This window comes from Litorivivens sp. (genome assembly GCF_057445395.1).
Genome location: NZ_JBVBUV010000014.1, coordinates 1 through 57,671, shown reverse-complemented (window position 1 = coordinate 57,671; position 57,671 = coordinate 1). Strand labels below are relative to the sequence as shown.

The 57,671-nt window shown below is 55.0% G+C and carries 41 protein-coding genes and 1 riboswitch (1 of these 42 running past the window's edge); of the genes, 20 read left to right on the top strand and 21 right to left on the bottom strand.

The genetic code is table 11. The features are described from left to right. Positions 1-3,564: the 5' portion of a cobaltochelatase subunit CobN gene (locus tag AC222A_RS06530; RefSeq protein ID WP_486774767.1), read on the bottom strand. Its footprint begins 759 nt before the window's first position; the window shows 3,564 of its 4,323 coding nt (coding positions 1-3,564); it begins with the start codon at positions 3,562-3,564; its stop codon lies beyond the left edge, outside the window. Positions 3,565-3,687: 123 nt separating this feature from the next. Next, positions 3,688-3,950, bottom strand: a riboswitch (cobalamin riboswitch). An 85-nt stretch (positions 3,951-4,035) separates the two neighbouring features. Between AC222A_RS06530 and traF the strand changes: the two genes are divergently transcribed. Continuing rightward, on the top strand, positions 4,036-5,226 hold the full coding sequence (traF, locus tag AC222A_RS06525; RefSeq protein ID WP_486774766.1) for a conjugal transfer protein TraF: 1,191 nt from the start codon (positions 4,036-4,038) through the stop codon (positions 5,224-5,226). Positions 5,227-5,266: 40 nt separating this feature from the next. Here traF and AC222A_RS06520 read toward each other — a convergent pair whose 3' ends face one another. The 4 genes from AC222A_RS06520 to AC222A_RS06505 form a co-directional block, all read right to left on the bottom strand. Beyond that, positions 5,267-7,507 (bottom strand): TonB-dependent receptor, encoded by a 2,241-nt coding sequence (locus tag AC222A_RS06520; protein WP_372747899.1) that lies wholly within the window; start codon positions 7,505-7,507, stop codon positions 5,267-5,269. Between the two features lie 19 nt (positions 7,508-7,526). Next, positions 7,527-10,136 (bottom strand): TonB-dependent receptor, encoded by a 2,610-nt coding sequence (locus AC222A_RS06515; protein WP_486774765.1) that lies wholly within the window; start codon positions 10,134-10,136, stop codon positions 7,527-7,529. A 35-nt stretch (positions 10,137-10,171) separates the two neighbouring features. Next, complete coding sequence (locus tag AC222A_RS06510) at positions 10,172-11,617, bottom strand: FAD-dependent oxidoreductase (protein ID WP_372748770.1); 1,446 nt, start codon at positions 11,615-11,617, stop codon at positions 10,172-10,174. Positions 11,618-11,949: 332 nt separating this feature from the next. Then, positions 11,950-13,209: a cytochrome P450 gene (locus tag AC222A_RS06505; RefSeq protein WP_372748771.1), complete on the bottom strand. Its 1,260-nt coding sequence runs from the start codon at positions 13,207-13,209 to the stop codon at positions 11,950-11,952. 246 nt (positions 13,210-13,455) lie between these two features. On the opposite strand from AC222A_RS06505, the gene AC222A_RS06500 reads away from it, so the two are divergent. Genes AC222A_RS06500 through AC222A_RS06490 form a run of 3 tightly spaced genes read left to right on the top strand, consistent with a single transcriptional unit; the run spans position 13,456 to position 17,608 of the window. Beyond that, positions 13,456-14,487, top strand: coding sequence for a medium chain dehydrogenase/reductase family protein (locus AC222A_RS06500; protein ID WP_372748772.1), 1,032 nt, complete (start codon positions 13,456-13,458; stop codon positions 14,485-14,487). Positions 14,488-14,517: 30 nt separating this feature from the next. Next, positions 14,518-15,381, top strand: a complete 864-nt coding sequence (locus tag AC222A_RS06495; protein ID WP_372763729.1) for a TIGR03619 family F420-dependent LLM class oxidoreductase — start codon at positions 14,518-14,520, stop codon at positions 15,379-15,381. Between the two features lie 40 nt (positions 15,382-15,421). Further along, entirely contained in the window at positions 15,422-17,608 is a 2,187-nt protein-coding gene (locus tag AC222A_RS06490; RefSeq protein ID WP_486774764.1) for a molybdopterin-containing oxidoreductase family protein, read from the top strand. On the opposite strand, the gene AC222A_RS06485 is transcribed toward AC222A_RS06490, so the two are convergent. Then, on the bottom strand, positions 17,603-18,235 hold the full coding sequence (locus AC222A_RS06485) for a TetR/AcrR family transcriptional regulator (RefSeq protein WP_372758840.1): 633 nt from the start codon (positions 18,233-18,235) through the stop codon (positions 17,603-17,605). The genes AC222A_RS06490 and AC222A_RS06485 overlap by 6 nt on opposite strands. Before the next feature lie 90 nt (positions 18,236-18,325). Here AC222A_RS06485 and AC222A_RS06480 point away from each other — a divergent pair, with 90 nt between their 5' ends. From AC222A_RS06480 to AC222A_RS06470, 3 genes are read left to right on the top strand one after another with little or no spacing between them, the layout of a single operon-like run. Beyond that, a complete protein-coding gene (locus AC222A_RS06480; protein WP_486774763.1) occupies positions 18,326-19,408 on the top strand; it encodes a TIGR03857 family LLM class F420-dependent oxidoreductase in 1,083 nt (360 codons plus the stop codon). A 31-nt stretch (positions 19,409-19,439) separates the two neighbouring features. Beyond that, positions 19,440-20,510 (top strand): phosphotransferase family protein, encoded by a 1,071-nt coding sequence (locus tag AC222A_RS06475; protein ID WP_372748179.1) that lies wholly within the window; start codon positions 19,440-19,442, stop codon positions 20,508-20,510. 22 nt (positions 20,511-20,532) lie between these two features. Beyond that, positions 20,533-21,318 carry an SDR family NAD(P)-dependent oxidoreductase gene (locus AC222A_RS06470; RefSeq protein WP_372748180.1) on the top strand — a complete coding sequence of 262 codons (786 nt, stop codon included), beginning with the start codon at positions 20,533-20,535 and terminating at the stop codon, positions 21,316-21,318. A gap of 71 nt (positions 21,319-21,389) precedes the next feature. On the opposite strand, the gene AC222A_RS06465 is transcribed toward AC222A_RS06470, so the two are convergent. Then, positions 21,390-23,861 (bottom strand): TonB-dependent receptor, encoded by a 2,472-nt coding sequence (locus AC222A_RS06465; protein ID WP_372748181.1) that lies wholly within the window; start codon positions 23,859-23,861, stop codon positions 21,390-21,392. Positions 23,862-24,125: 264 nt separating this feature from the next. Between AC222A_RS06465 and AC222A_RS06460 the strand changes: the two genes are divergently transcribed. Then, the gene (locus AC222A_RS06460) at positions 24,126-25,409 is read left to right on the top strand and encodes a hypothetical protein (RefSeq protein ID WP_486774762.1); all 1,284 of its coding nucleotides are present in this window, start codon (positions 24,126-24,128) and stop codon (positions 25,407-25,409) included. Positions 25,410-25,422: 13 nt separating this feature from the next. Here AC222A_RS06460 and recQ read toward each other — a convergent pair whose 3' ends face one another. Both recQ and AC222A_RS06450 read right to left on the bottom strand, forming a co-directional pair. Then, complete coding sequence (gene recQ / locus AC222A_RS06455; RefSeq protein ID WP_486774761.1) at positions 25,423-27,558, bottom strand: DNA helicase RecQ; 2,136 nt, start codon at positions 27,556-27,558, stop codon at positions 25,423-25,425. A 150-nt stretch (positions 27,559-27,708) separates the two neighbouring features. Further along, a complete protein-coding gene (locus tag AC222A_RS06450; RefSeq protein ID WP_372748184.1) occupies positions 27,709-27,915 on the bottom strand; it encodes a cold-shock protein in 207 nt (68 codons plus the stop codon). Positions 27,916-28,245: 330 nt separating this feature from the next. Between AC222A_RS06450 and AC222A_RS06445 the strand changes: the two genes are divergently transcribed. Next, on the top strand, positions 28,246-29,268 hold the full coding sequence (locus AC222A_RS06445) for an SDR family NAD(P)-dependent oxidoreductase (RefSeq protein ID WP_372764287.1): 1,023 nt from the start codon (positions 28,246-28,248) through the stop codon (positions 29,266-29,268). A gap of 13 nt (positions 29,269-29,281) precedes the next feature. On the opposite strand, the gene AC222A_RS06440 is transcribed toward AC222A_RS06445, so the two are convergent. From AC222A_RS06440 to AC222A_RS06390, 11 genes are all read right to left on the bottom strand, one after another. After that, entirely contained in the window at positions 29,282-29,935 is a 654-nt protein-coding gene (locus AC222A_RS06440; RefSeq protein WP_372764286.1) for an SOUL family heme-binding protein, read from the bottom strand. Between the two features lie 5 nt (positions 29,936-29,940). Beyond that, positions 29,941-30,279, bottom strand: a complete 339-nt coding sequence (locus tag AC222A_RS06435) for a hypothetical protein (protein WP_372758344.1) — start codon at positions 30,277-30,279, stop codon at positions 29,941-29,943. A gap of 15 nt (positions 30,280-30,294) precedes the next feature. Continuing rightward, the gene (locus AC222A_RS06430; protein ID WP_372749417.1) at positions 30,295-30,591 is read right to left on the bottom strand and encodes a putative quinol monooxygenase; all 297 of its coding nucleotides are present in this window, start codon (positions 30,589-30,591) and stop codon (positions 30,295-30,297) included. Positions 30,592-30,624: 33 nt separating this feature from the next. Further along, positions 30,625-32,136 (bottom strand): WS/DGAT/MGAT family O-acyltransferase, encoded by a 1,512-nt coding sequence (locus AC222A_RS06425; RefSeq protein ID WP_372749416.1) that lies wholly within the window; start codon positions 32,134-32,136, stop codon positions 30,625-30,627. A gap of 188 nt (positions 32,137-32,324) precedes the next feature. Continuing rightward, entirely contained in the window at positions 32,325-32,738 is a 414-nt protein-coding gene (locus AC222A_RS06420) for a group II truncated hemoglobin (RefSeq protein ID WP_372749415.1), read from the bottom strand. A gap of 81 nt (positions 32,739-32,819) precedes the next feature. Continuing rightward, a complete protein-coding gene (locus tag AC222A_RS06415) occupies positions 32,820-33,701 on the bottom strand; it encodes an alpha/beta hydrolase (RefSeq protein WP_486774760.1) in 882 nt (293 codons plus the stop codon). A 204-nt stretch (positions 33,702-33,905) separates the two neighbouring features. Further along, positions 33,906-34,841, bottom strand: coding sequence for a winged helix-turn-helix transcriptional regulator (locus AC222A_RS06410; protein WP_372758346.1), 936 nt, complete (start codon positions 34,839-34,841; stop codon positions 33,906-33,908). A gap of 73 nt (positions 34,842-34,914) precedes the next feature. After that, positions 34,915-36,612: a phenylacetic acid degradation protein PaaN gene (gene paaN, locus AC222A_RS06405; RefSeq protein WP_486774759.1), complete on the bottom strand. Its 1,698-nt coding sequence runs from the start codon at positions 36,610-36,612 to the stop codon at positions 34,915-34,917. Beyond that, complete coding sequence (locus AC222A_RS06400) at positions 36,609-37,052, bottom strand: lipocalin-like domain-containing protein (protein ID WP_372747339.1); 444 nt, start codon at positions 37,050-37,052, stop codon at positions 36,609-36,611. The genes paaN and AC222A_RS06400 overlap by 4 nt, the downstream gene beginning before the upstream one ends. Positions 37,053-37,060: 8 nt before the next feature. Continuing rightward, entirely contained in the window at positions 37,061-38,215 is a 1,155-nt protein-coding gene (locus AC222A_RS06395) for a thiolase family protein (protein WP_372758348.1), read from the bottom strand. A 15-nt stretch (positions 38,216-38,230) separates the two neighbouring features. Beyond that, positions 38,231-39,658: a carotenoid oxygenase family protein gene (locus AC222A_RS06390; protein WP_486774758.1), complete on the bottom strand. Its 1,428-nt coding sequence runs from the start codon at positions 39,656-39,658 to the stop codon at positions 38,231-38,233. A 109-nt stretch (positions 39,659-39,767) separates the two neighbouring features. Here AC222A_RS06390 and AC222A_RS06385 point away from each other — a divergent pair, with 109 nt between their 5' ends. The 6 genes from AC222A_RS06385 to AC222A_RS06360 all read left to right on the top strand — a co-directional run bounded on the left by AC222A_RS06385 (position 39,768) and on the right by AC222A_RS06360 (position 51,088). Then, complete coding sequence (locus AC222A_RS06385) at positions 39,768-41,378, top strand: class I adenylate-forming enzyme family protein (RefSeq protein WP_486774757.1); 1,611 nt, start codon at positions 39,768-39,770, stop codon at positions 41,376-41,378. After that, entirely contained in the window at positions 41,378-42,283 is a 906-nt protein-coding gene (locus tag AC222A_RS06380) for an NAD(P)H-dependent flavin oxidoreductase (protein ID WP_372747335.1), read from the top strand. The genes AC222A_RS06385 and AC222A_RS06380 overlap by 1 nt, the downstream gene beginning before the upstream one ends. A gap of 26 nt (positions 42,284-42,309) precedes the next feature. Then, complete coding sequence (locus tag AC222A_RS06375) at positions 42,310-44,784, top strand: TonB-dependent receptor (RefSeq protein WP_486774756.1); 2,475 nt, start codon at positions 42,310-42,312, stop codon at positions 44,782-44,784. A gap of 26 nt (positions 44,785-44,810) precedes the next feature. Then, positions 44,811-46,028, top strand: a complete 1,218-nt coding sequence (locus tag AC222A_RS06370; protein WP_372747333.1) for an acetyl-CoA acetyltransferase — start codon at positions 44,811-44,813, stop codon at positions 46,026-46,028. Positions 46,029-46,675: 647 nt separating this feature from the next. Then, the gene (gene secD, locus AC222A_RS06365) at positions 46,676-49,225 is read left to right on the top strand and encodes a protein translocase subunit SecD (protein ID WP_372758252.1); all 2,550 of its coding nucleotides are present in this window, start codon (positions 46,676-46,678) and stop codon (positions 49,223-49,225) included. Positions 49,226-49,348: 123 nt separating this feature from the next. Continuing rightward, positions 49,349-51,088: a potassium/proton antiporter gene (locus tag AC222A_RS06360; protein WP_486774755.1), complete on the top strand. Its 1,740-nt coding sequence runs from the start codon at positions 49,349-49,351 to the stop codon at positions 51,086-51,088. Between the two features lie 15 nt (positions 51,089-51,103). Here the strand turns inward: AC222A_RS06360 and AC222A_RS06355 are convergent, their stop codons facing one another. Further along, entirely contained in the window at positions 51,104-51,646 is a 543-nt protein-coding gene (locus AC222A_RS06355; RefSeq protein ID WP_372747330.1) for a DUF2058 domain-containing protein, read from the bottom strand. 109 nt (positions 51,647-51,755) lie between these two features. Between AC222A_RS06355 and AC222A_RS06350 the strand changes: the two genes are divergently transcribed. From AC222A_RS06350 to AC222A_RS06330, 5 genes are all read left to right on the top strand, one after another. Beyond that, entirely contained in the window at positions 51,756-52,514 is a 759-nt protein-coding gene (locus AC222A_RS06350; RefSeq protein ID WP_372747329.1) for a hypothetical protein, read from the top strand. 159 nt (positions 52,515-52,673) lie between these two features. Continuing rightward, positions 52,674-54,767, top strand: coding sequence for an LruC domain-containing protein (locus AC222A_RS06345; protein ID WP_372747328.1), 2,094 nt, complete (start codon positions 52,674-52,676; stop codon positions 54,765-54,767). A gap of 12 nt (positions 54,768-54,779) precedes the next feature. Continuing rightward, on the top strand, positions 54,780-55,286 hold the full coding sequence (locus tag AC222A_RS06340; RefSeq protein ID WP_372747327.1) for a hypothetical protein: 507 nt from the start codon (positions 54,780-54,782) through the stop codon (positions 55,284-55,286). Positions 55,287-55,370: 84 nt separating this feature from the next. Next, positions 55,371-55,871 (top strand): hypothetical protein, encoded by a 501-nt coding sequence (locus tag AC222A_RS06335; protein ID WP_372747326.1) that lies wholly within the window; start codon positions 55,371-55,373, stop codon positions 55,869-55,871. Positions 55,872-56,050: 179 nt separating this feature from the next. Next, positions 56,051-57,304 carry an oligosaccharide flippase family protein gene (locus AC222A_RS06330; protein ID WP_372747325.1) on the top strand — a complete coding sequence of 418 codons (1,254 nt, stop codon included), beginning with the start codon at positions 56,051-56,053 and terminating at the stop codon, positions 57,302-57,304. The last annotated feature ends 367 nt before the right edge of the window (positions 57,305-57,671 follow it).

Here is a 57,671-nt window from a genome sequence, read left to right as displayed (position 1 = left end):
GCCCAGATAATCGAAGGCGTCATTATTATCCATCAGACCGTAGAGGTTGCTGGCACGTCCTAGCCAGGTTTGGGAAATCCCCGCCAGTTGCTGCCGATACAGGGCCTGAGCCGATTCGCCCGCCAGATCCGCCCCGTAGACATGCCCCATCCGCTTTATAAACACGTCGCTCAATTGCGAGGCATCTTGCCAGGCCGACGAGCGCTCCGCCAAACGGTTAATCCCCGCGCCGTAGGCACCGGGCGCAATACCGAACACCCTTAAGCTGGCCTGACGTCCCAGCGCATTCGGGTCACCGTCGGGCGTATTGCGTAATAGCTGTCGCGCCTCTTCTACCCAGTTAGCCGCTACCTGGTTGAGCGCCAGATCGTCCCGTCCGCCGCGTCGCTCACTGTCCAGCGGCGCCAGAGCAGCCTCAAGCAACGGGCTCAGCAGCGGATAACGGTCCACAATCAGATCGGCGCTGGCATCCAGCGCCATCAGCGTGGCCTTGTCGAGCAATACCAGATGCTCGCCGTAAAGGTCGCGAAACAGGCCTGAGGTATTGAACACCACATCCAGGCGTCGAGGTTGGTATTCTCCCAGTGGAATACGCTCCAGTGACTTGAGAATGCCACGGCTGTTCCATACCGGCTTGACACCCAGCAGTCGCAGGCCAAATGCAATCATCGCCCCTTCATCCCGCACCGTGTCCGACGCCCACAAAATAACGCCCTGCTTGTTGCTCCCACCGGTGGCGGACTGGTCGAGCTGTTGCTGATGATCGCCAAGCGCCTGCACCGCCAGCTCACTGCCGACGGCATAGCCCACCCGCGTCGGCAGCAGGCTGCCATCCAGGGCGTAGAAATTGCGTCCGGTGGGCAGGGCTTCCGGCGTGCGAATGGGATCGTTGCCCTTGCCGGGCAAGACATAGCGACCGTTCAGGGCGTTGAGCAATGCTTGCATCTCCGCAGCCGGCGAGCGCGCCAGATCAATGCGCCATTGCTGTCGCGTTTTCTGATCAAGCACCTGCTCACCGACCATGGAGGTAAGCATGGTGTCCAGCGCTGACTCCGACCAGGCGCGACCAAAAACATGCAGCCCCAGCGGCATAAAGTCTTCCTGAATATTGGTGAGATAGTGGCCCACCTCATGCAGCAGAAATTCCTCGTCAATGTCATCAAAGCCGACACCGCGTACTGTGAGCTCTTCATCCATACTGGCAATCAGTTCGTCGCGCAGTCCCAGCTCGTCGATGCGCTGTCGCAAGGTAGCCACCGCACGGCTTCGGGTGCTGGCGTCAGTGGCGGCCTCGGCACTCTCAATCAGCTGGCGAAGTTCCAGCAGCTCGTCATACAGCTCGGTGGCGGCAAGCGGTGGTGTCAGATGATCCACCATGACGGCCAGTCCGCGCCGCTTGGCCTGTATCCCCTCGCCTACCCCGTCGACAATATAGGGATAGATACCGGGGACGTCGCCAGCGATCAGGGTCGGGTAGTCATCCTCGCCCAACCCCATACTGCGACGCGGCAGAAACTCATAGGTGGAATGTCGACCCAGATGGATCAGCGCGTCGGCTTTAAAATGATGATGGAGGTAATGATAGAACCCCAGGTACTGATGTGGTGGCGGAAACGACAGATTGGCATGGAGCAGTTCCTCATTTATCTCCCAACCACGCGGTGGCTGGGGGCCAACAAATACTTTGCCAAACTGCACACCCGGCACCAGCAGTTTGTCATCCCACACCATAACCTTGCCCGGTACAGCGCCCCAGCCACGAATGCCTTCAATACCCATTGCGACAAGCGCCTGTAACAGGCTGTCACTCTCGCGCCAGTCGTCCGTGGTTAGGCGCTCACCGGAGAGGGCAGACTGCAGCAGATGGTCATAGCCGGCCGTGAGCTGCTCCAGCAGACGCAACGCCCGCTCGCGCCCCGGGTGTCGCAAGCCATCAAGCGCGTGGTGGATATCAGTCGTGGCATTGTGTAACGTGATCTGCAATGTCTGCAGATATCGCTGGCGCTGATTACCGGCGGGCAAGGTCATTGCCTGCTGCAAGCCGCTGCGCAGGCGAACATCCAGATAGGCCAGCGGTCCATCGCGCATCTCTGCCTGCAACGTCGACGGCAGCTGAGCAAACCATTGTTGATAGCTATCTGCGGACAACGTGGCGACCTGCTGGCTCATGGCGGACAACGCCGCCCGGTCTTCGGGCAGGTTTACGCCGCGCGCCTGCAATACATCCAGCAAAGCATTTTCGTTCGCGGGCAACTCCCCCGTGTCATAGCCTGCCGCCTTGAGGGAACGCAATATCTCCAGGAGGCTCTCGGGTACATTGAGATTGTCAGCACCAATATTGTGACGCCCCGGCGGGTGGTTGTAGTACACAATGGCAACGCGTTTATCGTTGTTGTCCCGAGACTGCAAATTCAGCCAGCCTTCGGCTCGTCTTGCCAGCCGCTCGACCGAGGACGTTATGACTTTACTGCGACTTACCCGAGCGCCAGTGCGCTCATCCAGTTGCGATGGCGAGGCCAGCGCCACGACCTGAGGCTGACTCACACCCTGCAACTCCGGCATGGCGACCCGATAGTGAACACTCTGGGCGGGAATGCCCTGCGAAGACACCCAGTATTCCTGCGCCGTGGTCTCAGCCACCCGAATACCCCTGAGAATCGGCACATTGAGTCCTGCAAGCAAGCTGTCGACCCTTGCCCTGCCCTCACCACCGCCAATAACAAAATCCTGCAGGCTCACAATCAACTGCCGGGAATGGCGCATATTCAAGGCGGCGAGCAAACGCACCGCATCCACGGAAGGCTCGCCCCACGCTGCCAGCACCGAAACACACTGCGCATTTACCGCCGAACAGAATTGCTTGTGCAGCTCCCACTCGCCCGCCAGTTCACCAGTATCGTGATCCAGCACCCAGATCAACGGTTGTTGCTCATCCAGCGTACCGGCCAGGTCGGCAGCGCGCAGCCACTGCGGTTCACTTTGCGTGTGCAGGGCAAAGCGCACCAGTGCCACCGGCTCAAAGCGAGGGCTCTGCTCACCTGCAGAGGCGAGAAAATGCAGCAGATGCCGCGCATTGCTGACCGAGCGATTCACCCAGTACGCACGAGCTTGCAACCAGTCGCGAAAAAGCGGATTAGCTTGCTGCAGCGCCTTCAGGCGCTGATGATTGCTAAAGTCGTCTCTTTCACCAACCCGGACATCAAGGGATTGCGCGGTAAAGGGACTCCCCTGCCGGTCTCGGTGCAGAGGCAGCAGGCGCCGGTCACTGTGAATCACCAGCCGGAATTGCTCCCTCGGATAGCTCAGCGCAAGCAATCGTTCGACCTGATCACCAAATACCGCCACCAAAGCCAGACTTTGGTGGTTGAGAATCAATGACTGCAGTTGCGCTTGCGTCAGTGCTGCCAGTTGCTCGACCGTTCGAATTTGAATACTGGCACCTGTGGTTAGCTGATGGGCACCAGCCACCAGTGTCGGCGCCGAACGCTCAGAGACAAGCACGAGAACGCTGTGCTGGTCCGCATGGGAAGGCAAGGCGGCCAGCCACAAAACAAGGGCTGACAAAATCAGCCTCGGCCGAATCGAGAAAACACGCATAACCACACCCTAGGGAGGAAATAAAAAGGCATGGCGAAATGCGGTAATTGGACAGATGCGACAACCATCCGAACCTTCTGGCACCCCGCCACTGTTCGTTGGTTTCCGGCCGGTCTCCGGGCTTGCAGTTGCATGACATGCCAGCGCTCCGCCTTCCCATGTCCCGTTCACCAAATGGTGATGACACAGTGGCTGCGGCTCTCTAGGTGAGAACCGCCAGAACGCCTGAAACTGTTTACCGTTGCGGGGGCAGCACAGGACTTGCAGAGCTGATAGTCAGCATCTGCGCACCTGTTTCCCGATTATCCCGTGCCGCCGACGGCGACGTGGGCACCTGAAACTGGCGGAGATACTACAGGTAGATCTCATTGAGTCAACCCTTTCAATTCATCGCCGACTGAACGAGAATCCCCCCTTGCCAACTACGTTGAAACCCTAATGGCCACATTTCACTTGTTCTCGCGCTGGCGCAAAAAGTCTCTGGCAATCGTACTCGCTTCGTTTGCCCAGTCTCTCTACGCCCAGCAAACCATTGTTGATACCGAATTGTTGGGACTCGCCTCGCAAACCGATGCCTCGTCGTTTATCGCCAACCCGGCAACCATGCATCTGAAAAATGAGCGCTATCGTTATTCACTGAATTCAGCTACAGGCGGTTACTTTAACGATAAGAACGGCCTGTTAGACGATTTTGAGGATGCCGAGGAAGAAGGCGAGCGAATCAAGGAGTTATCAAACGAACGGTTGCTGTTTCCGTCGGATTTTGAACGTCAGATCGCAATCTTCGAACGTATGGACGGGAAATTGTTTACCCTGTCCGGCGGCAACGTAGCCGCTGTGGCGTTGCCTATAGACGGTGTGGAGACAACTCTGGTTTCAACCGTGGTCAGCCGCCTGGCCACTGCCTTTGACTACAATCCGAATGACGCTCAACGCTTACGTACCGCACCGATACTGGGTGTCGTGAGCCCACCCGACCTTGAGTCGCGCATTATTATTCAGGGTATTGCCATCAGTGATGTTGGCGTTAACTTTTCCAAAACCCTGACCAACTTCTACGATACACGCGTTGGCGTGACGCTGAAGTATCAAGGTGTACGCTTACTCGAAAAGGCGATCGAAATTGACGACTATGAAGAAATCACGCTGGATGAATTCCGCGACGCTTTGAAAACACGACATCATCTCAATGCGGATATCGGCGTGTACAAAGCCTGGAAGCAGTGGCATGGCAGCTTCGTGGTGAAATCACTTAACAGCAAAAGCTACAAGGGGAGTAATGGCAATGTCTATCGCCAGCACCCCGGCGTGCTCTTGGGGCTAGCCTGGCAAGGAGAGCGCACGCTGGCCTCATTGGACTGGGATGTGGTACCCAGTCAGCGACGCTTCGGTAGGCTCGACGATGAACAGCGCGTGCGCTTAAGCGGCCAGTACAAAATCAACCGTCGCTGGAATATCAGCGCGGGGATTGCGGCCATTGTGGAAGGCCGCGACAACGATGCGTTGTCACTGGGCGCCGGCTATCACTGGGAAAGTGGTGCTGCGGTAAATATGGCGCTTATCTATGCCGGCCCGGAAGAGCTAGGCGGATCCATTCAAGTACGCTTCCCCTTCTGGAAACGCGACTGACAAGCAAGATGGGGCTACGCGGAGCAGCCCCCTCTCGCAACTAGAATTGCAGGCTAACATCCAGCCCGTAACTTGCGGGCTCACCGAATGCACCAACCCGAGTAGACCACGGAAAGGCGCCGATGATGTCGAGCTGGTATTCCTCGTCGGTAAGATTTTTACCCCACAGGGCGACCGACATCAGCCCACCAAAAGCAGCCATATCTCGCACGCCCAACCTTGCGTTCAACAACCCGTAATCCGCAATCTCGGCATCATTGATAACACTGGCATTAGCCGCAGGCCACTGACTGTCGCGCCAGGAGTAATTGATATTTGCCAATAGCGATACCGTGCCCCAGAGATACGGCGTATAGGTCAAATCAACCATATAACTTGACTCAGGTGCACTGGGCAACGCATAACCCTCAGCCTCATTGGCACCGGTGTTCGGATTAATGACCTCTTCAACATTAGCATCCAATCTTGCATAGTTCATCGTTAGCATCAGATCGTGCGTCACTAGCAAGGTGAGATCCGTTTCAAATCCTGTGATGGAGGCCTTACCCGCATTGAATACCACGACATCTGCCGGGTTACCCTGGGTAGCGAAGCTCAGTTGAATGTCGTCATAAGCACTATCAAAGAGAGCTGCGTTCACGCGCAGGCGTCGGTCGAACCATTCAGATTTGATACCCAACTCGGTATTGGCTACCTGCTCTTCGCCAATCGGTGTGGTCAGGCTCTGTGAACTCACACCACGGCCGGTGTAGCCACCGGTTCGATAGCCTTCGACGTACTTTGCGTAAACATTGAGATCATCGGTGACATCCCACGCCACAGTAAACGCAGGGCTAGTATTGGAATAATCGGATTCAGCGTCGACGTTATCAAAGTCTTCCCCCCCAAAGACCACGCCCCAGAAGCCATTGCGACGGCTTCCGCGCACATAACGCGTGTCCTCAGTCTGACGGATACCCACCGTGAAGTGCCAGCGACTGTCGAGCTGCACTGGACTATAAGTCACCTGGCCAAAAATAGCCGACGCTTCATTCTCTGCCCAGGTCGTTCGTGTCTGCAGGGATTCTTCCACCGGCTCGACGAAACTGGATATCGGCAACGGCAGTGGACCGGTCAGCGTTTCGGCTGCCAGCGCGATATAGTCCGTGGTATGTTCCGAGCCCGATTCTTCGAAATAGTAAATACCGGCCAGATAGGAAAGTTGGTCATCCAAAGCACTGCCGGTAATCTGAAATTCCTGACTGAATTGGCGATGCGCTGTCACAAAGGGATCATTGGCAAATAAGCGATCCGTATTTGCGTTGGCGCCATAATCCTGATAAATCCATTCGTTCATGTCGCGGTAGCCTGACAGCGATTTCACATTCATAGCGTCATTCACATCCCAGCCAACAATCAAGCTGTGCCCTCGCACACGCAGACCGCTTTCCTTAATCGGATGCCGAGGTTCTACCGAATCAATAAAATCTTCTGACCAGGTTACCTGCTCAAAACCTGCGGCGGGCTCGCCAATAGTCTGGTAATAAAAAGTTCCAATATCGTTGTCGGTATAGTCGTAGGCATAATCAACAGTGACGGAGTCCGAAGCATCATAGCGCAGCGCCAGTCTCGCCCCCTGCTTACGCTCGTCACCAAAATCCGGCCCCTCACCCAGGTTTTCCACCCAGCCGTCCCGCTCGCTGAACACATAGCCCAGTTTGGCACTCAGACCACTGACAATCTCCGGAAAATCGATATCGGTCTGCACTTCCAGCCTATCGTAGTTTCCCAGCGTTAGGCTCTGCTTCCAGCCAAATTCGCCACTTGGCGCGCGCGGTACAATATTAATCGCGCCGCCCGTCGCGTTTCGCCCATAGAGGGTACCCTGCGGTCCGCGCAGTACTTCGATGCGCTCAGGGTCCACAATCTTGTTGGCGAGCCCTGAAGAGCGCGAAACATATATGCCATCGATATACACCCCCACCGCCGGATCCTGAGTTATCTGTACATCGTTATTACCAATACCGCGAATAAAGACCCGCAGCGAAGATTGAGAGTTGGGGAACTGCCGCATCGCCATATTGGGAACGGTAAATTGGATATCTGCGAGATTACTAATACCGAACTTTTCAATATCTTCACTATTAAAAGCCGACAGAGAGATGGGCGTGTCCTGCAGTGACGCCGCTTTCTTTTCAGCCGTCACAACAATCTCCTCCAAAGCCGGTGCGCTGCGTTGAGCCTGTGCAACACCGGAAAGCAACAACGCGACCAAAGTTGTGCCATACCATTTTTTGTTCATTTACTGCTCCCCTCGCTAATCAAAACAACCACCGCGCGTCGACGCCGTAACGTCGCGGTGGCATCAAGCTACCAGTGTTAGTCCCAATTGAATCACCTACGCCACCGGAATTGCTCATGTAGCGTTCATCAAATACGTTGTTTACATAAAAGCTTAATGCGCGGTCGCCCTCGGTGTTTTCCCAAGTGAATCGAAAATCTATCAGAGAGAATGCCTCGTCACCACTGGCCAGCGGGTCCTCGCGGAATGCATCGTAGGCTGAGTCATCTATGCCAAAATAGCGCTCGCTGCGATACTGAAAATCGACACGCGGCGTCAGTAGGCCCGCTGACGTTTGGACCGTGTATTGCACCCCCAGCGACAGGTTGTCCTGTGGCGATACTTGGAAAGGTTCATCAGATCGATCATTGAGTTTCTCGCCCTGACCTATCGCCTGTGTAAACAGATCAGCGTCTTTATAATCTTCGTAGGAATAATTATTGTTACTGTAGGCGAGATTAACACTCATGGCGGGTACCGGAATCCACTGCACCTCAATCTCAGAACCCAGGATGCTTGAGCGCCCCGCGTTCTGGAAAATTACAGCGTTATTGCCTGCAGAGTCGCGTTTTACCTGGATCAACTGCATGTTGTCGAAGTCCATACTGTATGCCGCGATGTTGATCCTCAGCGACCGAGCCAACGCCTCAATCTTGATGCCCACTTCACGGTTTTCAACCTCTTCAGGTTCTATACGCTCCAGGCCATCAATTCCTCGAGGCTCAAAAAACCCTGCCTTGAACCCAAAGCTCCAGGTAGCGTACAGCATGCCGGAATCAAAGCCGCTAGCAGCCAGCCACGCGTCATCAAACTGATACGCTATCGAGGCCATCGGTGTGGTTTTCGAAAAAGTCTCCGATTTTTTATCCACCAGTGGATTGTTCATGTCCAGCGGGAAATCAGGGATGGAATCGCCATTAGTATCCGGGAACAGCGAATTGGCCAGTGTTACCGGATCATCCAGCCAGCGCAGCGGCCCAAGGTAGGGATGAAAGCCACCGGCGCCAGGCCCAAACACACCGGCATACTGCGGCGCAGCAAACAGACCACTGCCTTGCAATCGCGCTGAGATTGCTTCCACATCACTGGTGAAAACCTTGAGATCAGAGGAGCGCTCTTCAGCGGTGTAGCGCACACCTGCCGTAACTTCAATCTGCTCGGTCAACTGATAACTCGCCTGACCGAACAAGGCTGCGGTTATATTTTCAAGACCAAACTGCGAATACGACAACGGTGTCAACACACCCACCAGCGGCACCGTGCCACCCACGACCGGCTGGGTTGGTGCCTGACTGCTCGCCAGCTGTGCCAGCGTCTGACTGTCAAAACCAGCTAGGGCAGTAAATAGCGAAAACGGCTCTTCGTTAGTCTCGCGCATCGCAAACGCCCCGAGCGTGTAGGAGAAGGTGTCGTCAAATACCGCACCATTGAGTTGAAACTCCAAACTGATGGAGTCGCGTCGACTCTTCTGCTCTGGATCAGCAAACGAAATACCGTAGGATTCACTGAGTTTCTTGGTACCGCCGTCGTTGTCCCCCAACCATTGCGGTCCCTTTTCTGCGCCGCGCACACCAAAGACCAGTTTCGCGGTATGTGTATCATTCACTTCCCACTGCAGGGTTGATGACAGCATCACCGTTTCAAGGTCCCGCGTCATGTAGGGATTTGGCCCTACGCGGGTGGTGTAATCGCCGAGTCGTTCACGTGAATTGGATTCGCAGTTATCTCGAAACGCACTGGGCTGGCTCGGATCGGTATCGCCGGACCACATCACATACAGCCCTTTCATAAACAGCGACTGCTCATTGATCACGTTGCAGTGGTCTGTGGCGATCTGCTCATGCACGCGACCATAGTAAGCAAATGCATCCAGACCGAGGGTGTCGCTGATATCCCAGCGTAACTGACCGATAACTGATTGCCTGTCATTGTCGCCACCACGCTTGGTCCCGATAATCTCATCTTCGATATAGCCATCATCTTTGATAGTGTTGGCGGCCAGTTTTACAAAAACATGGTCACTGACGGGCCAGTTAAAACTGGCTTTGGCGCGTCGTAAACCATCGTTACCAATGCCGGTCTCTATATAGGATTCAACACTGTCGCTGGGCTTGACCAGCGACAAAACCATAGCGCCACCCGTTGTATTCTTACCGAATAAGGTCCCCTGTGGACCACGCAGTACTTGAATACTGGCCACGTCGACGGTATCTAATAACTGTCCATCCGCACGCGGCAGAAAAAGATCATCCAAGTACACGCCCACCGCCGGGTCAACGCGAGCAAAACCGGTTCTCTCACCCACGCCGCGAATAAAAATGGCGCTCGAGCGATTTTTCGTCACTTCCAAGCTGGGAACCACTTTTGCGAGGTCTTGCACATTACCTAATCCGCGTTCACGTAAATCATCTCCGGTAAGCGCACTTACCGCTATCGGCGTTTCCTGAATATTTTCGGCTCGGCGCCGGGCGGTAACAATAACTTCTTCCAAGGCAGCATTATGACTTTTCTGAACATTGCCTAACACAGGTGTAGAACCATGTATGCAAATCGCAAGCAAAAGCATTTGGCGAAATTTAGGTTTCATCATGTACACGCTCGCTAGTTATTATTATGGGGAAAACGCTATGACTGTGCTGCGGCCTGACGCCCTGCCAGGCGACCAAAAAAAGTGACATCGGCTACCGACATACCGCTGGCATAGCCCGCCGATGTTCTGGGAATACCCGCAACCGTTCTGCCAGCAGCAAACAAGCCCTCTACTGTGCTGCCGTCAGGGCGCAATACTTCGCCCGTTGGTTGAACCTCCAGTCCGCCGAGGGTAAATACCGGCGGTCTTATTTGATCTAGCGCGTAACTGACCAGCGCATAGGGCGGTTCATCCAGTGGCATCAACCAATCCGACGCTTTGTGAAAAAGCGGATCCTGCCCCAGCGCTGCATTCTGATTGTAATAATCCACCGTATGTTGCAGGTTGCCTGCGGGGAGTCCGCTCTCAGATTCCACCTCTTCAACCGTTTCACCAACCGCAACAATATCCACGTTTAGATACGCCGGCCGTTCAAAATGGCGATTGTCGATGAACATGAAAATACGTCCCTGACTCTGCTGGGTTGCATAGTGCCCCAGCCGCGCCAGGTAGACATCTTCGTTAATAAAGCGTTGCCCCTGCTCATTCACAAAAATGCCGTAGGTAAGCTGGGCCGGCGGGTAATGGGCAATGCCGACAAAGGCTTCGCCCATATTGATCAAATTTCCACCGGCTGCCTGCCCCAGACGTATTCCATCGCCCCGATCGCCGGGGTTACCGTGGCGGGTCGCAATCCCATCCAAGGTCGGGAGATGCTTACGCGTCATTGCTTCGTTCATGATAAAGCCGCCAGTACACAGCACGACACCGCGGTGCGCACGAATCAGCACCTGCCGGTTATCGATTCTGGCGGCAGCTCCTACGACGCGCTTTTGCTCATCCTGAACCAGGGCCGTGATACGGGCATCGCAAAGAATATTGACTCCGGATTCACGCACCCTTTCCAACAGATGCCCCATAAATACCAGACCACCGCTGTGATCGGCATCTGCAGGTAGGTGTCCACGTGGTGCCGCCTGCGCCATCTCGACAAAAGGCCAGGCCCGCTCATTGCCGGTGTACTGCAGAGAATCGCCGGTCATGGCAACTACATCTCTACCGTCATAAAAACCGCGTTTGTAGGGCACACCAAGGGACTCGGCCCAGTCAAAATGCTCCACCGCGCCGTCGCAGAACAGACGCAGCCTGTTCTCGTCGCAATTGTCCCCAAAGCAGGCTTTCAGATAGTTATAAAAATTGTCTGGCGAATCGGCTATGCCGAGATCGCGCTGCAGCCTGGTGCCACCACCGAGGTACATCTCGCAGGCTGACATCTGAGTAGAACCACCACCGCCGCTTGAAGATTCCAGCACCGTAACCGCAGCACCCGCTCGCCTTGCTTCAAGAGCGGCACTGGCACCGGCACCGCCTAGCCCGGCAACGAGCACATCGGTTTCCAAGTCAAAAGCCTCTACGCCACTCAGGGGAATAATATCGCTCACTGTGTTTTCGCCGTTGTTATCTCGTTTCAATTGCTATTTGCAGGCGATATCTATATCACAGAAACATTTCTATTGGTATGTTTTATAAATTCACTCGGATACAACCGGCAGGCACGACAGATTCGACCAGCGCAACTTGCGTGAGCGGGCAATGTAAATCCTAGGACAGGAGACTGAATGATAGGAGGGAGAAGGTTAACGCTTGAGTGCCATCTGGGGATTCGCAACTAAAGCTGTGTTACCCGATAAAATGACGCCCCGAATCGACAGAGCGCCATTTGTTTTAGGGACAAGCTCCTACACCCTGTGCAAGAGCCTAGCAGTAGTGCCAATCAGGCCGCGGCGCGTGTTTCCGGGTCAAAGGTGATAGGCATCGCTTTAATGGTATTGATAAAGAAAGAGCGCATGTAAGTCACATCACCGGCAAACTTGGGGTTGCGCAAACGCGGAATCATTTCTTCAAAAATAATACGCAGCTCAAGTCGCGCCAAGTTCATACCCAGACAGAAATGCTCTCCAATACCAAAAGCGCGGTGCTCGCGATTAATAGCCTGATGGCGCTTGTGGCGGTGAATATCGAACTGCATTGCATCGTCGCCAAACACATCTTCATCGTGATTGACCGCGTGATAGTGCAACACCACTTTCTCGCCCTTCTTGATGTTATAGCCGTTCCACTCGATATCCTGCGTAGCGGTACGACGCATCGCGATAAACGCGGTGTTATAGCGCAGCATTTCTTCTACGGCCATTGGAATATCTTCCGGGTGGTCAACCAGATGCTGCAGCTGATCCGGGTTCTCCATCAACAGTCGCATGCCGTGGGCTGTGGCCGTACGGGTACTCTCGTTGCCACCTACCATAATCAGGATAAACATCCAGGCGAACATTTCTTCGGTCACTTTGACGCCATCAACTTCGCCTTCAAGCAAGGCCTGAACCACCTGGCTTGTGGGGTTCTCGCGCTGTTTTTTAGCCAGCTCAATGGCATACATGATAACTTCCATTGAAACAGCGTTGCCTTCATCAATGCCGGTTGCGACATCAGGATCATCGGCGAAGGCCATTACGTTGGTCCACTCAAAAAACTGCTTGCGATCTTCCTGGGGTACGCCCAGCACCTCCAGGATGGCAATCAATGGCAGCTCAGCCGCCACATCTTCAACAAACTCACACTCACCTTTGGCTGCCACTCGATCAACAATCGCTTTAGCCTGCGCCCGCAGCCAAGGCTCCATCGCGGCTACTGCCCGAGGTGTAAAGGCGTCACGCACTACCTTGCGGTACTTCATGTGCCGTGGGGGATCCATCGAGATGATGAAATTTTCGTTCATCACCTCCTGAATAGCCGCCTGCTCAGGCGGCATTTCCATCGGGAATGGCCCTTTTTCAGCGGAAGAGAAGAGATCCGGGTTCTGGGAAACAAAATCCAGCGCATCGCGTTTAACCGCCGCCCAGTAGGGCACGCCATTGTCAGGGTCATCAAATTTCACAAAAGAGCCCTGCTGGCGCAGCTTGCCAAGGTCGGCATAAGGCATGCCGTTAACATAGGCATCCAAATCCAGCAGGTGGGTAAACGGACATTGACTCATAGGTACTTCCCTTCCAAGTTGTGGTTTCTCATCGCTTTTTTTGAGGCTCACGAGCGCCCGTAACGGGGTTTTCTGCCGCTATTTAACGATTTGGTAATCTACGCTACCACAACCACAATAACATTTTGGTTAAAATGTTTTTATGTGCAGCCGGCTTATTACTGTATCGTAATCATAAAGCCTTTGACCAATGGCGCCAGCTTTCCTAGATTGCGCGCTACTTAAACGGCCTTGAAAGTTTAGACCATGCAGTGGAAACACGTTGACATCAGCGCCTTTGGCGGCCCCGAAAACATCAAGGTTATTACGGAAGATACCCTGCCACAGCCCGCACCTGGTCAGGTACGGGTAAAAGTACTGACCGCAGGCACCGGCTTCACAGACACCGTTATTCGCCAGGGCCAGTACGTCGACGTCAAAGACAAGCCTCCCTTCACCCTCGGCTACGACTGGTTCGGCCTGATAGATGCCGTGGGCAGTGGCGTTACCCAATTCAAGGTGGGCGACCCTGTTGCAGACATGTCGGTGATTGGCGGCTACACCCAATATCTGTGCGTAGACGCGGAGCGGGTGATTCCCTGCCCAGAAGGCCTGAACCCTGCGTCAGCGGTGTGCATGATTCTGTCGTATACCACGGCCTACCAGATGCTGACCCGGGAATGTTCACTGAAATCTGGCGACAGCATTCTGGTACATGCCGCCGGCGGTGCAGTGGGCACCGCTCTGCTGGAACTCGGCCGCGAAATGGGTCTCAAGGTTTATGGCACAGCGTCGAAGGGCAAACATTGCCTCGTGAAACACTACGGCGCCATACCCATCGATTACCACAATGAAGATTTTGTCGAGCGCATAGCACAAGAAACCGGTGGCAAAGGCGTACAGGCCGTGTTTGACACCATCGGCGGCAAGTACTGGTCTCGCTCCTATCGTTGCGTAGCCAAAGGCGGCAAGCTGGTCGGGTTTGGCGCTCTACAGGTCACAACCGGCGAAGAAAAGATTCCAAGCTTGCTGTTCGGCTTTTTGAAGCTGCTCGCTCTGTGGCCGATGCTGCCCGATGGCAAAAGTAGTGGCTTTTACAATATCCAGACCCGTCGCGGCAAGAAACCGGAAGAGTTCAAGGAAGACGTTGCAACGCTCATGCAATGGCTGAAACAGGAGCGCCTTAAACCTGCAGTCGCTGCCATCCGCCCGTTGACCGACGCTGCCGACGTACACCGCCAGATAGACAAAGGCGAAATTGCCGGCAAGGTGATATTGGACTGCCAGCAAACAGATTGACTATCTAGCACCTACTAGAGGGGAAGCAAGATGAAGTTCTGGCAATGTCTGTCAATGATCGACATGGATGAACTGCCAACTCTCGCAACACACGCCGAGGACCTTGGATTTGAAGGTGTCACCCTGGGCGAACACCTAATTACCTTTGCCGAACAATACGAACACTACGACTACAGCAAAAACAGTCTCATACGCTGGTATCCCGAAACTCACTGGCCGGAACCCTGGGTTGAAATTGGCGCGTTGTCACAGGTCACCAAGACCCTTAAATTTCTCAATACGCTCTATGTGTTGCCGATGCGAGATCCTTTTCAGGCCGCCAAGCTAATCTCCACGGCAGCCAATCTTTGCGGCGACCGCCTGCTTCTCGGTGTCGGCATAGGTTGGCAAAAATCGGAATTTGAGTTGGTCGGCCAGAATTTTCATGACCGAGGAAAACGCACCGACGAAATGCTGACGGTGATGAAAATGTTATGGACTGGCGACAATGCTTCGTTTGACGGGGAGTACTATCAATTCCCTCCCCTGCAAATGTCTCCGGGCCTGAAACACCGTCTTCCCATTTGTATCGGCGGCTTCAGTGAGCCCGCCTTGCGCCGCGCAGCTCGCAACGATGGCTGGGTGGGCGCTCAGCACGAGATGAAGGATGTCGAACAGCTGCTACCAACATTAAAGCGGTTTCGCGCCGATTCCGGACTGCCCTGGGAGGGTTTCGAGGTGGCGCTGGCGCTATACGATAATTCCCCCGCCAATTTAGAGCGCTGTAAAGAACTTGGTGTCACAATGCTTTACCGCGAAGCGTTTTGCGACAAAAACGGCATGGCCAGTACCATGACCCTGGACGAAAAGTTGCGCGACATGGAGCACTTTGCCAAACAGTTTATCCACACCTGATATTTCGAATTGATCAATGCGGTCGATAAGAGGTAACACGATGCCCACCACCCAAACCACCTTTTGCCGCATATGCGAAAATCAGTGCGGACTAATAGTTACTGTCGAAAACAACGCTATCACAAAGGTTGAGCCTGACAAGGCGCACGTAGTCTCTAAAGGCTTTGCCTGCATCAAAGGCCTCAGCATCGAAAAAATGCGTACGACGGCAGACCGGATCACGACACCACTGAAGAAAACTGACAGTGGGTTTGAGACTATCAGTTGGGAGCAGGCACTGTGCGAAATTGGCGAAAAAATCTGCGCCCTGCGCGATCGCCACGGTGACGAATCTGTCGGCGCCTACTTCGGCAATCCAATCAGTTTCAGCCCCCTGATGCCGATATTCTGGACAGCCTTTACTCAGGGTCTGAATACCCACAAGGTTTACAATACCGGCAGCCTCGACTGCAACAACAAGTTTCTTGTGAGTCAACACCTCTACGGCTCACCCATGGCCCTGACCTTTCCGGATATTGATCACATCAATTGCCTGATCATGATTGGCGCCAATCCCGCTATTTCAAAAATGAGCTTTATCAATTTGCCAGACCCGGTGCGACGACTCCAGGAAATCGAAGCTCGCGGCGGTACAGTGTTTAACGTGAACCCACGGCGCACGGAAACCGCAAAAGCCGTAGGCGAGCAGGTGTATATCCGCCCCGACACCGACGTGTTTATGCTACTGGGCTTTCTCAACGAGGTTTTTGCCCGCAACGCAATTGACGCCGCGCGTGTTGCCACCCATATGAACGGACTCGACGCACTGCGCGAACTTTGCCTGGATTGGACGCCGGAAAAACAGGCGGAAGTCACCGGCATCAGCGCCGAGCAATTACGTACGCTGGTAAACACGTACCTAAACGCCAAAGGAGCCGCCCTCTACGGCTCTACCGGCATTAACCAAGGCAGCAATGGCACCCTCGCGTTCTGGCTGCTGGAAGTCATCAATGCACTTACCGGCAATCTGGACCGCAGCGGCGGCAGCTTGATGGGACTGGGAATATTCGATTATGGCAAAGCAACCAAAGATGCCGACAAAAACGTTTTCCATTCACGCATCGGTAATACCCGTAATTTTCTCGGCGCCCTGCCCGCCGCCCTGATGGCCGATGAAATCCTGCAGCCAGCGCAGGATCAGGTACGCGCCATGTTTGTATTGTCAGGAAACCCGCTGCTCACCGCGACCAACAGTCATAAACTGGCAAAAGCGCTGGAGCAGCTGGAATTGCTGGTATGTATTGATATTGTGCGCAATGAAACTGCGGAATACGCCGACTATATCTTACCGGGAACACACTTTACCGAACGCCCGGACATTCCCTTTTCTTTTATCAGCCTTTCAGGACTGTCACCGCGCCCCTGGTTCCAGTATACCGACCGACTGGTGACACCACCCGGCGAATGTCGCGACGAATTGTGGACAATGCGTCAACTCGCCAAAGTATGCAATGCGCCGTTCTTCGGCTCGCGAACCCTACAGGCATTGATCAACACCGGCGAGAGGCTGGGTAAACTCCCTCTCATCGGCAAAGCCTTGACCCCGATGCCTGAGCGCTTGTTGGGAATGATAGCCCGTATGGGCAAGCAGGGAGGCCTGCGTGCGCTACGAAAGTATCCACACGGCAAAGCGCTCTCGCCCATCGAAGGTAATTCCTATTTGGGCAAGCGTGTATTGACTAAAGATGGCAAAGTGCAATTGGCGCCACAAACCTTTATCGATCTGGCTGCGCAACGTCTGCTGACAAGCTTTGACAAAGCAAAGGCTGAACAACAGCAGTTCAAATTAATCACCAAGCGAGAACGTTTCAGCCACAACAGCTGGACCCATAACGACACGGCCTTTGTGAAAGGAAAACGGCAAACTAATTATCTGTATATACACCCGCAAGACGGGCAAAAACTGGGCTGCGGCGACGGCGACCTGATTGATGTAAGCAATGCCACCGGCTGCGTGCGCCTGCCAGTGTCGCTCAGCGATGACCTGATGCCCGGTACCGTCGCATTGCCTCACGGCTGGGGTCATCAGCGCGCCAGCGGGTTGCGTGTGGCCAACAAGACTCAGGGAGTGAATGCGAATATTCTGGCGGCCGATGGACCGGACGCGATTGAGCCAATATCGGGTATGGCGCAATTTAACGGCATCACCATTTCGCTAAAGGTGGTAGGGTCTTCTGAAGTTCTATAGCAAGCCCCTTAGGCCCAGCAAGGTGCGACTAACGGTTGCCTCCCAAAGCGGATTCAGATCATCCAGTGCAAGGTGCTGCATGACCGCCGGAAAATCTTCATGCGCACCGGACTTTTTTAGCTGGCTCAATATTTTTTTGTCTGCGGCCTGAAGCTCAAACATGGTAAAGCCCATTACCGCCCAAAGCAGGCTTTGCGCCTGTAATACCGCGTTCGGCAAGGTCATACCCTGAGCCACGAGTATCCTGGAGATACTATCAATCCGGCGAACCGCACCGGGCGCGCTACCTGCCAAACCGATGATGTACAGCAACGCCGGTTGCGAGCGAATCGCCGCGCGCAGCGCATTCATCCAGTTTTCTATCTCCGTCTGCCAGTCACTGCTATGGTCATAACTGTCATCGAGCGCTGTCAAAGCACGGTCAGCCATGGCATCGAACAGAGCCTCCTTACTAGCGAAATAGGTGTAAAGGTTTCCCGGCACGGTATCCAGCGCCTGCGCGAGTTTGCGCAGAGAAAACGTTTCACCACCGCCGCCGGCAATCAGGGCCATCGCCTGATCGAGGATCTGGTCTCGCGAGAGCCTGGCGGGTCTGCCGCTGACCTGTTGTAAGGGTTTTCTGGACACCCTGTAATCTCTCCTGCATTGACTTAATGAACAGTGTTCATTAACTTTACCGACATTCACACTAATAGCAACTAGGGAATGATACCCGCGATGGCAACGCCGACCTCAGAATTTCCAGAACTCGGTTTTTACGCTCTGCCCGGCCACACCCGCACGCCCGCCGACCTGCTTGACGAAGTGCGCGCCGCTGAAACACTCGGTGTCGGCTCCGCCTGGCTGTCAGAACGCTTCGACGTGAAGGAAGTTGCCGCATTGGCCGGCGCCGCTGGCGCCGTCACTGATAAACTCGTTATCGGCACTGGTGCGACCAACATCAACTCCCGCCACCCGATGCTTACCGCAACCATGGCCAGCACGCTGCACCGCCTGACCCACGGCCGCTTTGCATTGGGCGTAGCACGTGGCGTCGGTATCCGCTACGACCTGATGGGCATGGAAAAAGTCACCAACGCCCACCTGAGCGAGTTTGCCGACATGATGCGCAAACTGTGGCGGGGGGAACGTGTCAGCCATAATGGCAAGCTCGGCAATTATCCCTACCTGCACATGAATGACTGGCTCGACGAAGACATTCCGCTCATGTTTGTCGGCTTCGGCCCTAAGAGCCTGCGCTTTGCCGGCAGCCTGTTCGACGGCGTCATCCTGCACACCTTCCTCTCGGACCAGGCCTTAAAGAAAGCGGTAGCCTGTGTGCGAGAAGGTGCAGAAAACGCCGGACGTGATCCAGACGCCGTAAAAGTATGGAGCGTGCTGGCGACTGCCTGCGATGCTGACGAAGCCACCTACCTGAAATATATCGTTGCCCGCATGGCGACCTACCTGCAGGCACCCAACTACGGCGAACTGCTGGTCGATATCAACGGCTGGGATCGCGCCACACTGGATGCCTTCCGCGCCGACAAAGTGGTCAGCAAAATGCCCGGCGGCATCGACAGTGTTGCCAGTACGGAGCAGCTGCGACACATTCGCGATCTTTTGCCCGAATCCTGGCTGCCCGCCGCTGTGGGTTCAGCCGAAGACTGCGCGCAACGCTTTAACGACCAGTTCGAGGCCGGTGCCGACGGCATCATCATCCACGCCAGTCAGCCACACGAGTTTGCGCCAGTACTGGAAGCTTATCGGAAAGTACGCGACAAAAGCCGCTTTACTGATCGCACAAACCGCCCCTGCTGAAAAACGCGCTGCTCACTAACAGAGAGATATCATGACAGAAGAATTACGCCCCACCCCGGCCCTCGATGACACCGAAGCGGTTCGCGCGAGTCTCGAGCAATGGTTTGCTACCCAGGTGTATCCGAACCGCGACGTCCGTATTCCAGCGCTGAAAATCCCTGAAAATACCGGCATGTCCAATATCACACTGATGTTTGACTGCATACTGGATCAAGGCGCACAACGGCTGCCAATGGTTGCGCGCCTGCAAGCGCAGGGCGAAAAGCTCGCCTTTCCGGAATACAACCTGCCCATGCAGTTTGACGCCATGAAAGTGCTCAGCGAAATCGACGGCTTGAAACTGCCAGAGCTAGTCGATGAAGAACCCACCGGCCAGGTACTGGGCTCACCGTTTTATATCATGCACCAGACCGCCGGTCGTATTCCGCCCGACATGCCGCCCTATCACATGGACGGCTGGCTTTGTGAAGCCACACCGGAAACACGAGGCGCACTCTGGAATAACGCGATCAACATGATGGCGACGCTACACCGTCAACCTATCGAGAGCGCACCGATCGCAGGGTTTATAAAACGCTACGACTTCCCCAAATCCTTCGACGACCAGTTGAGCTATTGGGAGCGCTACATGGATTGGGGGCTGGAAAACGCCCGCAACGAAGATTGTGAAGTAGCCCTGCAGTGGCTGCGCCAACATCAACCCAGCGAACAATGCCAACGCCTTTGCTGGGGCGACTCGCGCATGGCGAATATCATTTTTGAAGAGCAAAGCTGCGACGTTGCCGCTCTGCTCGACTGGGAAATGCTCTGCGTTGGCGATCCACAACAGGATATTGCCTGGTGGATATTCATGGATGAACTGTTTAGTCACGGATTGGGTGTTCCCCGACTGGAGGGCCTGCCCGACGGCGATGCAACCGCCAGAGACTGGCAGCAGTTAACAGGCTTACACACTGACAACCTGCACTACTACCGAGTGTTTGCCGGGCTGCGTATTTCTCTGATCCTTGCACGAATGTCTCTGGCTACCGACAAAAGCATGCTGGAGCAGAGTTTTGCAAGCAGCTATATGCGACGCGTAATGAACGAGCACAACAACTAAAGATAACTCGACGAGATCACTTATGAATATCGACTTTTCTAACAAAACCTATCTGGTTACCGGCGGCGCCTCAGGCATTGGTGCAGCAACTGTTCGCTATCTGGCCACGCACGGCGGCAATGCCGTGATCGCAGACCTCAACCGCGAAGCAGGCGAAGCATTAGCAGCGGACTTTCCACAACACGTGCGTTTTCACCCAACCGATGTTACCGAGTTGGATCAGCTCATTGCTGCCTGTGATCTGGCCGCCGAAAGCTTCGGCGGCCTCGACGGCGCGGTGAACAGCGCGGGGCTGGGCAGTCTGGGCACCACCACCGACATGCCACTGGAAGAATGGCACAAGGTCATCAACATTGACCTTCACGGCGTGTTCTACGCCTGCCGGGCCAGCATTCCCCATCTGCGTAAACGCGGCGGCGGCAGTATTGTTAACGTCGCATCGCTCAGCGGCGTTCGCGCCGATCACGGCTTTGCGGCATATAACGCCGCTAAAGCGGCTGTCATCAACTACACCCGCACCCTCGCGCTGGATCACGGTGGTGACAATATTCGCGCCACCGCCGTATGCCCGGGTTTCATTGAAACCCCCCTTACTGAGATTCCGGGATCCATTGACGCGGTGAAAGACGCATGGCTTAACGCCATCGCACTTGGTCGGGGCGGTAGCGCCGAAGAAGTCGCCAATCTCATCGTATTTCTGCTGTCACCGGCAGCCAGCTATATCACAGGCACTGAAGTGGTAATTGATGGCGGCATGGGTAGTTCAAACAACCAACCCAATCTGCCCAGAATTTTTTCATCAATGTAATTGCTGAAAGGCTGAAATTTCCTCAAAAAAAAGGCCGCGAAAGCGGCCGTCAAAGAGGAAAGTGGCAAGGCTTACATGCCCCAACGGTAGATCAGATCAACACCATAGCTGCGCGGCTCGCCGAACATGACGGATCGCCCGGCCTGTGGCAGGTTATGCACATTGTTGATGCTATAGTCTTCATCCAGCAAGTTCTTGCTCCATACCGCCAGATCCAGGGTGCCGTCCAGCACCGCGAGATCATACATACCCAAGCGCGCATTCAGCACCGCAAAATCATGCTGTCGATCCTGGGCAAACGTAGACGTTTCAGCTTGGGCGCCACCATTGCGCTCGTCAGTGTAGGAGTAGGTCGCGTTAAACCCTAACCGTTGACCCAGACCGCCGGTCCACAGCGTCCAGTCTACCGCGGCGGTATAGGCGTGCTCGGGGGCTGAGTCGAACACAAAGCCGTCATCAATTTCACCCGACAACGGGTTGCGACTCGGTGCGATACTGGCATCCAGATAGGCGTAGTTCAGAATCAGAATCAGGTTTTCTGACACCAGCCAGGTCGTGTCCAGCTCAAATCCTTCCAGCGTAGATTCCCCAGCATTAGCAACTGTGGTGTCGCTTACCGCATTAGGTACAGAGAAGTTCAACTGCTGATCTTCAAACTTCTGCTGAAAAATATCCGCATTCAACTGCACGCGGCCACCGAAAAAGCGAGATTTAAGGCCGAGCTCGTACGCGATAACTTTTTCAGGGTCGAACCCCTGGCGAAAGCGCTCGGCACCGGCCGCCGTAATTTGCTCGCGAGTATTGAAGCCACCGCTTTTATAGGCCTCATTACGTTTTGCGTACACGTTGACGCTGTCAGTCACTTCATATTCGGCAATCAGGCTGTAGGAATCGTCTTCAAAATCCCGGTCGCCAATTGCATCGTAAAACACATCATTGATCTGGGTGCCAATATCCAGATTGTCACGGTCTTTGTTGTCACCATCACCGGGTATGACAGTAAATGTCATTTGGCGACGGAAGGCGCGAGCATAGCGCGAATCTTCCGAATGACGCAGGCCAAGCGTTAAATTCAAACGCTCTTCCAATACCGGCGGCCTCCAGCTCAGCTGGGCAAAGGCGGCCTTGGCAGAGTTCTCAATGTCATAGCGCGCCTGAGTCAGAATCTCGATGCGAGTATTGGTGTTATTGCCGTCTTGGGTGCTGCCCAACGGTGCCGAAATCAAGTGACCAATCTCGCCCGGACTCTGCCGCGCCTCTTCTTCAAAATAATACAGACCGGCAATGTAGTTCACGCGGTCATCAAACAATGAGCCCGAGAACTGCAGCTCATGAGAAAACTGCTCCTGATCGATATCCGGAGTAAAACCGTCGTATTGGATTGAGCGGCCAACACAGCCGGCCGCACAGGGCATGGTAGCGCCCGATGTCGGCGCCACCGGAAAGCCGAACAGCGGCTCGTTGTCGAGACGATAGCCATCGGTGCGGGCACCGGTTGCCAGCACGGTGGGAGTGGCGTCGTACAGATCACGCTGGGCGTAGATATATTTGATTTCCAGGGTTTCACTAACGCTCCAATCCAAAGTCAGCTGGTGACCGGAAATATCGTTAACGGCTTCAGGCATGGGAATGGCGGAATGAATTTCATCCGGCAATTCCTCGCTGCGATTAAAGTCATAGAACTGGCGAGCGCCCGAGTTAATCAGATTGGTGATCGCAATACCTGAATTGGCATTGGGGTTTGGTATCGGATCCGATGGCCGGATGTGCGAATAGGTCATATTGGTGTTGGTAACTTCAGCCTTATCGTAGGCGTAATCAACCCGCAGGCTGTCGTTCACCTCCCAGCCAAAATCAAAGCGGTAACCTTCGGTGTCAGAATCACCAAAATCACCACCTTCGCCAGTGTTTTTGATGTAGCCGTCCACGCCTTTTTTCAGGTAGGCAAACTTGGCAGCGGCGCCCTCCCACAGTGGCACGTTTAACATGGTGCGGCTGTTAAACAGACTGCGGTCGCCCACGGTGAGGTTCTGCTTGAATTGCAGTGCCTCGGGATCCGGACGCTTGGTGATCAGGTTCACCGCGCCACCGGTTGAGTTGCGGCCGTAAAGCGTTCCCTGTGGTCCGCGCAGCACTTCGATACGCTGCAGATCGGATATCTCAGTCGCCAGCGCCGCAGAGCGGGCAATATAAGCGCCGTCCACGTAAACCCCCACCGGCGGGTCCTGGGTAATCTGGGCATCAATCAAACCGATACCGCGAATGTAAATGCGCAGCGTGGTGGTATTGATCGGAAAAGGCTGAATGGTCAGTGCAGGTACATTATTGGCCAGATCACCCACATTACCTATACCCTCACGCTCCAAGGCTTCCTGCCCAAAGGCATCCAGTGCAATGGGCGTATCCTGAAGGGATTCGGCTTTGCGCTGGGCGGTAACGACCACCTCCTCCAGAGTAAGGTTATTTTGCTGGGCGGCAGCGGCCGACGAGAGCAGGGCCAACGCCAAACCAAGCTTGCCCTTGCGCGATGAAGATGACGTCATACGAGAATTCTCCGGCTGTCGTGTACAATTTATTCTTCTGACTGGTACAAGTAATCGTCGTAGTGTAGCGGGGCTACCAAGCCTTAAACACGGCGGAAGGCGTCAGTTTCATGCGCATTTTTGTTCATCAATATGCCTATTGCCACCAATCCCGCAAACCGCCACATGCTGCAGCCACCCCGGTGACTGGCGGTCTGTGAGCCAATCCTCAATCCCGGTTCACGGCTGTGCTATGATGCCGCGAAAATTGGTTGTGTCGTTCCCGTGTCTGAATTGTTTGATGTCGCCATTGTCGCTCAGGACTACCCGCCTGCAGTTTTACAGCGCCTGGCTTCCCTGCTGGGAACCAGCCCGGCCAAGCTCGCCCGCGCCCTGCGTAAACGCGACCTGATTGTCAAAAAGGATCAGGATGAAGCTGTCGCACAGCGCTACGCCATTTTAATTTATGAGAAAACCGGGGCGGAAGCCATCGTAGTCGGCGGCCCTGATCTACACGCCATTCCAGCCAGCGACAAACCTAAAGCTACCAAAGCCGATGCCAGTACTAAAGGCGCCGGACTGAATCAGCGCTGGCTCAGTGTAATGGCTGTGAGCGTGCTGCTGGGCATACTGGCACTGTTTTTTTTCATACAGCGCGACACACCGCTTGATGCCGCTCTGCACCTGCAAACGGCACTGGAAACCGGCAACAGCAGCGAGCTCGCGCAACACGTGTCGATGGACGCCTTGTGGCTAAAGCTCAAGGCAGACGTGTCAGCAGACCCTGAACTGAGCAAGCGTTTTGCAACCTCGCTGTCCAGCCAGGCCTCCCTGGAAAGTATCGCTACCCTGTGGCTGCAATCCGGCGCCACCGCCGGGGCTCCAACGTTAATGCAGGTGCTGTTACGTGCGCTGGCGGGTGTCGCCCAACACCCCGAACAGGTAGCGCTGATGGAGGAAGAACGCAACAGTGCCGTCATTACCAGTCGCTTCACCCGACCAGATCTGGACTTAGGTTTTCAACCCCAGTGGCGCATGGAGCGACGCGGTGATCACTGGGCCATTGCCCAGTGGCTGAATGCAGTATCTCTGCTAACAACCGTAGACGCGGCAGAAACCCAGACCCTGATAGCTGCCAATCAACGGATACACGAAGAACTGGCGGGGCTGGTAGGAGAATTCAGTTATCAGCACCGGATCACTGGTGTGCACCGCTTCAGTTTGGGTCAACTGCGCATCAACGCCACCATCGTCAACGGCTCACACCAGAGCCTGCAAACGCTTTCGGGAAAACTGTTTGTGTATGGCGTGCAGAGCAAACAGGTGTATGCCAGCAAACCATTTCAGTGGCACGCCAAAGAGCGCGTGACACCACCGGGCGGCAGCGTCAGCGTAGAAGTCTTTTTCAGTCTGGATGAAGGTTGGCCAGATTTGATTAAAGCCATAGAACGCAACACCGAAGCGCTGGAAGTGGGCTACGCCATATCCAGCGCCAGCTACCGTACTGGTGAAGTAATCAAACCCTATGCCGACTTTGCCGAATTACAGGCGGCCACCAACGTAGAGTAATTGCGGGCACGAGTCAGAGCCGCAATGCAGCGCGCACGCAACCCAACACGCCGTAGTCGTACTCGCCGTCAAAGGCTTCATAAACAGCCTTAAGACCGCCCTGCTCGCTCAAGGAAAACGCGCCGCCCAAGGCTTCCAACTCCGATGCATCGAGCTCCACCACGTCCTCAAGTTCGATTTCGTCACGCTCGATACCCAGAGCCAGATGTCGATACACGGTATTGAGCGTCAGTTCGCGGCGGTGTGCGATTTCCAGCGGGGTCAGCCCCTGACTCAGCAACACCAGAGTATCGCTTACCGTGTCGCTGACCGGTGCCGGCTCATGGTACTCCTGCAAAATCGCCAGAAACCCCTCGCCATAGGCATCCAACTTGCGCTCGCCAATACCGCTTATCCGCCCCAGCTGTTCCAGCGTTTGCGGCACTCGCTCAACCATCTCGGCCAACGTGGCATCATGAAAGATCACATAGGCGGGTACGCCCTGGTCTTCCGCCAGCGTTTTGCGGTGAGCCCGCAACGCTTCCCAGAGTTTCTGATTCCCACCACTGAAAGCCACATTGCTTTTGCGGGTTTTCTGCTTGTCGACTTTGGGCATTTTGCGCAGGGTCAGCGACTGCTCGCCGCGCAATACCGGGCGCGCTGCATCGGTCAAAAACACACTGCCATGCCCCTCGTAATCCACCCCCAATAGGCCAATGGCCATCAGCTGGCGAAACAGCGTACGCCATTCGCCCTGATTCAGCTCACTGCCAATTCCGTAGGTGGAAAGCTTATCGTGATCGAAATTCTGAATGCGCTCGAACACTTGTCCACTGCCCACACCGCGCAGCACATCCACCACATAATTCACCCCAAAGCGCTGTCCGGTGCGATACACACAGGACAACGCCTTCTGCGCCGCCACCGTGGCATCCCAAGTCTGCGGAGGCGTGATGCAGTTGTCGCAGTTACCGCAGGGTTCATCGAGAGCTTCGTCAAAATAGCGCAGTAGCACCTGACGACGACAGGCATGGGTTTCACACAGGCCCAGCATGGCATCTAGCTTGTGGCGCTCCACCCGTTTGCGGCTTTCCTCAGCAGCGCTTTGCTCCTGCATCTGGCGCAGGGTAATCACATCCTGCAGGCCGTAGGCCATCCATGCATCGCTGGGCAGGCCATCGCGCCCGGCGCGACCTGTTTCCTGATAATAAGCCTCAATACTTTTCGGTAAATTCAGGTGAGCCACAAAGCGCACGTCAGGTTTGTCGATGCCCATGCCAAACGCAATGGTGGCCACCACTATCACCCCGTCTTCACGCAGAAAGCGCTCCTGATTCTCCTGCCGGATATCAGTGCTTAAGCCCGCGTGGTAGGGTAACGCGGTAAAACCCTGTTTGTTCAGCCACTCAGCAGTATCCTCCACTCGCTTGCGCGACAGACAATAAACAATACCCGCCTCGCCTTCGTGATTGTTCAGAATAAACCGCTTGAGCTGATCCCGGGCGTTGCCCTGATTTTCGCTGATGTGGTAACGGATATTGGGCCGGTCAAAGCCGCTATTGAAAATTTCGGCATCCTGCAGATTCAGCCGTTCGATTATTTCCCGGCGGGTCGGCAGATCTGCTGTCGCGGTCAACGCAATGCGCGGCACCGCCGGAAAGCACTCGTGCAGAATCGATAGTTGCTGGTATTCGGGCCGGAAATCATGCCCCCACTGGGATACACAGTGTGCCTCGTCGATGGCAAACAGGGACAGCTCGGTTTGCCGCATCAAATCCAGCATGCGCGGCGTAACCAGCCGCTCCGGTGCTACATACAGCAGATCGAGATCGCCCTGCCGGAACAGGGATTCCACCCGAAAGGCCTCATCTGCGGCCAGCGAAGAATTGAGGTATTCGGCACGCACACCGTTCTGCTGCAACGCCTGCACCTGGTCGCGCATCAGGGCAATCAGCGGTGACACGACAATGGCAGTACCCGCGCGCACCAGCGCAGGTACCTGGTAACACAAGGATTTACCGCCACCAGTGGGCATCAACACCAGCGCATCGCCGCCGTCGATCACCTGATCGACAATGGCCTGCTGCTGGTGGCGAAACTGCTCGTAGCCGAAAACGCTGCGCAGCACTTCCTGTGCCGGACTGGGCGCGCTTTTGGAAGAAAACAACATAGATCATCCCTGGAGAAAAGGCGCTATTGTCTCGAATTCACTGGGGGAAGGGAAACGCTTGAGACATTCAGAAAGGAGATGCCCGAAGAAACAGCAGGCATAAAAAAAGCAAGCCCGAGGGCTTGCCTTTCTGGTAAACCGAGGCAGCTATTAGATAGCTACGATGTTCTCGGCTTGAGGACCTTTCTGGCCCTGGGTCACGGTGAATTCTACCGCTTGACCTTCTACCAGGGTTTTGAAGCCTGAACCGCTGATGGCGCTGAAGTGTGCGAACACATCTGGGCCGCCTTGCTGCTCAAGAAAGCCAAAACCTTTAGTTTCGTTGAACCATTTAACAGTACCGGTAACTCTAGACATAACAATAAATCCTGTAGGAAAAAAATATCAAAGCGCCACTCAGTGTTATGAAAACTGAAGAAGCACGAATAGCGGGAAATACTAGGCTGAGATTTCGAACTACAGGACGAAGAACTGCAAAGGTGCGACGAAACGAGTGTTCAAATATTAGTCTTTCTTTCTAGCTGAGAGCTACATTATCGAGACCCTGAGCTGATGTCAAACATTTTCTGGAAACCACTGTGAAATGAAGGTGTTGATCACGATAATGGAGCGGGGCCCGCTGGGCGACAGCACCCGTCTGCCCTATTGAAACATATACAGCTCCGCTACCGACAAAAGGATTCAGCAATGCGCATATTGGTTACCGGCGGCACCGGCTTTGTCGGCTCACACGCCGCCCTGGCATTACGGGCTGCCGGGCATGAGGTTCGCCTGCTGGTGCGCAACCCCGCCAAACTCGAGCGGGTAATGGCGCAACACGGCGCTCAGGCAAAAGAAGCGTTTCCCGATATTGTCAGCGGTGACGTGACCGATGCCGCTGCAGTGAAACAGGCACTAAGCAACTGCGACGGTGTGGTACATAGCGCCGCTTTTGTCTCTACCCATAAAAAAGATGCCGACAACGTTATCAGCACCAATGTGGGCGGCACCCGCAATGTAATCGGCCAGGGTTGCGAACTGGGCCTGAAACACCTCGTGCACATTTCCAGCCTGGCCGCCCTATTCGCCCCTGGCTTGTCATCGCTCACCGGGGAAGAGCCGCCGACGCAATCCAAATCTGCCTACGGACAATCAAAAGCCGCCGCAGAGCATTTTGTCCGAGACCTGCAGTCCAAAGGCAAGCCCGTTAGCATAATCTACCCCGGCAGCATTATTGGCCCTCACGACCCAGGCTTGTCCGAACCCATGAATGCCCTGCGCATTTTCAGCTCGCGCATGGGTGTGGTTACCAGCACGGGCATCCAGTTTATCGATGTGCGCGATATTGGCAGCGCCTGCGTTGCCATACTCGAAAAGCTCGATCGGCCAGAGCGTATTCTACTTGGCGGTCACTACTACCCATGGAAAGAGCTGATCAGCACACTTTATGAGCTGACTGGACGCCGCCTGCCCTACGCGCCCATTCCCGGCCCACTACTGCGGCTAATGGGAATATTAGGAGATGCATTTATCACGCTGACTGGCGTGAACATTCCGATTACGGCAGAAGGCACCCAATACGCTACACGCTGGGTGCGAAGTGACGACAGCAAATTTGAAACGGTGCTAGGGCTTAGATTTAGACATCACCGTGAGACCTTGGCCGACAGTCTGCACTCGCTGTATGCGGCCGGGCACATTAAGCGCAAGCATTTGGGGAAGCTTGCCTAGCTAGGCGCAAGAACTACCCAGGATTGGCAACTGGAATAAGAATCTCATTGCGCCGTAGAAACCAGGGCACGAAGGGCGGATTATAACGCGCCCAGATCGGCTCATCTTCGGCGACATAGCCCTGATCCGCGATCCATGCCTGTAACTGGGCAAGATTTCGGCGATAGCCCTTCTCGCTCCAGAAGCCTGAATAGCGAACGGCTGCCATATAGCGGGCCGGCACCTGTCGTATCACCACCGCTGGATCTGTTGGTGTAGGAGTAGTCTCCAGCGTAAACGACGCCGGCATCATAAAACTCACCGCCCACTTGCCGTCTTTCTGCGCCTGACCTACCGGCGAGGTCATAGCGATCTTTTCGCTCTCGGCGGTCTGTCCCACTGGCGAGGTCATAGCGACCTTCTGCTGGGCCTCGTTGTTGCCGGAAATGTAGCGAAACAGGCGACCAAAGGCCTCATTGCCAGCGGCTTCAAAATCGCCGTCTACCAACGTTTCCGCGAGAATATGCGGCGCGTACTGACGAAGCTCAAAGGGCTTTTCATCAACCACCACGGTGTATTCGGCCTCTTCCACCGCCATCACGTGTGCTCCCGTCAAAAGAAATACAAAAGCAAGAAAACGCGCCGCGCATCGGCCAGCCATCTGGCTCGCAGGGATTGATCTCGTCATCGCTTTCAGCACTCCGGAAAAAGTAAGCGTAAGGCCCGCTGCGAACCAGCCAACAGACTCAGGCCATCAGGTTCAGGGGCTTTACAGGGCGTCGCATTTAGCGCCCGCGCCACACTCGCAGCGGCGGGTGTAAAATAGAGACACAACTCGCAATGCAGGCCGCCTGACTCATACCGCGTAAACACAGCCATATCATCGGGTTCACCAGCCTCATCAAATGCGATTTCAACCCCAGCCTTTATCTGCTCCGGCTTATCAATCGCCAGCAATGGGTCACCGAGAACAATCCGCAACCACATAGCTATGACGTCGCGCGCCGAGGCATGAACATGTGCAAGAACCACAGACAGCCATCGCGTTCAAATGGAGATTTCGTCGGCATAAAAAAGCGAAATGGATGGTGGCTCGGTGGCCAAGGCACTTATCTCGTCAACAAAGGCAATTGAGGCAGGCACAGCGAAATGCTGTTTCAACGCGGCCTCGTCGGCCCATTTCTCAACAAACACCAGCCGCCCGGCAATCTCCGGGTCCTGATACACACCGTGCTCAATACAGCCGGACTCGGCGCGCGAGCGCGCTACGTGCTGCTGACTGAGCTGCAACGCCTCAGACAGGCGCGCCTGCGGCACCGTCACACTGCCATGCACGATAATCATAACCCCTCCTGCAAGCAGCAATGTCCGGCTTCTCTATGCCTCTGTCGTGGTCTTGGCCTTGGTTACCTTTTTCTTGGCCACGCTCTTTTTACGCGCCGCCGCTTTACGGCGCGGTTTGGATTTTCCCTCGTTCGCAGCATCGTTAAACCCGGCAGCCACTTCCAGATCACACAGCGCCTCTTCCATATAGTCGATCAGCCGCTGAACCTGCGGTAACGAACGACGACAGGCAATAATGCCGAAATCCACATTCTCACCATAGGTCACCAGGGTAATGTTCATCGCCATACCATCGGTCACTATCGACAACGGGTAGGAGCCGTCCATGCGCGCGCCGTTCCAGTACATGGTCTCGCGAATACCGGGCACATTGGATATCGCGACATTATAAGGTGGCAACCGCGGCGTTAACCCGAGCGGCATAAATAGCGCGGAGGGTGACTGCATCAGCATGCTGACCAGCTCCACCTCCTTCGGTGACATACCCTGGTAAAACGCTTTGCCCGCCTGTACCGAGGCCATAATGGCGCGAATGCGCTCTGCCGGGTCTGCAATATGGGTCGAGAGATCAGCACTGATGGCCGCCACCGCATTGCCCGAATCCACATCGCCTTTCTGACGCAGAGAAACCGGCACCATGGCCTTCAGGCCCTGATCGGGAAGTTCCGCGTGATTGATCAGATACGTACGCAGAGCGCCCGCACACATACCCAGCACCGCATCATTAAAGGTGCCGCCATAGGCCTTGCCTAGGCGATGGATACGCGCAAAGGGCCACGACTGCGCGACAAAGCGGCGCGCGCCATCCACCCGGCTGTTCAGCACACTGCCTGGCACCCGCAAATGCGGCAAGGTGAGATCGCCGCCCCGCCCAGCCCAAGCCTTGGTAAAGCCCTTCAGCGCTCGATACAGATTGGCGCTGCTATCAAAGGTGGATTTGAGCATATCCGCTACATTGCGCAGCTCCTCCTCCGTGGGCAGACCCTGCTGGCCAGCCAGCAGCGCCTCTTTGTAACGATGCCAAGATTCCAGCGAGAGGGGCGAATTTTCCAGCACATAATTTGGGTCTGACGACAGCATACTGCGGGAAATATGCACCGAGCGGGCGCCGTCCACCGCCGCGTGATGAGTTTTGGTATAGACCGCAAACTGGCGGTTCTGTAAGCCTTCGATCAGATGCATTTCCCACAACGGCCGACTGCGCTCCAACAGCGTACCGTGCAAACGCGATACCAGAGTAAAGAGTTCGCGATAGCGTCCGGGCTTGGGCAAAGCTGAATGGCGCACGTGGTATTCCATATCCAGTGCCGGGTCCGGCTCCCACTGGGCATTACCCATCAGTCCCGCACGCCCCAACTTCAGCCTGTCCCCAAAGGGCGGCAACAACGCATCGGTATTGCGAATGGTATGCGCCAAGTTGTGGAGGAATTCTTGTTCATCCACACCCTCTGGCAAGGTAAAAAGGCTTACCCCGCCTACATGCATGGGCATTTCACGGTTTTCTGCCAGCAGAAAGCCCTTGTCCACCATACTCAATTTTTTCATCGTCACCTCTGCCTGTTGTTATATTCTGGTGTGCGCTAGCGCGCGAAAAAATCGCTGCGCAATTCTTTTGGCAAAGATAATGGAATACAGCAATTCGGCGGGGAGTTCAATGGCTGGCGTGGGTCAACAAAAATAATGGCAATTTCTTCCAACGGTGGGGCGCTGCCAAAGCTTAACACTCGATAATTTCACACATGACATGCCGCTCTGACCCTTTCCGCCGGCACCCGTAGCTGTTCTAGAAGATAAACTTTAAAGGACTCGTCATAAGGCTGATCAGCAATGGCTCTTTGCATGCATAAGAGCCAGGCGTCGCGCTGCGCATAACCCACCGACAAATGCCTGTGAACCGCTGGAATAACAATAGAACCAAAGTGTTCCGCGTACAGCCTTGGGCCACCCAACCAGCCCGATAGAAAATAGGCCAACTTCTTACGTGAAAGTGCAAGATCAGCCGAATGCATTTGCAAGATAACCCGAGCCTCAGGCAGCGTTTCCATATATGTGTAGAACGCATCCACAAGCCTGATCAGGCCAGAAAGTTCACCTGCGGCTTTGTATGACGAGTCGCCAGTGCCGTATGCCGGGGAAGGTTTATTCATAAAGATTTCAACGGATTCTGGCGCATTGATTAGACCCAACGGTTTGAACGACTCTGACCCCAATGATTATGATCATATTGATCAGGGTTGTAAGTGCCTAACAATAAATTCGATCTGGTCATCAATCACGTTCTCCCACAGCGGACTAACGTAAACATCGAAATGACCACAGGGATACGACTTAACCTCGGCGCGCGGTGCACGGCCAGCTGCGTCATGTGCAAAGCGCGCAGGCGTTATCAGATCTTGCTCTCCAATGGCGTAGAGAATGGGGCAAGCTATCTTGGCGGCCTCCGCCCCCGGACGATAAAAACCCAGCGTTAGTGCCACCCGTGCGGCTACCTCATTGCGCCAGGTAGAGCCACTCGGGTTCATGTTCGCGAAGCCTGCAACCGCATCTGGCGTCACCATCGCCGCAAGATCGCCAGCATTGCCCACGGCACCGATATAATAGGGCTTGCGTCCAAGAATCATTCTTAACACATCCCACAGGCCAGCCATCGTCAAGCGCAGTGAGTGGCCTATGCCAAGCGCTGGCAGATTTCTCAACCCATCGCAGAAAGGTACTTGTGCAATTGCCGCCGCTATTGACTGGTCACGTGCCGCCAATGTCTGAACATGGCCGCCACTGAACGAGCTCCCAAAGATGGCTATACGTGCCGGGTCGACACCGGGTAGTGCGCGCGCCGCTGCAATCGCTGCCTGCCAATCCTGCAGTTGGCGGCGAATGCTCAAAAGCTGACGCGGTTCACCGGCGCTGGCTCCAAAGTGGCGATAGTCGAACAGCAATACGACACAACCCGCTTGGGCGAACCGCTCCGCGTAAGCATCCAGCCTTTGCTCCCTCACAGCTGAGAAACCGTGAGCCATTACCACGCAGGGACTAGGCGAGCTGGACGCTGGCCGATATAACCAAGCGGCGCATGTTATTCCGTCAGATTTAAATTCAAGATCTGTACGCATGGTGCGTCTCCCTGACTCTCGTGTTGCTCGTCTAACGTGGAGTTAGAATAGCGTGCTGCGGCGCGTGGGTCTCAAACGTTTTACACGCTTAGTTCTCAACGGACCGCTCGATTGCAATCAATGCCTGTGTCTGAGCTCTCGCGACAGCCTGAAACCAGCGACAAATATTTTGACTGAAAAAATCTACCGCGAGCCAAAAGAAACTCAGTAATAAAAATCCGCAAAACCGATCGCTTCACCACACTGATCACATTTCATGGCACTGACGAGAGGCTGTTGGCAGCTGCGATGGCTTAATATCAACGCCGGTGCGTCACAAAACCAGCGATCACCCCAGCGCATGAGGGTGACAATGACAGGAAAGAGCGAGAGGCCCTCTTCGGTCAGGCGGTATTCGGCACGACCCTGCCCACTGCGGGTGAAGATGCCAAGTTCGGTAAGGCGGGAAAGGCGGCTGCTGAGAATATTCGTGGCAATACCCAACGCCTGCTGAAAACCGCCGAAGGTGCGCACGCGGTAGAAAGCGGCGGCAATGGTAAGAGCTGTCCAGCGATCGCCGAGTATTTCCAGAGTCCTGTCCATGATGGGGTGTTTGGCATCCAGTGCCGAAGGCGCAATCCGCGAACGACGCGAAGGCATGTCGCTGGCAAGGCTTTCATCCGGTGTGCCGGGGCCGTAGTGCCAGTCGCAGGCACGGGCCGTAAACGGGGTGTCGCACTGTGCGCAGCTGGGTATGGGGCTGAATTCCTTGCCGCACTGGTGGTGCTTTAGGTGGTGGGTGAGGCAGCCTTCGGTAAAGTGCCAGCGTTTGTCCCAGTAGATAATGGCCAGCGCCACGTCGTAAAGGTCTTTGCCCATTTCGGTGAGGTGAAATTCGTTGGTGCCGTTTACGCTGCGACGCTCGAGCACGCCCTGCTCTTCGAGCCGCTTCAGACGATTACTGACTAGGCTTTTCGACAAGCCCGTGCATTTCACCAGCTCGGTAAAGCGAAAACGACCGAGGAATACCCAATAAACCAACAGCAGTGAGCTGCGGTCACCCACCACACCCAGTGCCCGGCTTATCGCGCGCGCATGCAACAATGGGTTATCGATTGGCTGGTCTGTAGAGACCGGTTGGCCAGGCGTTGATCTGGGCATTTGAGTCATGTAGGCAGCTGTGTCATGAGCGCATCGTAACACCGCGCCAGCGCAAACGCTGAACCATCATCATTCATCGGTCATCCTTTTGTCGGCGGCTTTGGGTAATACGAAACCGCTGGGCGACAAAACCCAATTCGGTAAGCGAGGCATTTCCTGCCGGGTTCAGGCCCGTGACGTGAAAATCGCTGTAGGCCGCTGCAAAATTCAGTGGCATGGGGCCGGTGAGGTTTATTGTGAGTTGGGCACCGGCACGAGCGTATGCCTGCTCGGCCTGCGCGATGAACGCCTCGTTCGTGGAATAGAGAAACGCCGTAAGCCCACCCGCAGCACGCACATCCTGCGTGGCCTGTTGCAAGGCTTCGCTCGCGTCCTCGCACTCAATCACAAACGATACCGGCCCGAAGCGCTCTCCCAGATACAGCTCACGCTGGTTTGGAGTTACCTTGAGCATTAGCGGTGTGCGTGTGCGCGCATTGGGGTAATCGGGATGCTCGTAGACACTGCTGGCCAAAATAACCTCGGCCTGCTGTGCCAGTTGATCCAGCATTTTTTCGGTATCTGGCGACTGAATCGTGGCCATAATCATGGCGGCCTTACGCGGATTGGTAGCGATAGCGCTTATGGCATCTGCAAGCCTCTGGCGCACCTCATCCGCACCGACCCAGTGATCACCTTCGCGCACGCCTTGTTTGGGCAGATAGATATTCTGGGGGCTGGTGCACATCTGCGCGGAAAACATGCACATGGTGGTAGCCAGTGAGCGGATAACCGCATCAAGATCCTTGCAGGAATCCAGCACCACAGTATTCACGCCGGCGGTTTCGGTAAAACACAAGGCGGGGTGAGCATTCTGTTCTACCCAGCTGCCAAATTGTGCGCTGCCGGTAAAATCGACAATGGCAGTTTTCGGGTGTTTAACCAATACTTTGCCCAGCGGTTCGTTGCGAGTATCCAGTTGCAGGGTGACCAGATCCGGATTCTGGCCGTAGGCTGCCAACACTTCGCGAAAGCATTTAACGCTGAGCGCCATCGGCAATACCGACCCGGGATGGGGCTTGACGATAACTGGATTGCCGGTAGCAAGACTAGCCATCATCGACGGCCAGGCATTCCAAGTGGGAAAACTGGCACAGGTAAAACACACGGCCACACCGCGCGGTACCAGCCGGTAGGTTTTATCCAGGCTAATAGTGGCTTTGCCAAACTGACGCTCCCAGCGCGCGTTGGTGGGCGTAAAGCTCATCGCCTCATAGGCGTAAACCAGCGCTTCAATTGCACGGTCCAACGCGTTTACACCGCTTCCAGTAAAACTCATATTGGGGCTTTGGCCGGCGGTATGCATCACTGCCTTGGCCATCAGAAACACCTGCTGCTCGAGTGCGTCGATCACCTCCAGTAATATACCGATGCGCGCCTCCGGACTCAGGGCGGCCCAGTCCGGCATGGCGATTTCGGCTGCGTTAAACAGTGTGTCGGGGTTACAGCGCGGATAGGTGATACCCAAGGGTTTGCAGGTGTAGGGTGAAATTTCATCGCCTACCTGATCCACTATGCCGGGCAGCGCTATATCAAACGGTTGGTTGAGCAAAGCCTGAAAAGTCTGCTCTGCCTGCTCGCTCAACGCTTCGTTATTAGTGACCAGCGCAGCGGCCTCGGGAAAGGGCGACCAGTGAAAACGCTCCTTACAGGCTTTGCGTGCGGCGCTAAAACGCGCTTCATGTTTCTGAAACAGATTGCTGCTCATGCTTATACTTTCAGCCACACTCATACTCTTCTCCAGCGAATACGGTGATGTTTAATTCCCTTGGGGGTTTGCTCATCCGCGGACAAAGTCAGGTGCTTACCATTAAGTGAATCGCCCTCGAATGTCATTCGCCGCCGTTGCTCACTACCGACAAAATTTGGGTTCAGTGACAGCTCAACCCTGTGCACCACGTCCTCACCGTCGATGTGAAAGGCACCGCCATATGAAAAGTAGCTATCGAAAGCCGCGAGTTTTTCTTCAACTGGTGCCTTGGCAGGTACCGGGTTGGATAAGACCGGCCGGTCTGCGCGGGCAATGGTGGCGCTCATTTGACCATCCGGGGTGTACAGAATGCGCCCCACGGGCTTTTCACCAAAGGGATAGCTGGTTTTATCACCCAGGCTGATGGTCCAGGATTCCAGCGCCCAACCGCCAACAATGGGGTGATCAATTATTGTTATCACATCAGCACTCACTTCAATCGCTCCACTAGCATTGCCGAGCCAACGCCGCCGGCGCCGGTTGCTACCACCAGGCCCAGGCTACAATCATCCTGTTCCAACACATCACAAAGTGTTGACAGCAATACCGCTCCGGTAGCGCCCATCGGATGCCCCTTGGCTAAATGCCCGCCGCATACGTTGATCTTGTCGGGGTTAATGCCGTAGCGACGTTCAAACAACACCGGCACCACCGCAAAGGCCTCCATAAACTCAATACGGTCTACATCGTTTAGGGATACCCCCAGCTGCGCTAACAAGGTGTCCATCGCCGCCATGCCACCGGTCAGCGAGTCTGCGGGGCTGGCCGCTGCATCCAGCCAGCCAAGAATGCGCGCTCGCGCCTGTGATTTGCCTTCCGCGCCGGCAATCAAACCCACCGCGGCGCCATCGACCATCGGCGGTGCGTTGGCAAAGCTGTGTCGATAATCGATCTCGCGCTCGTCCAATATCGACTGGTAGGGCTTAGCCATGACCTCAAAGCCGGGCGGCATGGCAGCCAAACTGTCTGCCGTTGTTTGCGTGCGTATACATTCATCCTGTTCTGCCAGTACCGCGCCGCTGGCGTCGTGTACCTTGATGCGCGATGTTTGATAACGCTCACCCGCTGCGGCACGCTGATGCGAGCGCAGGGTAACGGCATTGAGCTCATCGCGAGACACGTTTTCTCTGGTGGCCAGAATATCGGCAGACAGCGCCACGGGGATATAGCGTTCATCCACCGCCAACTCGGCATCTTGATAGTAGTGGGCTTTGTCCGCCATAAAAGCCACCTGCGACATACACTCCACCCCACCGGCCAGCACCTGCTGATACTGACCCAAGGCACAGGCATTGGCGGCCAGACCAATACTGCTCAGACCCGAGGCGCAGAAATGGTTCAGGGTCATGGCGGTACAGCTTTCCGGCAAACGAGAGTGCAATTTACTTTGCAGGGCAACGTTGCCCCCCTGCGCGCCAATTTGTCCAACACAGCCGAGCATCATTGCACCTACACCGTCGAGGGGCTGTTTCAGCTGTGCTGTGACTGAGGCAACCAGTTTGGCCGGAGGCAACGTAGACAAGCTACCGCCTTCTCGCGCTTTAGTGCGCGGTGTGCGCAGGCAATCGATCAGATAGGCTTCCATCAATCTATTGACTCCCTACCAGTCGCGGGCATCGGCCCAAGTGGCGTGAAAACCGGCGGGTACCCGCACCGGCAGATGCACCCGTGCCAGCGGGCCTTTGTCGATGGCCCGGGCATCCCAAATGCGAAATTCGGATTCACCCGTACCTTCGTGGCTACACAGGCCAACCACATACCCGTCGTCTTCTTCGGTTGCACCAATACGCGGTGCAAAGGCCACTTCCGAGCCGCACATACCCGGCTCGTAAAAGTAGGCCGTTTTGCTGCCTTGTTTGAAATCGTAACGATAGAAGCCTTCGAACTTCAGGGTATCGGTTTTGGCTATGGCCTGCACATAGGCATAGCGATTCTGCTGACCACTAACATCTAAGTTGATGCTGGGAAACTCACCGATGGCATCATCGAGATCGTGGGTCGTGCATTTGCCGGTTTTAAGATTCATGCGCCATTCGCTAGGCACAGCGTTTAAAGCCAACACCTCTACCATGGCGCGGTATGGCCCGTAGGCTGCACCATTTACATGGACATTGGGCACCATCTTGCAACCCAGCATGACAATCTCGTCGCCCTCTTCCCACGCGTTGATCACGTGATAGATATAGCAGGGGTCGGTTTCAAACCACTTCACCTCTCCCTTGCAGTTGCGCGGCACTACCCCAAACCGTGTGGGCTGATTCGCTATTTCTATGGACCACTGGTGCTGCTTCAGCGCCTGCTCGGTGAACACCACCGGTAGATCATGCAGCACAAAATAATTCTGGGTGAAGGCCATATCGTGGGGCAGACGCGGCCCTGGCAACTCTACAGTCTGAAAGCCGGTCAGCTCATTGTCGGAATTCACCACACCGCAGCTCATCCACGGCTCATAAAGCGCGTAATCAAAAAACAGAAATTCGCCGGTGCGTGGGTCAGTTTTGGAGTGGGCCGAGACATGACGTGGCAAGGTGCCGCCAAAATTTTCTTCGCGCAGGGTATCAAGTGTTCGTGGGTCTAGCCGCACCGGATTGCCACTGATGTACCACAGTGCCATCAGCTCACCGTTATGCAGAATGACGTCGGTATTGGCTGTGTCTTTGTATACCTTGGGTTCGCGTTTCATGGTGGCGGGCTCCATCACCCCGCCCACCAGACACTGACCATTTGAATCGTCGATAAAATCCTCGGATTTCACATAACGGTTGCGGTATTCCGCTTTGCCATTTTCCAGATACACGCCGTGCATCATCCCATCGCCATCAAACCAGTGATGCATGCCAACCGGTGTCTGCAAAGGGTTGGGACCGTTGCGCAAGTAACTGCCACAGAGGTCTGTTGGGATCTCACCTGTTACCTTCAGCTCAACGCAGGTGCTTTCCTCCCCGACGGGCGCATAAAGACCGTGCAGATATGGATTTTTATTATTTGGGTTCGACGACGATTCGTGCAGAGGTTTGACCGCGCTCATGACATTCTCCGGTGCTTTCACTAAGCTCAGTTGACAGGTTCTGTAATGCAAGCGTAAGATTTCATTGTAGAACTTACATAACACCTGTCAAGCAGGGAGACCAAACATCATGGCCGAGGACACCTCACTCTGGCACCTGTTTCAGCGCGCTGTTGCCGCCGCGCCAGAGCAGGAAGCACTACTTGATCCGCCAAACCGGCACGACCTGTGCGGCAGCAACCCGCGTCGCCTGAGCTTTGCCGAAGTCGAGCAAACTGCACTGGGCATTGCCGGGCAACTGCACAGCGCTGGTCTGCGCGCCGGTGACGTTGTGGTTGTGCAACTGCCCAATATTGTAGAGCTGCCGTTGATGTATCTGGTGGCGGCCCGGCTTGGGCTTATCCTGTCGCCTGCGCCCATGCAGTACCAATCTCACGAATTGCGGATGATTATCGACAATACCCACCCCCGCGCGGTGATCAGTTGTGGCAGGTTCAAGGAGCACAATCCACTGGTCCAGTTTGACGGTCTGATTCCCAAGAGCACTCTGCGATTCTCCGTCGACGCAAAGGATGCAGCGTGGCCAGCACTTCAAACTGCTGCACGCGATTTGGAAGAGGTGGCCATTCCGGACGGTGACGCTCTGTTTACCCTGTGCTGGACCTCCGGCACCACCGGCCTACCCAAGGGCGTGCCACGCCGTCACCGTCACTGGCTGGCCATGATTCCGGCCTTTGAAGACGCCACCGCCCTGCCCAAGGGGGCGGCAATGGTAGCGCCCTTTCCCATGGTGAATATGGCAGCCATCAGTGTCTTCCTTGTGTACTGGCTGTCCGTTCACGGCAAGCTGGCATTACACCACCCACTTGACCTACCCGTTTTTCTGCAACAGATAGAAGAAGAGAAAGCGCTGTATACCGTGGCACCACCCGCGCTGTTGTCGTTGCTGCTGGCCAAACCGGAATTGATGAACAGCCGCGATCTCTCCAGCCTGCGCGTTATTGGCTCTGGTAGTGCACCGCTGGCACCATCGATGATTTCTGGCTTCAAAGAAAAGCTCGGCGTTGATGTAGTGAACATGTTTGGTTCTAACGAAGGCTGTTGCCTGGTATCTGACGCCCGAGATGTTCCAGAGCCTGAAGCACGAGCCAGCCTGTTCCCACGCTTTGGCGCGCCAGACTTGCAATGGCACAACCGCATAGCCAAGGTGTTTCATACAAGGCTGCTGGATGTTGAAACAGGTGAAGTGATTGAACAACCCGGTAAAGTCGGCGAACTGGTCATTCGCGGCGATACGGTGTTTGAAGGTTACTGGCGCAGTGCAGAGACCAACCGTGAAGTATTCGACAAAGACGGCTTCTTTCGCACCGGCGACCTGTTTGAGATTGCCGGTGAAAAAAATGCCTATTACCGCTTTGTGGGCCGGCGCAAAGATCTGATTGTGCGCGGCGGCATGAAGATATCTCCCGAAGAGATCGATCAACTGCTGGCGGGCCATCCAGCCATTCAGGAAGCAGCCGTTGCGCCCTATCCCGACGAACATTTGGGTCAACGTATTGCCGCCTTTGTGGTGAGTGAAACGGCTGTCTCGGTCGACGACCTCGCCTCCTATCTGCAGGAGTGTGGACTGGCCAAATTCAAATGGCCGGAAAAAGTGTTGGCCATTGAGGCCTTGCCCCGCAATCCACTAAACAAAGTACTGCGCCACGAACTGGCAAAAAAACTGGAGACCGCCGTCTGATGAGCGAATCACGCTTTGAGACCCTGTGTTCGCGCCTCACATTACCTGTTGTACAGGCGCCGATGTTTCTGATATCCGGGCCTGAGATGGTTATCGCTGCCGCTAACGCCGGCATTCTAGGTTCCTTTCCCACCCAGAACGCTCGTACCAGTGAGCAGCTGAAAGACTGGCTCGACACAATAAAAGCAGGCTGTCAGAACAAACCCTGGGCGGCCAACCTGATTGTGCACCCTACGTTTCAACGGCGCGATGCAGATCTTGAATTGTTGCTGGAATACCAGCCCGACCTTATCGTTACCGCGCTCGGCAGTCCGACCCATATTATCGAGCAGGCCCATGCGGCCGGTTCACTCGTGTTTGCAGATGTGATCAGTCCCTCCTTTGCACGCAAGGCCGTGGATGCCGGTGCAGATGGCCTGGTGCTGGTTTGCTCTGGCGCGGGTGGTCATACCGGGCCGCTCAGTCCGTTTGCGTTTGTAGATTCGGTGCGCGAATTCTGGGATGGCCCGTTGATTCTGGGCGGCGGTATTGCTACCGGGCGCGGTATTCGTGCAGTTCAGGCGCTGGGGGCCGACCTTGCCTATCTGGGCACCCGCTTTCTGGCGAGCCGCGAAAGCATGGCCGCCGACGGCTACAAACAAATGGTGATCGACAGCGGCGTAGACGACATTGTCTGCTCCGACGCCATTACCGGCGTGGCCGCCAACTGGTTGCGTGAATCACTTCTGCAGGCGGGGCTTGATCCAACCAATATGCCCGAGAAAGCAAAGATGGATGTCAGCGCCAGTGTAGATGCCAAACGCTGGAAAGATATCTGGGCGGCGGGCCAGTCGGTGGGGCCGGTCAAGCGCCTGCAGTCGATAGCGGAAATTGTGGAAGAATTGAAACAGCAGTTATCGGCGTAGTTAGAACTACGCGGAGGAAAAAAATAATGAACCGACGCAAGCTAAAATGCTCCTTCATCACGGCAACATTCGCCGTACTGGGCAATACACTCGCACAAGCCAGCTCCCCTGTTCTGGAAGAAGTGATCGTAACTGCTCAGTTGCGCTCTCAAAGCTTACAGGACGTACCGGTATCGGTGAGTGCCATGGGCGGCGACAAACTGCTTGAAGCAGGTATTGATAAAATAGAAAACCTGCAGGCCTACATCCCCAACTTCACCATGTCGGAAACCGGCATCGGGACCAATATCTATATTCGTGGTTTGGGCAGCGGCATCAATCAGGGCTTTGAGCAATCCGTGGGCATGTATTTTGACGGTATTTACTATGGTCGCGCCCAACTGTCACGTGCGCCGTTTCTTGATCTGGAGCGTGTGGAAGTACTGCGCGGACCGCAGAATATTCTGTACGGCAAAAACAGCATTGCCGGCGCCATTAGCCTTCACTCGCGTCGCCCCGCAGAAGACAGTGAAGGCGTAATATCGTTGCTTTACGAACCTGAGCACGCAGAGGAGGTGGCTGATCTGATTCTATCCGGGCCCATCAGCGACACCGTGGGTATGCGTTTCGCCGGTCGCTACCGACAGATGGATGGCTATATCGAAAACCTGACGCTAGACCGCGATGAGCCAGCTCGCGATGAGGTCACGGCGCGGTTGTTGATCGACTGGGCCTTTTCCGACCGCTTGCAGATTCTGACCAAACTGGAAGCGGGCAAATTTGATGTGACCGGGCGCCAAGTGGAAGTGGTCACCGATGTACCCTCCAATTCAACCAATCCGCTGTTTGCGGGACGAACCTACGCGCAGATTCTTAACAATACACAAGTGCCTGGCGCACTGAATATCAACGCCGATGATTCCGTGCTCAATAACTATCAGGACTATAAGCGCTCTTCAAATGGCGACTACAGCCACAACGATACCCGCAATCTGACCATCAAGGCCGATTACGATCTCGACGGCCATATCCTGACCTTTATTACCGGTGTAATGGCTTACGAGTTTGAAGAAGTGGCCGATGTGGATTTTACCGGCGCCGAAGTTTTTGATGCACTGTTGCAGGAAGAATACCAACAGTTCAGCCAGGAATTCCGCTGGGTTTCTCCTGTCGGTGACGACTTTGAATATATCGCCGGGGCCTACTTTCAGAAAAGCGAGCTGGATTATTTCGATGCGGTGCGTATCGACAGCTCCATACTACCGGAGCTGCTGAATGTGGCTGATGCCGCTGCCGCTGGTGACCTTGGCGACCGACCCATTGATGGCGATGTGTTCGGCGGCGTTGCGGGCGTGGGCGATGCAGGTGAACACCTGCGCGGCTTGCGCACACCACGTGTTTTCACCACCGACACCGAATTGTGGTCGGTATTCTTTCAGGGCACCTGGCACTGGAGTCATGCGCTGCGCACCACGCTGGGCGCGCGTTTATCGTATGAGACCAAAGAGGGCAGTCGCTCTATCAAGCTGACCAACGACGGCAGCCAGACCCTCGACCCCCAAGAGGTACGCACAGTGCTGGCGAAAGTACTGTCTGTTGAAGAACAGGATCTGACCGGCAGCCGTACCTCAACTAACGTGTCGCCACTTATCACGCTGCAATATGAACCCAGCGACAGCACCATGCTGTTCGCCACCCTGAGTCAGGGTTTTAAATCCGGAGGTTTTGATGCTCGCTCCAACCAGTCGCCGGCGGCAGACGATCCCGCACCCCACAACCCCAACTACGGCGACGATCCCAGCGAGCAATTTCTCGGCTCTTTCGAGTTTGAGGAGGAAGAAGCCATAAACATGGAGATTGGCAGCAAGAGCACCCTCTGGCACGGTCGTGCCGATCTCAATGCCACCGCATTTATCACCCAGTACGATGACCTTCAGGTGAGCATATTTGACGGCACCCTGGGCTTTAATGTGGGCAATGCCGGCGCCGCACGCACCATGGGTGTGGAATTGGACGGTCGCCTTGCACTGACCGACACCCTGACCCTAAGCGGCGCACTGGCCTGGCTCGACTTTGAATTCACCGAATTTGAAAATGGTCAATGCTACCAACAACAGACCGATCCGGAAGACGACGGGCTGTGCGATTTCACCGGCAACACAAATCAGTATGTTGCCGATTACTCCGGCAACCTGTCGCTGAGCTATGACAATCCGCTCAGCAACGGCCTGACCCTGCGCGGCGCATTTGATGTAGTGTTTTCAGGTGAATACAATCCCACTCAGGATCTTGACCCCCGCATGCTGCAGGACGCGTACTACAAGCTGAATCTGCGCGCGGCCATTGCCGATGAAGCGGCCGGCTGGGAGCTTGCCTTGATCGGCAAAAACCTGACGGACGAGGTCATTATTACCTATGCCAACAGTATGTCGTTGGCTAACAGTGTATTTGGCGCCATTGGCCATTATGCTTTTATAGAACGGCCACGCAGCATTGCAGCCCAATTTACCTACCGCTGGTAAACACCTGCCCCAACGAGGGATGCCACATGAGCAAAGACGTCTTTATTCTAGGCTGGTCGCAAACCGACTTTGCCCGCCATTGGGGCCGTGAGGGCAAAGGCCTGCATGAGATCATGACCGCCGCCTTGGAAGAAGTGTTGACCAAGGCAAACGTACCGGCATCTGCAATTCAATCCGCGCATGTGGGCAATTTTATTGCCGAGCTGACCAATGGCCAGGGCCAATTGGGTGGCGTGCTGGCCGCCGTTGATCCGGCACTTCACGGCTTGCCCATTTCCCGCCATGAAGCCGCTTGCGCCTCCGGCAGTATGGCAGTACTGGCAGCCATGGCCGAAATAGAAGCAGGCCGCTACGACTGCGTGCTAGCGTTGGGTGTAGAGCAAGAGCGTCACCTCAGCGGTGAAGTTGCCGCTAAACATATGGCCTGTGCCGCACTCGCCGGTGAAGAATCAGAAGCCGCCACCTTCTGCTGGCCCTATATGTTCGAGGGACTCGCCGCTGAATACGAGCGTCGCTATGGCCTTAACGAAGCGGCCATGCGCGAGATTGGCAAAATCAATTTTGGCAATGCCAAAGACAATCCCCGCGCCCAAACCCGCGACTGGCAGTTTGCCGATGGCAGCTTTGATGCAGATGATAGCCGCAACCCGCTGGTTGAAGGCAGGCTGCGCCGCAACGATTGCGCCGGGTTTACCGACGGCGCAGCGGCTGTTTTACTGGTCAGTGCCGACAAGGCCAGAGCACTGGGAGCTGATCCGGAAAAACTGCCGCGTATTCTTGGCTGGGGTCACACCACTGCAACAATTCGCCAGAGCGACAAAATCGCGCTGAGCGCTGACGAAGCGCTGATTTTCCCCCATGTGGCTAAAGCCATTTACGATGCGCAGCACCGCGCTGGCTTACCCAACACCGGCTTGATCGACGTGATAGAAACCCACGACTGTTTCACCATCACCGAGTACATGGCCATTGATCACTTCGGCATTACCGGCCCGGGCGAGAGCTGGCAGGCTATTGAAGACGGTCGCATTACCCGCGAAGGTATAATCCCTATTAACCCCGCTGGCGGGTTGATGGGACAAGGGCATCCCGTAGGCGCCACAGGCATTCGCATGCTGGCGGATGCCTGCCGACAGGTAACGGGTACTGCCGGCGCCGCACAAATAGACGGTGCGCGAATTGCCCAAACATTGAATCTTGGTGGCAGTGCAACAACGATTGCGAGTTTTGTGGTGGGCGTGTAGAACCGCTCTAACCCCGGACCTCTCCCAGAAGAAGAGGGAAATAGCGCATCCACATCGCGCTTTAAGCCATCCCTTCACAATGCCCTCATCCAACCAGTGAGAAGCAATTCTCTGGGCCCTCAACCACTGGCGGCGCAACAGTTTCGCAGGTTGGCGGAGGTGCTTTTAGATGCGAAAACCTGCGCAAAAATCACAGAATCTTTTAGCCGCTTTCACTGCTATAATCGCCCCGTTTTTCATCTCGCTTGTGAGCCCACATGACCAGCCCCCTGAAACGATTAAGCATAACCAGCCTAGTGCTTGCGCTGTGCTGGGGTTTGGTTGGCTATGCGGCGGCAGACTTTTCAAAGCACAACACCCAATCACAGCTACTGGCTATAGATGGTCTGGTCGACAGTCTGTGTCACCGCTTTACAGACGCTCGGCCCTCGTGCTCCGGCGATAGCGATTCCCTCCCGGCGCTACCTGCCTCTGAATTCGATTCCTCACCACGACTGCACGCTGGGCAGGCTGTTCCAAGTTCAACAACTGAATCTGCCCGCGCGCTTCATCATTGGCGTCCCGCTGCCCGCGCGCCGCCCTCCTCACTATTGATGTAACAGATACCATCAATTAACCGGCCATCTCGGGCCGACAGAGGAATACCGATGAAAACATCTCCCATGCGGGCTGTAGTTTACAGCCTGGTTGTACTGCTGGGCGTGCTTTGCGCGCTGCCCAACGTGTTACCTGCACGCGTAGGCGAGCAGCTGCCCAGCTGGTATCGCGACACTACCTTTAAACTGGGTCTGGACCTGCGCGGCGGTTCCCACCTGCTACTGGAAATAGACAACCGCCAACTGCTCAGCGAGCACAATCAGCAATTGGCCGAATCGCTGCGTCGCATCCTGCGTGAAAACAAACTGCGCATCGAAAGCATGAACTCGACCGAGCACGGTATTGTGGTTAGTAGCCGCAGCAATGCCGACACGCCCGCAGTACAACAGGTTATTAAAGCCAACCTGCGCGAGCCTGGCAGTGAACCGCTGTATCGCGTAAGCAGTGACGGCACTCGGATTACCATTAGTTTGAGCAGCGAGTACAAAACGCAACTACTCGACGACGCTATCGAACGCAGTCTCGATATTCTGCGCAAGAGGCTGGATGAAAGCGGGCTTATAGAACCCACGATTACGCGCCAAGGTCGCGATGCCATACTGGTGCAATTGCCAGGTGTGGATAATCCGCAGTCTGTGCGCAAGCTGCTGGGCACCACCGCCAAGATGTCTTTTCACTGGGTTGCCGACGGGCGCACCGAACCCTACAACCAAACCATACAACTGGCCGACGAACGCGGAGAGCGCTATCAGCTGGAGCGGGAACAGGTTCTCAGCGGCGAGCATATCAGTGATGCGCGACTAGGTTTCAATCAGGAATCGGGGCTGCCGGTCATCAACTTCCGTCTCGATCGTCAGGGCGCCAGCCTGTTTAGCGAATTGACCGGTGACAATATTGGCCGCGCACTGGCTATCGTACTGGATAAGCGGGTGCTCACAGCGCCGGTGATCCGAACAACGATTGGTGCCAACGGCGAAATCAGCGGGAATTTCACAGTACCCGAAGCCAGTAACCTGGCGTTAATGCTGCGCGCGGGTGCGCTGCCCGCCAAACTGCATGTGGTTGAAGAGCGCACCGTAGGCCCGGATCTGGGCAGCGACTCCATTGTAATGGGACTGGCAACCGGTCTGCTCGGCGCCGCGCTGGTGGTCGCCTTTATGCTCTGGAGTTACCGCGCCTGGGGCCTGATTGCCTGCGCTGCGTTGGGCATTAACGTGGTGCTAATCTTCGGTGTACTCAGCGTGTTAGGTGCCACCCTCACCCTGCCCGGCATTGCCGGTCTGATTCTCACCATCGGGATGGCGGTCGACGCCAACATTCTGATCAACGAACGCATTCGCGAAGAAACGCGTCGTGGCAAATCCGCTCAGCTTGCCTTACAGGAGGGCTTTGAGCGCGCCTACGCGACCATTCTGGACTCTAACCTCACCACACTGATCGCTGTCAGCCTACTGTTCATGTTTGGTAGCGGACCGGTGCGGGGATTTGCAGTGACCATCGGTATTGGCCTGCTGACCTCACTGTTTACCTCGGTGGCTGTCACCCGCCAGATAATGCAGCTGGTCATTAATCGGCGGCGGCGCAAACCGTTGCCGCTGCCCAAGGAACACCTGCTCGACAGCCTTACTCGACAGCCACTGAATGTGATGAAGGGTCGCAAAGCCGGACTGATCGGCTCCGCTGTGCTATCGCTGGCCGCCATTGTCCTGGTGTTGAATCCAGGCAATCACTTCGGCCTTAACTACGGTGTGGATTTCAGCGGTGGTACTGTCATTGAACTGGAACTGCCCAATTCATCCCAAGGTGAACTACGCCAGTTGCTCGCCCGTGGCGGCATCGAATCGGCTGCGGTTCAGGGCATCGGCGGCAGCGATGACAGTGACCGTTATCTGGTAAGACTGCCCGTGCAAAGCACCAGCGACAGTGATACAGAATTGAACTCTGTTAACACGGTTGAGTTGATCCGCTCCTTGATTAGCGACGCCCACGCCGAGGCCAGTATCGACCGGGTCGATCAGGTAGGCCCCAAGATCAGTGCCAATTTTGGCGAAGACACAATTCTTGCCATTGTGCTGGCCAGTGGCGGCTTGTTGATTTACTTGTGGTTGCGGTTCGAATCGCACTTTGCGCTTGCAGCAACGATCACTATCGCTTTAGATCTGACCAAAACCTTGGGCTTTTTCGCTTTGCTCGGTATTGAGTTTAACCTGACCGCGGTGGCGGCTTTGCTGGCGCTAATCGGTTACTCCATTAACGATAAAGTGGTTGTGTTTGATCGCATTCGGGAAAATTTTCGCGCTACCCCTGACCAGCCTCTGCTGAACTTGCTTAACACAAGTATCACCGCCACGCTGACGCGCACGGTATTTACGTCGTTCACCACCTTTATCGCACTGCTGCCAATGGCGGTAGCCGGCGGCCATGCGGTGGCGAGTTTTGCCCAGCCTATGCTGTTTGGTATCGTAGTTGGCACCAGTTCCTCAGCTCTGATCGCATCACCGCTTCTGTATGTTCTGGGCAAGCGCCGCCTGCAACGCGGCCAATCCCAGCTGAGGCCTAGTCGTGAGGAAATACAGCGCGAGCTGGATCTGATACCCTAATCACTCGTTTGGCAAAATAAGCCGCACATGCTTCCCGTCGCGCCACGTAAACAACGCGTGGCGCGTCAAGAACGTGTGATGGGCGCTTTTGCAGTGCAGCGATCCATTGGAAATAAACACCGGATGACACTCGAACTATCCAACCAGTTCATTTTTATCGGCGCATTGCTCACTTTGCTGTGTATTGTTTCCAGCGTAGTGTCACGCAAGCTCGGCGCACCGATTCTGTTGGTGTTTCTGGTGTTGGGCATGCTGGCGGGCGAGGATGGTCCCGGCGGGATTATTTTCAACGACTACGGCCTCGCGTTTCTATTGGGCAACCTGGCACTGGCCATTATCATTCTCGATGGCGGTCTGGGCACACGCCGTGAAGCTTTCCGAGTCAGTCTGAACCCCGCGCTGTCACTGGCCACGCTGGGCGTGGTGATCACTGCGGGTATTACCGGGCTGGCAGCCCACTTGATTCTGGCTCTCCCCATTCTCGACTCGCTTTTGATTGGCGCCATTGTTGGCTCAACAGATGCCGCTGCGGTCTTTGGGCTACTGCGCTCAGCCGGATTGCAATTAAAAGAACGTACCGGCGCGACACTGGAAATTGAATCCGGCACCAACGATCCGATGGCGATCTTTCTGACGGTAACGCTGGTACAAGTACTCGCCCACAATCAGGCGCCGGGAGCAACTGGTATTGTGTGGGTGCTGCTTCAGCAAATGGGGCTCGGCTTGCTGCTGGGCTTTCTCGGTGGGCGCGGCTTTTGCCTGTTTCTCGAACGTATCGACTTGCCCGCATCCCTGTATCCACTATGTGTCCTTGCCGGTGGGCTTGGTATATTCGGCCTCACCAGTTTACTAAACGGCAGTGGGTTCCTGGCGATCTATGTGCTCGGCGTAATTGTGGGTAATACGGCCCTGCCCTTCAGCAAGGATATCCACCGCTTTCACGACGGTATCGCCTGGCTCAGCCAGATTGGCATGTTCCTGATGCTTGGCCTTCTCATTACCCCCAGCCATATGCCACCCATAATCATTCCAGCGCTGGGAATTGCACTTGTTTTGATTTTCATTGCGCGCCCAATTGCCGTTGCGCTGTCGCTACTGCCATTTCATTTCCCAACGCGTGAGCAGGTCTTTATCAGCTGGTGTGGCCTGCGCGGTGCGGTGCCGATTATTCTTGCGCTGTACCCGTCACTTTCAGGATTACATAGCACAGAGCTGGTGTTTGAGCTGGTTTTCTTTGTTGTTCTGGTGTCACTGGTTGTTCAGGGCTGGTCGATCGCCCCTGTAGCACGTTGGCTTGGCGTAAATCTCCCTGTTCAGGTTACCGACCCGAAACACTTTCAGGTGGCTTTGCCAACAGAGCTGGACAAAGTGCTTCATGTGTATGAGGTGATCGCCGGTTGCCGTGCCAATAACACCCTGCTGGCTGAGTTACCGCTCACCGAGGGGGCGCAGGCTGCCGGTGTAATCCGTGATGGCGTTCTGAAAAAACACTCTAAAATTTTGAGGTTGGAGGAAGGCGATCATGTGATGATCCTTGCCAGCGAAGACACCGCCAGCATGGGCACGTTGTTCTCGCCTAAGGAAGATATCGAGGTAACACGTCAGGCTGTAACCTCTTTCTATGGAGAATTTGTGATTTCACCCGATACCACGCTGGGCGAGCTACGCATGTTCTACGGCCTAGATACCAGAAACCTCAGCCCGTCTGACTCTGTCGGGCAGTTTCTTTTCCGGCGATTCCACGGTCGTCCGGTGGTCGGTGACACCGTGGCCCTGGGTCACCTTCAGTTAGTAATTCGCCGCATAGAGGGCAACCGGATTGCGGCCGTAGGCCTCAAATTACCGCACTCGCCCCCGGGCTAAGCAAGGCACAATCACTTACCACATCAAATCGTCCGGAATCTGGTAGTCGGCGTACGGATCATCTTCGTCGACCATTTCAGCACTCTCGGCACTGCGGTCATGCAACACCAATACTCGTGATTCATCGCGCTGGCGGATTTTCTCTGCCACGGCAGCAGGCACTAACTCATAGCGTCCTTGCAACGCAACAATCGCTATCTGGCCACGCGTAAGCTGGGCCTGAATGGCATCTGTGACCAGCAGCTTTTTGATCTTTTTATTATCGACAAACTGATAGGCAACCTCGCCCCCGCGTCGATCAATGCTGTTTGTAGTGATCAGTTGATCAATCTGTGCCTGAACAGCCTTCCGCTCGGCAGCGGCTTGGCGCTGGCGATTTAGTTCACGGTCACGCTCGGCTTTTTCAGCACGGGCTTGCAACGCGGCAGCCTTGCTCTCGTCAACCTGGGTCTGCCCTTTGGCTTGCTTGGCAGCTTTGCGCTTTTCTTTCTTGGCCTGTTTTGCCTTCTTTTCATCGACAATACCGGCTTTCAACAACTGTTCCTGAAGGGACGACATCAAACTCATCCTGTGACCATTTACTTCGACAAAATCGATTTTACTGCATTTGACTGCAAAAATCGGTCTGTCGCTTGCTGACATATTCATAATCGTCAATGATGAGCACATGAACTCGTCGCATGCGCCCACAACACTCGTTTTTACGGTCGCTCTCAATGGCTATCACTGGCGCTATGGAGAATTGATCGATAGTCAACGCAGCTATGCCAAGCGCTGCGGTTATCACTATGTTTGCGTGAGCCGACCACTGATCAACGCACTGGGGCTGGAAACCGCTTGGCTTAAACTCAGCCTGGCGCTGGCGGCCCTCGAGTCTGGCTATGATTACGTGTTTTACGTCGACGCCGACGCCAGAATCCAGGAGCACGCCCCGCCGCTCACCAACCTGATAAAAGCCGACAAACACGTGTATGCTGCCCGTGGCTATAGCGGCCGCATCAACTCAGGTGTTCTGCTGTTTACCAACACAGCACCTGCACGTGAAAAACTCAGCCAGATACTGGGTAATATCAATCGCGAGCTACCAGTGGAAGACGACGTGGGCTGGGGCGAAAATGGCCACATGATTCACTATTTAAGTAACTGGGTTGGATTCCAGGAGTTGCCTCCCGCCTGGAATAACAACCACACCGCCGATCTCCCGGACTTTATTCGCCACTACAGTGCCGGTCCCTTGCGCGCTGAATTTCAACCCCCGGCTCACAAACGCTTACCAGCGATGCTTACCAGCAAACTGGCCAATCTGTTGCGGCGGTTGAAGAGGCTGGAAAACAACAGAGCAACCATCAGCTGCCAACTGCCTATCCTGACAGCAAGCGCCCTCCAATACTTTCCCGAACTACAGGCTCCAACTAAGGCAAAATGACTTGCAAAATGCAAATGCACTTTGCAAAAGCCCCTCACTCCAGCTTTCAAATCGCCCCAAAATAATTCTAACTGACTGTTTAAAAAGGAAATTTAAACATGGCATAAGCTGTGCATTGTCTACGGAAACATCTATCACGTAGACATCGAGACCAAGACCATGAAAACACGCAATTTACTCGGAGCCATGATCCTGTCGGGTGCAATACCCACACTTGCGACACCCTTCGAAGCTTGCCCTGACACCGCCTTTCTTATTCAGGACAAATACGCCCAACTGTACGCGATACAGCTGTCCACAGGCTTTTATGAACAGGCGGCCCCCGCTGAGTGGACTGATATGAAACTCAATGCGCTAGCGTTTAACGTGCACGACCAGTACCTGTACGCCTATAACGATGACCTGCGCGCCATCGTAAAAATCGATGCCAACTACCGAACTGAAATACTGTTCCCCGCGAACCTTCCCGATCTGGACTTTATCGCCGGCGACATCGCCGTTTCAGAAAATGCCTACTATGTTTATAGAAAAGGCAGCGACGAAGGACTGTACAGAATTAGCCTGGATCCACAGGCTGCAGACTACCTGCAGGCGACACAGGTTATCACCGGGAAGGCTTTTGAACTCGACATATTTGATCTGTCCTTTCACCCCTACGATGGTATGGCTTATACCGTCGATAAAGACGGTGAGCTCTGGAAAATCAACGTGAGCAACGGCGATGTATCCAATATCGGTAACATCGGTGTGAACGGCTATTTCGGCGGCACCTACTTTGACAACAACGGCCATTTGTACGTCGCCGATAATAGTGACGGCTATATCTACCGCGTTGACACCCAGCAACTTCTGCCCAAGGCAGAGCTGTTTTCCTATGGCCCGTCGTCAAACAACAACGACGGCGCACGATGCCCATTCGCACCGGTGAATGTGAGTGAAACCCCTGACACCGACTTTGGCAGTGCACCAGACAGCTACGGTACGAGCTTTGGAAACAATGGCGCGCGCCATGGTCGCGGCGATGGCACGCTGTTTCTCGGTGAGGGTGTCAACTATGAACCCGACGCCTACCTCGAGGGCGGCGCAGTCGCTGCGGAAGAAAATGACGGCGTAGCCTTCATCAATAACATTGCCCCTTACCGCTACACCTACTTCGAAGTGACAGCATCGGCCAAGGGTGAACTGAATATCTGGGGTGACTGGAACCAAAACGGAGTCTTTGACGAAGGTGAGCATGTTATCAGTGACAAATCCATCGACGCCGGCAAGCACCTGCTGCACTTCAAGGCACCCAAAGAAACACTGCTCGGTGAAACCTGGTTGCGTGTGCGTCTCAGCTCGCCCGATCACGTTACTGCGACCGGAGGCGTGGCCGACGGCGAGGTAGAAGACTATAAAGTTACAGTGGAAGCGGCAGATACGCTGACAACCTACTATCCCGGCGCCAAGCGCAACGCAACACTCGCCTTTGAAGACAACTGGCCACTGGCTGGCGACTACGACATGAACGACGTTGTAATCAAATACAACATTAAAACCGTCACTGTTGCCGACAATATCGCGAGCATACGCATCAAAGGGCATGTCGCCGCCATGGGTGCCAGCTACCACAACGGCTTTGCCTTCCGTATTCCCGGACTTCCGACTAATGCCATCAATATTCTGGCTTCTACGCTGACCGTTAACGGCATTCTGCAACCTTACTCGCCAATCGAACCGGAGCGGGCCGATGCCACAGCGATTATCGCCAGTGACCTTCATGACTACGTAACATCAGGCGAAGCCTGTAAGTTTTATCGCACGGAAAACGGCTGCGGCTCTGGTATTCAGATGGAATTTCAGCTCGACATCCCGGTTATCGGGACTATCAAAGCCGACGACATCGACGCATTCCCCTTTGATCCCTTCCTATTCGCAACCGAAGGCTTCAAACGGAACTACGTATTCGGTGAAGCCCCGGGACGCCGCTTCGAGATTCACTTGAAGGACAAGGCACCCACCGAAGCCTTCCAGCAGAACTTCTTTGGCCGAGGTGATGATGCATCTGACCCCGGACGAGGCGAATACTTTGCCAATGCCAATGGCATGCCTTGGGCACTGAACATACCGTACGACTGGGATCATCCCGTTGAGTATATGGATATTAAATGGGCCTACCCACAATTCCACGAAAACGTAACCAGCGGTGGCGCTAACCGCAAAGGCTGGTACAAGAAAGCCAACGCCCTGACCAAGAATACTTTTCGCAAGTAAGAGGATAAGACGATGAACAAACAACACCTAATGATTACATCTCTCACATTACTGATAACAGCTTGCGGTGGCGGTGGCGGTGGCGGTGGCGAGGAAGCCGCCACACCCGCAGAACAGAATACCGCTCCCGTTGCACCGCTGACAGAAGAAACCACAAGCGTTGTCACTGTCCCAACAGAGGCAGCGACCACCTCAGAACTGATGGTTCCAGCCGGCTACGACCTTGGACAGGACTACAACCTGACAGTCACTGCCAGCGCCCAATCCTTCTCCGCCAACACGGCCTACCTTTCTATTTGTACAGGCTTTGTGGAAACCAATCCCGGCGCGTTCGACGTGGATTACGACAGCTGTCTGATACAAACCAATATGGCTCCATCGACGACGACCTCCATGGCGGTACCAGCAGACGCAGACCAAGTTCTGGCTGTTGTACTACTGCTCGACGAGCCCGCAGCTCCTATTTATCGGGTTTGGCAAAGTACCGGCGAACAGGACCAATACTGGGCGATTCAATAACCTTTTAACGCCTTGAGATGACCTGCGTCCAAACGGAAAAACGCAAGCGCAAGGCATTACCACCGAAAATATGGAGTTGTCGCCATGACACCAAGACACCATCTGGCATTTTTACCTCTGGCACTGGCCTTCACAGCCGTTGGCAGCACAGGAGAATCCAGTGACAACGTAGCCACCGGGGTTGCCGCTAGCCCCTTAGCCACCGCCATCCATTCACAGGTTCACGACACCTCGGCCGCAGCGCCTGAATGGCACAGTGATATTGCGCCGTCGACAATGCGGCTCGAGAGTGAGTCAGACCCCGAGCTAGAGGCCGTCGTGTCCGTTGTTGTCGATCGTGCTGCTGGAAGCAGTAGCTACCTGTCGGTATGTACAGAGTTTGAAACCGAGTACACGGGGTACGATGTGAACTACGACAGCTGCATTTTGCGTACCTCCAATAATGGCCCGGCCAAATATCGCATTCTGCTGCCAGAGGGTGTCGATCGCCTTATCGCTGTGAGCTGGCATTACACCGAAACCCTGGAACCGACCTACTCCCTCTGGGAACGCGAGGAAGGACAACAGCATTTTGTTTTACAATAATCAGGGCGAGATGCAATTTGCAAATCATTATGCAAATTGCATCCTCCCTCCATTAGCTGCCTATTGATTTATAAGCCTTTTTTTCTGGCATCTATCTTGCTTTTTATTCCTGCAATCACGACCGCAAAGAGACGGTCACAGGCCAAACCCACCAACGTGGGAAAAACGAGAGAGATAACGTGAAAACAAAAATACAGCAGCTAATGACCAATCCCTTTATGCGGAACTTTAGCTGGATGGCTGCGGGCGAGCTGGTGGTACGTGTTTCCCGGCTGATCACAACACTCATTCTGGCGCGCTTTCTTACCCAGGCTGACTACGGCCTCGCAGCATTGGCTATCGCCAGTGCCGAGCTCGTGCGCATTCTCGCCAGCAACGGGATCGGAAACCTCATCGTAAAGACCTCGTCCGAGAGGCTGAACTCCATCTGCAGCTCCGTGTTTTGGGCAAACCTGCTTATCGGACTGACCATGTTTGCTATTCAGTTTTTCGGTGCGGGCTGGATCGGTGAGTTCTACAGCTCGCCAGTACTTACCGAGATGCTGACTGTACTGGCCGTCACCCACCTCATCTATCCCTTTGCCATGGTGCAGTTCAATCTGCTGCAACGGGCCAGCCGTATGCGAGAAACCAGTCTACTGATGGCTATGACCGTCGGTGCTGACAATCTGATTTCCGCCGCACTGGTCATTGCCGGCTTCGGCGTCTGGGGCGTGGTCTACGCGAAAATTGCGGCAGCAGTCCTTTGGGTAGTTGGCTTAAACCTGCGTAAGAGCTGGCTTCCAGCCCTGCATTTTTCTAGGGAAGACTTCCGCACCATGCGCGAGTACTCACGCCATGTCATGTTCTCAGAAGTATTGAAAAACGGCCGCAACCAGATAGACCTTCTAATTCTGGGGCGCGTACTGAGCGCTGACACCTTCGGCCTTTACGCGTTTGCCCGCAATGCTGGCCTGGGTATCAGTCTGTCAATCACCAATGGCTTTAATACCGCCCTGTTCCCACGGTTGTGTGATGCCATGCGCGACGGCCAGGATGTGGTTGCAACCTTTGCCGATAGTCTGAAAATGGGTATGACCTTTATTGCGCCAGTGCTGCTGGTACAGGCGCTTACCGCACCCTGGTATGTACCGGTGGTATTTGGCGAACAATGGCGCGATGCAGCCATGCTGGTAACACTGCTTTGTCTGTCGGCTCTGCCGCGCATGTTGTTTGAAGCTACCAGTGTTTACTACCGGGCCAGTGACCGTATTGCCATCGAAAGCCGACTGGCGCTGGGCTTTACGCTCGCCTTCAGCGGCCTGATTGCCTTCACTGCTGGCTGGGGCGCAGTAACGGTTGCTCTGGCGATGATTGCTGCCTATAGCGCCGCCAGTTTGATTGCCATGCTGGAAATCTGGACTGTGCGCGACCGCCAGGTAGCCCCTGCCTAAGTATCGATCCCAGGCTCGGGCGGCGGCAGCGCCGTCCGGCCCGAACCTGCTTTTTTCGACTTTCAGTGTCATATCTTCTCCCCTTACCACCCATAACCCCAACATGAATTGTATTTTGCAAAACGCCACTAGGCTGATTTGCAAAATGCAAATCACGCTGAACAAAACCAACCAAAAAAACACACCCGATAAGTTTTTTATCCATACATTTCAATAGCTTAAAAAATTATTTCCATCCTGGCACGCCCTCTGCATTAAGAGAGACAAATTGGAGGAAATATCATGCAAACTCAAACCAACACATTGACCACATCCTTTGCCGCGCAATTGATCTGGATCGCTGAAACGCCTGCTCGCGGTGCCCAGC

Excerpts from the sequence above, each read along its gene's own strand:
- traF (WP_486774766.1), top strand. The coding sequence starts at position 4,036 with ATGGCCACATTTCACTTGTTCTCGCGCTGGCGCAAAAAGTCTCTGGCA.
- AC222A_RS06520 (WP_372747899.1), bottom strand. The coding sequence starts at position 7,507 with ATGAACAAAAAATGGTATGGCACAACTTTGGTCGCGTTGTTGCTTTCC.
- AC222A_RS06515 (WP_486774765.1), bottom strand. The coding sequence starts at position 10,136 with ATGATGAAACCTAAATTTCGCCAAATGCTTTTGCTTGCGATTTGCATA.
- AC222A_RS06505 (WP_372748771.1), bottom strand. The coding sequence starts at position 13,209 with ATGAGTCAATGTCCGTTTACCCACCTGCTGGATTTGGATGCCTATGTT.
- AC222A_RS06500 (WP_372748772.1), top strand. The coding sequence starts at position 13,456 with ATGCAGTGGAAACACGTTGACATCAGCGCCTTTGGCGGCCCCGAAAAC.
- AC222A_RS06495 (WP_372763729.1), top strand. The coding sequence starts at position 14,518 with ATGAAGTTCTGGCAATGTCTGTCAATGATCGACATGGATGAACTGCCA.
- AC222A_RS06490 (WP_486774764.1), top strand. The coding sequence starts at position 15,422 with ATGCCCACCACCCAAACCACCTTTTGCCGCATATGCGAAAATCAGTGC.
- AC222A_RS06480 (WP_486774763.1), top strand. The coding sequence starts at position 18,326 with ATGGCAACGCCGACCTCAGAATTTCCAGAACTCGGTTTTTACGCTCTG.
- AC222A_RS06475 (WP_372748179.1), top strand. The coding sequence starts at position 19,440 with ATGACAGAAGAATTACGCCCCACCCCGGCCCTCGATGACACCGAAGCG.
- AC222A_RS06470 (WP_372748180.1), top strand. The coding sequence starts at position 20,533 with ATGAATATCGACTTTTCTAACAAAACCTATCTGGTTACCGGCGGCGCC.
- AC222A_RS06465 (WP_372748181.1), bottom strand. The coding sequence starts at position 23,861 with ATGACGTCATCTTCATCGCGCAAGGGCAAGCTTGGTTTGGCGTTGGCC.
- recQ (WP_486774761.1), bottom strand. The coding sequence starts at position 27,558 with ATGTTGTTTTCTTCCAAAAGCGCGCCCAGTCCGGCACAGGAAGTGCTG.
- AC222A_RS06450 (WP_372748184.1), bottom strand. The coding sequence starts at position 27,915 with ATGTCTAGAGTTACCGGTACTGTTAAATGGTTCAACGAAACTAAAGGT.
- AC222A_RS06445 (WP_372764287.1), top strand. The coding sequence starts at position 28,246 with ATGCGCATATTGGTTACCGGCGGCACCGGCTTTGTCGGCTCACACGCC.
- AC222A_RS06440 (WP_372764286.1), bottom strand. The coding sequence starts at position 29,935 with ATGACGAGATCAATCCCTGCGAGCCAGATGGCTGGCCGATGCGCGGCG.
- AC222A_RS06430 (WP_372749417.1), bottom strand. The coding sequence starts at position 30,591 with ATGATTATCGTGCATGGCAGTGTGACGGTGCCGCAGGCGCGCCTGTCT.
- AC222A_RS06425 (WP_372749416.1), bottom strand. The coding sequence starts at position 32,136 with ATGAAAAAATTGAGTATGGTGGACAAGGGCTTTCTGCTGGCAGAAAAC.
- AC222A_RS06420 (WP_372749415.1), bottom strand. The coding sequence starts at position 32,738 with ATGAATAAACCTTCCCCGGCATACGGCACTGGCGACTCGTCATACAAA.
- AC222A_RS06415 (WP_486774760.1), bottom strand. The coding sequence starts at position 33,701 with ATGCGTACAGATCTTGAATTTAAATCTGACGGAATAACATGCGCCGCT.
- AC222A_RS06410 (WP_372758346.1), bottom strand. The coding sequence starts at position 34,841 with ATGCCCAGATCAACGCCTGGCCAACCGGTCTCTACAGACCAGCCAATC.
- paaN (WP_486774759.1), bottom strand. The coding sequence starts at position 36,612 with ATGAGTGTGGCTGAAAGTATAAGCATGAGCAGCAATCTGTTTCAGAAA.
- AC222A_RS06395 (WP_372758348.1), bottom strand. The coding sequence starts at position 38,215 with ATGGAAGCCTATCTGATCGATTGCCTGCGCACACCGCGCACTAAAGCG.
- AC222A_RS06390 (WP_486774758.1), bottom strand. The coding sequence starts at position 39,658 with ATGAGCGCGGTCAAACCTCTGCACGAATCGTCGTCGAACCCAAATAAT.
- AC222A_RS06385 (WP_486774757.1), top strand. The coding sequence starts at position 39,768 with ATGGCCGAGGACACCTCACTCTGGCACCTGTTTCAGCGCGCTGTTGCC.
- AC222A_RS06380 (WP_372747335.1), top strand. The coding sequence starts at position 41,378 with ATGAGCGAATCACGCTTTGAGACCCTGTGTTCGCGCCTCACATTACCT.
- AC222A_RS06375 (WP_486774756.1), top strand. The coding sequence starts at position 42,310 with ATGAACCGACGCAAGCTAAAATGCTCCTTCATCACGGCAACATTCGCC.
- AC222A_RS06370 (WP_372747333.1), top strand. The coding sequence starts at position 44,811 with ATGAGCAAAGACGTCTTTATTCTAGGCTGGTCGCAAACCGACTTTGCC.
- secD (WP_372758252.1), top strand. The coding sequence starts at position 46,676 with ATGAAAACATCTCCCATGCGGGCTGTAGTTTACAGCCTGGTTGTACTG.
- AC222A_RS06360 (WP_486774755.1), top strand. The coding sequence starts at position 49,349 with ATGACACTCGAACTATCCAACCAGTTCATTTTTATCGGCGCATTGCTC.
- AC222A_RS06355 (WP_372747330.1), bottom strand. The coding sequence starts at position 51,646 with ATGTCGTCCCTTCAGGAACAGTTGTTGAAAGCCGGTATTGTCGATGAA.
- AC222A_RS06350 (WP_372747329.1), top strand. The coding sequence starts at position 51,756 with ATGAACTCGTCGCATGCGCCCACAACACTCGTTTTTACGGTCGCTCTC.
- AC222A_RS06345 (WP_372747328.1), top strand. The coding sequence starts at position 52,674 with ATGAAAACACGCAATTTACTCGGAGCCATGATCCTGTCGGGTGCAATA.
- AC222A_RS06340 (WP_372747327.1), top strand. The coding sequence starts at position 54,780 with ATGAACAAACAACACCTAATGATTACATCTCTCACATTACTGATAACA.
- AC222A_RS06335 (WP_372747326.1), top strand. The coding sequence starts at position 55,371 with ATGACACCAAGACACCATCTGGCATTTTTACCTCTGGCACTGGCCTTC.